Consider the following 57,671-nt stretch of genomic DNA (forward strand, 5'->3'; position numbering starts at 1 on the left):
CGGCTACGATGTCCGCATCACCTCTAATGCCGCAACGCTGTGGCGTTGGATCTCCGGGGGCGAGGGTGATCTGGTGGTGACGGATGTCGTCATGCCGGATGAGAACGCTTTCGACCTTCTGCCGCGCATCAAGAAGGCACGGCCGGATCTTCCTGTGCTGGTGATGAGCGCGCAGAACACTTTCATGACCGCCATCAAGGCGTCGGAGAAGGGCGCCTATGACTATTTGCCAAAGCCGTTCGACCTGACCGAACTGATCGCCATCATCGGTCGGGCGCTGGCGGAACCAAAGAAGAAGCTGGTCCGGCTCGACGACGATACCCAGGACGGCATGCCGCTGGTCGGCCGCTCTGCCGCCATGCAGGAAATTTACCGGGTGCTGGCGCGTCTGATGCAGACCGACCTGACACTGATGATCACCGGAGAGTCGGGCACCGGCAAGGAATTGGTGGCGCGCGCGCTGCACGATTACGGCAAGCGGCGCAACGGTCCGTTCGTCGCGATCAACATGGCGGCGATCCCGCGCGATCTGATCGAATCCGAACTGTTTGGTCATGAGAAGGGCGCTTTTACCGGTGCGCAGACCCGCTCGACCGGCCGTTTCGAGCAGGCCGAAGGTGGCACACTGTTCCTCGACGAGATCGGCGACATGCCGATGGATGCGCAGACCCGTCTTTTGCGCGTGCTGCAACAGGGCGAGTATACCACCGTCGGTGGCCGCACGCCGATCCGGACCGATGTCCGCATCGTCGCCGCGACCAACAAGGACCTGAAGCAGTCGATCAATCAGGGCCTGTTCCGCGAGGACCTCTATTATCGTCTGAACGTCGTGCCCTTGCGTTTGCCGCCACTGCGCGACCGGGCGGAGGACATTCCCGACCTAGTCCGTCATTTTATCCAGCAGGGAGAAAAAGAGGGACTCGATCCGAAGCGTTTCGACAGCGAGGCCCTCGAAGTCATGAAGGCCTATGCCTGGCCGGGCAACGTGCGCGAACTGGAGAATGTCGTGCGGCGTCTGATGGCGCTTTATCCGCAGGACGTCATTTCCCGCGAGATCGTCGAGCAGGAATTGCGCGCCGACATTTCCGATAGTCCGATCACCAAGGCGGGCGTTGCGTCCGGGCCGATGACCATTGCCCAGGCGGTCGAGGAAAATATGCGATCCTATTTCGCCGGTTTCGGCGATTCGCTGCCGCCTTCGGGGCTTTACGAGCGCGTTCTGACCGAAGTCGAGTACCCGCTGATACTGGCGGCCCTGACGGCGACGCGGGGCAACCAGATCAAGGCGGCCGATCTTCTCGGCCTGAACCGCAATACTTTGCGCAAGAAGATCCGCGAACTGGGCGTCTCGGTCTACCGGAGCTCCCGCTCGGCTTGACATGGCAGAGGCCTACGTTGCATTTTCGCCACAATGCGTTGCTCAAAGAGCTCGAGGATCGTGACGTCGCGATCATCTTCGTCTGCGCGAAATCGGGGAAAAGCTCGTCATGCGCAGAGCGCGGGAGTTCTTTTTAATGTTAAGGCAAGTAGCGGATTCCGCTGCCGATAGTGATCCCGCTTTGGCGCAGGATCGGCGTGCGTCCTTTGCGCTGCCGGGTCTGGCGCTCGCTGGCGGGGCTTTTGCCTGCGCAGTCTTTACGCTGCCGGTCCTGCTCGGCCTGACCTCGATCGAGCCGACCTCCAACGTTCTGATCGCCTCGGCGATTATCAATTCGCTGTTCATCGTCGGTTTGATGTTCCTGATCGGTCGTGAAGTCACGCGTCTGATCAAGGCCCGGACCAAGGGCCGGGCGGCGGCCCGGCTTCATGTCCGGATTGTCGTGCTTTTCTCGATCGTCGCGATCACGCCGGCCATCCTGGTGGCGATTTTTGCCAGCATTACGCTGAATGTCGGTCTCGATCGCTGGTTTTCGATCCGCACCCAGTCCATCGTCTCCTCGTCGATGAACATCGCCCAAGCCTATATGCTGGAAAATGCCAGCTACCTGCAGGGTCAAACGGTGTCGATGGCCAATGACCTGGAAGGCAATCGCGCGCTCTTCTACCTTGACCGGACTGGTTTCGTGCAGCTGCTGACGCGTCAGGCGAAGGGGCGCGGCTTGCTGGGTGCCTTCCTGGTGCGCCAGGACGGCACTGCCATTACCCAGGCGGCGATCAGCACCGATAAGCCGCTGCCGGCGATCCCCAAGGATGCGCTGGAGAGCGCCGCAGCCGGTCAGCCGACCCTCATCCCGCCGGGTGTGACCAACCTGGTCGGCGCGATCGTCAAACTCGATTCGATTTCCGGAACTTTCCTCTACACAATCCGCGCGGTTGATCCGAAGGTCATGGCCGCCATGCGTCTGATGGAGGACAATACGGCCGAGTACAAGGCGATGGAAGCGGGCCGCAAAACGCTGCAAATCGCCTTTGCCGTGCTTTACCTCGGCTTCGCGCTGATCGTGCTCCTGGCGGCGATCTGGACGGCGATCGCGGTCGCCGACCGCATCGTTCGGCCGATTCGCCTGCTGATTGGTGCCGCCGATGGCGTTGCCTCGGGCAATCTGAATGTCGTCGTTCCCGTGCGCGTCGTCGATGGCGACGTCGGCAGCCTGTCGCGCACCTTCAACAAGATGATTTCCCAGATCCGTACCCAGCGCGACGAGATCCTCGAGGCCAAGGATGAGGTCGATGACCGTCGCCGCTTCATAGAGGCGGTTCTTTCCGGTGTCACGGCGGCGGTGATCGGCGTCGAAGACGACGGCGTCATCACCATCGTCAATCCGTCAGCTGAGTATTTCTTGGCGCTGCCGAGCGATGAACTGATCGGCAAGAGGTTGAACCTTGTGGCCCCCGAAGTCGACCGGGTGCTGTCGGAGGCGGCCGTGCGCCACCGCGGCGAATATCGCGAACAGATCAATTTGATTCGTGGCGGCAAGGAGCGGACGCTCAATGTCCAGGTGACGCGCGAGGAGACGCGCGGTTCCGCCGATTCCTACGTCATAACGCTCGACGACATCACCGATCTCGTGATCGCGCAGCGTTCGACGGCCTGGGCCGATGTGGCGCGTCGTATCGCCCATGAGATCAAGAATCCGCTCACCCCGATCCAGCTTTCGGCCGAGCGCCTGAAGCGGCGTTACGGAAAGCACATCGCCGAGGATGATCGTGCCGTGTTCGACCAGTGCACCGATACGATCGTACGCCAGGTCGAGGATATCGGTCGGATGGTCGATGAGTTTTCCGCCTTCGCCCGTATGCCGAAACCGGCAAAGCAGCGCTCCGATCTGCGGGATATTCTGCGCGACGCGGTTTTCTTGCGCGAGATGGGCAACCACGACGTCACTTTCCTCCGGCGGTTCGGGGATGAGCCGCTCGAAGGCAGTTTTGACGCCCGCATGCTCGGCCAGGCGGTCGGCAATCTCATCAAGAACGCGGTCGAGTCGATCGAGGCTGTACCGCGGGAGGAACTGGGAGACGGTGGTAAGGTGCTGGTCACTTCCACCTTCGATCATGCGAATGATCGTTTCGTGGTCGACATAATTGATAACGGACGCGGATTGCCGGTGGAAAACCGGCACCGCATCCTCGAGCCGTACATGACGATGCGCGACAAGGGCACCGGCCTTGGTCTTGCGATCGTCAAGAAGATTATCGAAGAACATGGTGGTCAGTTGGAGTTGCACGATGCACCTGCGGACTTCGACCGGGGCAGGGGCGCGATGATCCGCATCATTCTGCCGCGGCTCGAGGCCGCTGCCGCCATGGATACTGACAGCAACAGGGAAATGGTTCATGGCCTCTGATATTCTGGTAGTCGACGACGAGGAGGATATCCGCGAGATCGTATCGGGTATCTTGAGCGACGAGGGGCACGAGACCCGCACGGCCCACGATGCCGATAGTGCACTCGCAGCGATCTCCGACCGCGTTCCGCGTCTTGTCTTCCTCGACATCTGGATGCAGGGCAGCCGGCTCGACGGCCTTGCTTTGCTCGACGAAATCAAGGGCCGGCACCCCGACCTTCCGGTGGTGATGATCTCCGGTCACGGCAATGTCGAGACGGCGGTTTCGGCCATCAAGCGCGGCGCCTTCGACTTCATCGAAAAGCCGTTCAAGGCGGACCGTCTGATTCTGATCGCCGAACGAGCTCTGGAGAATTCCAAGCTCAAGCGCGAGGTCAACGAACTAAAGAGACGCACGGGTGACGCCGCCGAATTGGTCGGCACGTCGGTCGCCGTGTCGCAACTGCGCCAGACGATCGAAAAGGTCGCGCCGACCAACAGCCGAATCATGATTTTCGGACCGTCCGGAGCGGGCAAGGAACTGGTCGCACGGATGATCCACAAGCGGTCCAGCCGCGTGACGGGTCCGTTTGTTGCGCTCAATGCCGCGACGATCACGCCTGATCGCATGGAGGTAGCACTCTTCGGCACGGAGGGAGCGCCTGGCCAGCCGCGCCGTATCGGGGCGCTTGAAGAGGCGCATCGGGGCATTCTCTACCTTGACGAGATCGGCGAAATGCCGCGCGAGACGCAGAACAAGATCCTGCGTGTGCTGGTCGAGCAGCAGTTCGAGCGGGTCGGCGGTTCGAAACGCGTCAAAGTGGACGTGAGGATCATTTCGTCGTCGGCTTACAATCTTGAAAGTCAGATCGCCGAGGGCCGGTTCCGCGAGGATCTGTTCCACCGTCTGGCCGTCGTTCCGGTGAAGGTTCCGGCGCTGGCCGAGCGGCGTGAGGACATTCCCTTCCTGGTCGATATGTTCATGAGACAGATTTCCGAGCAGGCCGGTATTCGCCCGCGCAAGATCGGCGAAGATGCCATGGCGGTGTTGCAAGCCAACGACTGGCCCGGCAACATCCGGCAGTTGCGCAACAATATCGAACGCTTGATGATTCTCGCGCAGAGCGACAATGCCGAGATGCATATCACGGCGGAAATGCTGCCGCAGGATCTCTCGGAAATGCTGCCGAAGATCTCGGCCCGCAACGATACCCACATCATGACGCTTCCATTGCGGGAAGCGCGCGAAATGTTCGAGCGCGACTATCTGATCGCCCAGATCAACCGGTTCGGCGGCAACATTTCGCGCACGGCGGAATTTGTCGGTATGGAGCGCTCTGCCCTCCATCGCAAACTCAAATCGCTTGGCGTATAAGAGGCTCAAGGGGCCGGACGGGAAGGCCCCGCATCCGGTCCACTCTTCTTTGAAAGAGCATTCATGAAAGTCATTATCTGCGGGGCAGGACAGGTCGGCTACGGTATCGCGGAGCGGCTGTCCCAGGAAGACAACGACGTGTCGGTCATCGATACCTCGGCCTCGCTGGTCAACCATATCACCGAGACGCTCGACGTGCGTGGTTATGTCGGCCACGGAGCGCATCCGGATATGCTTGCCAAGGCCGGCGCCGACCAGGCGGACATGATTATCGCGGTCACGCTTTACGACGAAGTCAACATTGTCGCCTGCGAGGTGGCGCACGCATTGTTTTCTGTGCCGACAAAGATCGCCCGCATTCGCGCGCAGAACTATCTCAGGCCCGAATACGCCGACCTGTTCAGCCGGCAGAACATGTCGATCGACGTGACGATCTCGCCCGAGATCGAAGTCGGCAAGATGGTGCTGCGCCGCATCTCTTTCCCCGGCGCCACGGATATCGTTCGCTTTGCCGACGACCACATCACCATGGTGGCGATCGAGTGCATGGAAGACTGCCCGGTTCTCAACACGCCATTGCAGCAATTGAGCCAGCTCTTTCCCGACCTGATGGCCACTGTCACGGCGATCTATCGCAACGGCCGGCTTATCGTGGTGCGCTCGTCCGACCAGTTGCTGGTTGGCGACCTCGCCTATGTGATCTGCCAGCGCGACCATACGCGCCGTACGCTCGGCCTGTTCGGCCATGAGGAACAGGAAGCGGGCCGACTGGTGATCGCCGGCTGCGGCAATATCGGCTATTATGTCGCTCGTGCGATCGGCGACGTTCAGCCCAAGACCAAGGTGAAGATCATCGAGAACGACGGGGAGCGTGCGGTTTTGGTCTCCGACAAGCTCCGCAATGCGATCGTGCTACACGGCTCGGCGCTCGACCAGAACATATTGCAGCAGGCGGACATCCAGGATGCTGACCTGATGGTGACGCTGACCAACAGCGACCAGACGAATATCCTGAGCGCGGCCATGGCCAAGCGCATGGGCTGCAAGTCCGGCATGGTGCTGATCAACAATCCGAGCTTCCAGGACCTCACCCACGCCATCGGCATTGATCATCATATCAATCCGCGTGCCGTGACGATCTCCCGCGTTCTGCAGCATGTCCGCAAGGGGCGCATTCGTTCCGTCTATGCGGTGCAGAAAGGTATGGCCGAGGTGATCGAGGCGGAAGCGCTGGAAACCTCGCCGCTGGTCGGGGTGGCGTTCCGCGACCTGAATCTGCCGGCGGGCATTCGCATCGGCGCGGTCTTCCGCGACGGCATGGTGCTGAGGCCTAACGGCGACCTCAAGATCAAGGCCAAGGATCGGGTCGTGCTGTTCGCCAGCGCCGAAGCCGTGCGTGACGTCGAACAGATGTTCCGCGTTTCGATCCAGTATTTCTAGAACAGAGAAGTCTGAGGCGCATATGCCGAGAATTGCCTATGTCAATGGTCGCTACCTGCCGCATAGCGCGGCCGGCGTGCATATCGAGGATCGCGGTTACCAGTTCGCCGACGGCGTCTATGAGGTCTGCGAGATCCGCCACGGGATTATCGTCGACCTGACCCGCCATCTCGACCGCCTTGACCGCTCACTCGCGGAGATCCGGATCCCGTCGCCGATGTCGCGTAAGGCTCTGACCGGTATCATCCGCGAGGTCGCCCGGCGCAACCGCGTGCGTAACGGCCTGTTCTACCTGCAGGTGACGCGCGGCGAAGCGCGGCGCGACCACGTGTTTCCCGCACCGGATACGGCGCCCTCGCTGGTAATTACCGCCAAGAGCACCGATCCGAAGGTTATCGCGGCGAAGAATGCCAAGGGGCTGAGGGCGGTCACCGTTCCTGACAACCGCTGGGACCGTGTCGACATCAAGACGGTCGGACTTCTGCCTAATGTGCTCGCCCGACAGGCAGCCAAGGAGGCCGGTGCCCAGGAGGCAATTTATGTCGATGCGCGAGGCATGGTGACAGAAGGGGCGGCGACCAACGTTTGGATCGTCGATCGCGATGGCAATCTGGTCACCCGTCCGGCCGAACACGGCATCCTCAGGGGCATTACCCGGACGACGCTGATGGATGTGGCGCGGACGCTTTCGCTACCGGTCGTGGAGCGGGAATTCTCGCGTGACGAGATGCTTGCCGCCCGCGAAGTGTTCATCACGGCGGCGACCAGCATTTGCCTTCCAGTCGTCGAAATCGATGGACAGACCATCGGAAACGGCCACCCCGGCACATTTTCGGAGAAAATCCGGTCCGCCTTTTTCGACGTTGCGGAAAAGACGGTGATTTGATACCACCTTTCGGATAAAGGGCTTGCAAGGGACAATCCCTACCTTTCTGATAAGCTTGAACAATAATTACACCGGCACAAAAGGCCGGCAAAAAAGAAAGAAGCGGCGCCATGGCGGAACGTTCTCAGAACCTGCAGGATCTATTTCTCAACACCGTACGCAAGCAGAAGATCTCGCTGACGATCTTTCTGATCAACGGCGTGAAGCTGACGGGCGTGGTTACGTCCTTCGATAATTTCTGCGTCCTGCTGCGCCGCGACGGCCATTCGCAGCTCGTCTACAAGCACGCCATCTCGACCATCATGCCGGGCCAGCCGATGCAGATGTTCGAAAGCGAAGAGACCTCTTCGTCACAGGATTGAAGCCATAACCACCAGAGACACGAAAAACGAATCGATCATCCCGGAGGACGAAAAGCCCCGGGATGATATGTGTGCTGTCGTCATCGTTCCTGTCCTCAAGCCGGGACGAAATCCCGCGCCTGCGGCAGGTTCCGATGTCGTCGTTGCTCCGAGCCGTTCCAATGAGGCCCGCCTGGAAGAGGCGATCGGTCTTGCCCGCGCGATCGACCTGACGATCGCCGAAGGCCTGATCGTGCCGGTCAACCAGCCGCGCCCCGCCACCTTGTTCGGCAGCGGCAAAATCGCCGAGATCGGTGAAAAGCTCGACCAGCACAATGCCGGTCTGGTTATTGTCGACCATCCGCTGACGCCGGTGCAGCAACGCAACCTAGAGAAGGAATGGAACGCCAAGGTCATCGACCGGACGGGCCTGATTCTCGAGATCTTCGGCCGGCGCGCCTCCACCAAGGAAGGCACGCTACAGGTCGAGCTTGCTCATCTCAACTACCAGAAGGGCCGGCTGGTTCGCTCCTGGACGCACCTTGAACGCCAGCGCGGTGGCGCGGGCTTCATGGGCGGTCCGGGTGAAACCCAAATCGAAGCCGACCGTCGTATGCTGCAGGACAAGATCATCAAGCTGGAGCGTGAGCTTGAGCAGGTGGTGCGGACCCGGCAATTGCACCGCGCCAAGCGCCGCAAGGTGCCGCATCCGATCGTGGCGCTGGTCGGCTATACCAATGCCGGCAAGTCGACCCTGTTCAACCGGATCACCGGGGCGGGGGTGCTGGCGGAGGACATGCTGTTTGCCACGCTCGATCCGACGCTGCGTCGGATGAAGCTCCCGCATGGCCGCACCGTCATCCTGTCCGATACCGTCGGTTTCATCTCCGACCTGCCAACGCATCTGGTCGCGGCGTTCCGCGCCACGCTCGAAGAGGTGTTGGAGGCCGACCTCATCCTGCATGTGCGCGACATGTCGGATCCGGACAATGCTGCCCAGTCGTCCGACGTTCTGCGCATCCTTTCCGACCTTGGGATCGACGATAAGGAGAAGTCCGAACGCATTATCGAGATCTGGAACAAGATCGATAGGCTGGATCCAGAGACCCATGACGCGCTCATCCAGAAGGCGGCGACGCGCGACAACGTCATGACCGTATCCGCGATCAGCGGCGAGGGTGTCGATGAGCTTCTCGACGTGATCTCGCAGCGGCTGTCCGGCGTCCTGACCGAAGCGACGATCGTCATCCCGTCGAATAAGCAGTCGCTGATCTCCTGGGCCTATGAGAACGCCGTGGTCGATGGACGTCAGGACAATGAGGACGGCTCCGTCAGCCTCGACGTCCGGCTGACCGCCCGCCAGGCGGATGAGTTGGAGCGCAAGCTCGGCGGCGGGCAGAAGGCGGAGAAGGAAGACTGGGAGCGGTAAGGTGAACGGTTAGCCGTCGCTGGCTCGCATCTCGCGAGGCAGGTGCCGGTAAACAAGATCTCGCGGCTCCGGTCTTTTGGCTTGTGAGTCTGGAAAGCCGCCAAGGCGCTCCGCAACGGCGATGGACGCCGTATTGTTCGGGTCGATATAGCTCACCAGCGACGGCAAGTTCAGCGTTTCTATAGCCCAATCACGTAAAAGCGCGGCGGCTTCAGCGGCATAGCCGTTGCCCTCATATCCCTCGTAAAGCATCCAGCCAATTTCATGCTCGGGAAACAGCGGGCCATGGTTGAGGCCGACTTGGCCAACGCAGACTCGATTGTCGTTTCGTTCGATCATCAGGGCTCCGTGCCCAAACAGCGGCCACTGTGCCACATCATGACAAAACATGCCCCATGCCTGCTGCAGGGTGAATGGTCCGCCTAGTCCAGCGGATCGCGGCGAACTCATAAAATCGGCATAAGCCTGGAAATCGTCGAACACTGGAGCGCGAAGCAGTAGGCGGTCGCTTTTTATGACTGGGGGTTCAGCAGACTGCATGGTCTTCCTATTTGCTCCGGCAGATGGGCTTGCTTCTGGGGCGACGCCAATCCGAAAGTCGGCATGACAACAGCAGGTCCCTACGTTTGCTGAGGCCTTTCAGTTGCCTTCGCCTCCTGCCAAAGCTCTTCCATCCGCTCGAGCGACGCGCCTAGCAAGGTTTCACCATTTGCTTCAAGAGTTTTCTCTATATAGCTGAAACGTTTGCGGAATTTCGTATTCGTTCCGCGCAGGGCCTGTTCCGGGTCGGCCTTCACATGGCGGCCGATATTGGCGAGCGCGAAGATCAGGTCACCGAGCTCGTCGGAGATTTCCTCCGGTCGCCCGGCCTTCAGCGCCTCGCGCAGTTCGCCGATCTCCTCCTCGATCTTGTCGAGGATCGGCTCGGCCTCCGACCAATCGAAGCCAACCTTGGCGGCCTGTTCCTGAAGCTTGAGGGCTTCGGTGAGCGCCGGGAAGCTGCGTTGCACGGAACCGAGCAAGCCGGCCTTCGGATCCTCGGCCGGGGCCTTGCCCGAGGCCTTGGCGCGGGCGGCATGGCGCTCGGCGCGTTCCTGCTTTTCTTGGGCCTTGATCTCGTCCCATTGCAGTTTGACCGCTTCCGGCGTCGAAGCGCTGGATACGGCGAAGACATGCGGATGCCGGCGAATCATCTTTTTCGTGATGGCCTCGACCACGTCGCCGAAGGAAAACAGGCCGGCCTCCTCTGCGATCCTGGCGTGGAAGACGACCTGCAGCAGGAGGTCGCCCAGTTCGTCGCACAGGTCGTCGGGATCATTGCGCTCGATCGCGTCAGCCACCTCATAGGCTTCCTCGATCGTATAGAGCTTGATCGTCTCGAAGGTCTGTACCACGTCCCACGGGCAGCCGGTCTCCGGCTGGCGCAGTGCCGCCATGATGTCGAGGAGTCGGGAAATATCCTTGGAGGGTTCCATGCGGGTCTTGGCCTTCGCCGCTCAGTTGAGGGGGATGTCGTTGTCCGATTTGCCGGACTGGTATTGCGAGGAAAGGCGGTCGTAAACACCTCGGATGCGCTTCGACTGCGCCTTGAGGGCATCCGCATCGTCGTGCACGGCAACCAGATCGGCCATGGCAAACGATGTCCAGAAGGCGTTTTTCTTGCGATAGCCGCCCGGTTCGAGACCGAAAACCTCCTTGAGGATTTTCAGGTCGTGCGGGATGGCGAAGGCGTCGCGGCTGTCCTCGTGGCTGAAAAAATAATAGAAATTGTCAAAGCCCGCCCAGGTGATCGCCGACATGCACATGGTGCAGGGTTCGTGGGTCGACAGGAAGATCAGGTCCTTGGTGGCCGGCCGTTCGCCCAACTCGTAGAAGCGCTTGAGCGTATGGACCTCGCCGTGCCACAGCGGATTCTCCAGTTCATTGTTGGTCTCGGCCAGAACCAGTGACAGGTCCGATTTCCGCAGGATCGCTGCGCCGAACAGTTTGTTGCCGGCGGCCACGCCCTTTTCGGTGAGCGGCAGGATGTCGCGTTCGATGACGTCGAGCAGGCGCGTGGTGAGGTCAGGGGCGGTCAAGGCGGTCTCCTTTTGCGGCACGCGCGATCCTATCGCTCGGTCACGGCCGGCGGAAGGCGCAAACGCGTGCCGACGCCCGGTTATCCCGTCCGTTTTCCCGAGTTCCGCGCCGCCGAACCGCCAGGCGGTGAGATTTGCTCGCGTGAGCCGGAAGCCTAGCAAAGAAATATCCTTCGCCAAGGTGCGACGGATTTCTGTTTCTTCAATCCTCTGACGAATACGGGGATAGTGCCCCAGTCTTCCAGAACGCGGGATCGAGCATGGGTGCGAGCGAACAGCAGCTTTCGGTTTTTCCGGCCTTTTTCAAGGTCGCGAATGCCATTGCCGTGGTTTTCGGCAATGGGCCGGAGGCGTTTGCCAAGACCCGACTGTTGCGCAACACGCAGGCCAGGATCGTCGTTTACGCCGAAGCGCCGGACGCCGACTATGCCGCCTATCTTGCCGAGCATGACATCGAGACTGTAGCCCGCAGCTTCGCGTCCAGCCAGCTTGAGGATGCGGTGTTGGTTTTTGCTGCAACCGGGGATGCAAAGCTGGACCGGACGATCGTTTGCGCCGCCCGTGCCCGCCGTATTCCCGCCAATGCTGTCGACCAGCCGGAATTTTGCGATTTCTACACGCCGGCGCTTGTCAATCGGGCGCCGATCGCGGTCGCTATCGGCACGGAAGGGGCGGGCCCGGTTCTCGCCCAGATGATCCGCGCTGATGTCGATCGTCTGCTGCCGCGCTCGCTCGGTCATCTTGCAGTGCTCGCCAACAGCTATCGCCGCGCCGTGGACCGACTCCTGCCGCGCGGCGTGGCGCGCCGACTGTTCTGGCACGCCTTTTTCAAAGGCGATGTGGCCGATGCGATCGCCTGCGGTGATGTCACCCATGCGCGCCGGCGCGCGACGCAACTGCTGAAGGACTCCGTCATCGAGAAGACCGAGGGCCGTATCTTTCTGGTCGGTGCGGGCCCCGGCGCCGAGGATCTTCTAACGTTGCGCGCCCATCGCCTGCTGATGGAGGCTGACGTCATCGTCCATGACGCTCTGGTGCCCCAGGCGGTCGTCGACATGGGCCGGCGTGATGCGACGCGTATTCCGGTGGGAAAACGCAAGGGCTGCCACTCCAAGTCTCAAACCGAGATCAATGACCTGCTGGTCGCGCTTGGCCGCGAAGGCAAGCGCGTGGTGCGGCTGAAGTCCGGCGACCCGCTTGTCTTTGGTCGCGCTGGGGAGGAAATGGCGGCGCTGCGCGCGGCCGGTGTCGCCTATGAGGTGGTGCCGGGAATCACTTCCGCGCTGGCGGCTGCCGCCGATTTCGAACTACCGCTGACCCTGCGTGGCGTGGCCTCCTCGCTGGTCTTCACCACCGGCCATGACCTGCACGGCGAGACTCTTCCGGACTGGGCCCGGCTGGCGCTCGGCGGGGCCACGGTTGCCGTCTACATGGGCCGCAGCAACGCGGCCTCGGTCGCCGGGCGCCTGATGGCGGCAGGCCTTGCCGTAGATACCACTGTGGCCGTTGTCGAGAACGCCGGGCGCGGCGACAGCCGTCTGCTGCATGGCACGCTCGAAGAACTGCCGGCGCTTGAAACCCGAAACGAACTTGAAGGTCCGGTGATGGTCATCATCGGCGATGCCGTGGCGGGTGGCAATTTCTCCCGTTCCGAACCGCTGCGCGGCAAGGTCGCCAGCTTTGCCCCTTTCGAGAGGACATGACATGGCAGAAAAAGTATTGACCGCCAATCGCCTGGGCGACGGCATTGCCGTATGGCTGGACGCCAGTGGTCGGTGGACCGAGCGGCTACAGGATGCCTTCGTCGCGCGCCATGCCGAAGCGATCGCCGCCATCGAGGAAGCCGGCCGCAAGGCCTTCGCCAGCAATGCCGTGCTGGACGTCAACGTCATCGAGGTCGAGGAACTGGATGGCCTCTTGCGTCCACTTCGCCTGCGCGAGCGTATTCGCGCCGAAGGCCCGACCATTGCCTATGCTGACGGCCATGGCTTCGCCGATCCCGACTTCATTGCCGCCTGAGGAAGCCCATGTATCGCTATGATGAATTCGACCACGCCTTTGTGTCGGCTCGTGTCGAGCAATTCCGTGACCAGGTCGCCCGCCGCCTCTCCGGCGAGATCGCCGAGGATGCGTTCAAGCCGCTGCGCCTGATGAATGGCGTCTATCTCCAGCTGCACGCCTATATGCTACGCGTCGCCATTCCCTATGGCACCCTGAATTCCACGCAAATGCGAATGCTGGCGCATATCGCCCGTCGTTACGACCGTGGCTACGGGCATTTCACCACGCGGCAGAACATCCAGTACAACTGGCCGAAGCTGTCGGACACGCCGGACATTCTCAAGGAGCTGGCGGACGTGGAAATGCACGCCATCCAGACCTCGGGCAACTGCATCCGCAATGTGACGGCCGACCATTTCGCCGGGGCTGCCGCCGATGAGGTTGCCGATCCTCGTCCCTATGCCGAGATTCTGCGTCAGTGGTCCTCCGTCCACCCGGAATTCTCCTTCCTGCCGCGCAAGTTCAAGATCGCCGTCACCGGTGCGCCGCACGACCGTGCAGCGATACAGGTGCATGACATTGGATTGCACCTGAAGAAGAACGAGGCAGGCGAACTTGGCTTTGCCGTCTACGTCGGGGGCGGGCAGGGCCGCACGCCGCTGGTGGCAAAATTGATCCGCGACTTCCTGCCGGAAGCCGATCTGCTGACCTATGTCACGGCGATCGTTCGCGTCTATAATCTCAACGGCCGGCGCGACAACAAATACAAGGCGCGCATCAAGATCCTCGTGCACGAGACCGGGATTGAGGAGCTGACGCACCAGGTGGAGGCCGAGTTCGACGCTATTCGCGATAGTGAACTGAAGCTCCCTGAGAACGACATCCGCGCCATTGAAAGCTATTTTGCTCCGCCCGCCTTGCCCGATCGGCCTGACGGCTGGGAAGCGCTGGCGCGCGCCAGGAAGGCCGACGGGGCCTTTGCGGTCTGGGCGACGCAGAACGTCCAACCTCACCATCACCCGGACTATGGCATGGTGACCATCTCGCTGAAACCGATCGGCGGCACACCGGGCGATGCCAGCGACGCGCAGATGGACGTCGTGGCCGATCTCGCCGAAAGGTTTGCCTTCGACCAGATCCGCGTCAGCCATGAGCAGAACCTGATCCTGCCGCATGTCGCACTCGGCGATCTCTATGCCGTTTATCAGGCACTAGAGGTCTCCGGCCTGGCGACCGCCAATGCTGGCCTGATCACCGATATCATCGCCTGTCCCGGTCTCGACTATTGCGCGCTGGCCAATGCCCGCTCGATCCCTGTGGCGCAGGAGATCTCCACCCGCTTCGGCTCGCCGCAACGGCAGGCCGAGATCGGCGAGCTGAAGATCAAGATCTCCGGCTGCATAAACGCCTGCGGCCATCACCACGTCGGCCATATTGGCCTGCTTGGTGTCGAAAAGAAGGGCGCTGAGCTCTACCAGATCACGCTCGGCGGCTCGGCGGACGAAAATACCTCGGTTGGCGAGATCATCGGCCGAGGGTTCGAACCGGAGCGAGTGACCGACGCCATCGAGACAATCGTCGACACCTATCTCGGCCTGCGCCTCGATCCGAAGGAGACCTTCATCGACGCCTATCGCCGGGTCGGACCGAAGCCCTTCAAGGAAGCCCTTTATGGCCAGGCGGCGGAAGCCGCCTGAGGATGGACAAGATGATCAAGATCTGGAACCAGACCGGTTTCGTCGAGAACGACCCCTGGGTCATTGAGACGGAAGATGTGACGGCGGGTGAGGGCGAACACGCCGTCATCGGCCTTCACGCTTTCCTTGAGGCGGCAGAGTGTAGCAACGAGAGTGGTTTCGGCGTGCTGATCGCGCCAGCCGATGACGTGACGAAGCTTGCGCCCTATCTCGATCGCGTGACGCTGGTGGCAATCAGCTTTCCCGTCTTCAGCGACGGCCGCGGCTTCAGCCATGCGACGTTGCTGCGCCAGCGTCTCGGCTATGCCGGCGAACTGCGGGCTGTTGGGGATGTGTTGATCGACCAGGTGCCGTTGATGCTGAGGACCGGCGTCACGAGCTTTGCCGTCTCCAACCCGACCGCCCTGAAGCGTCTGGCGGAAAACCGCCTGCCGGGGATCGCCGAGCATTACCAGCCGAGCGCTATGCCTTCGATTGAGACCGCCGGCTTCAGTTGGCGCCGGACGGGCATTCGGGGCGTCTAACACATAATAAGTTCTGCATGTATCTTTGCTGATTTGACAGAGGTCAAGGAAAACGGAGCCTGGCTGGGGCATCCGATAGAAGCGACGAAATGCGGGACGCGGCTATTTGCCGACTTTGTCCGGCGGTTGAGTTGCGTTATAGGGCTTCGAGCGAGAAGTCAGTCTGGCGATTATAGGAACACAAGACGCATGAATGCTCCCGTGACCACCGAAAATGCGGAACTGATCGTGCCTGAGGGCGTCTATGCCGAAACCGTGCTCAGCGTGACCCATTACACCGATCACCTGTTCCGTTTTCGCATGACACGGCCTGCGGGCTTTCGGTTTCGTTCGGGCGAGTTCGCGATGATCGGTCTGATGGTCGAAGGCAAGCCGATCTATCGCGCCTATTCGATCGCCAGTCCTTCCTGGGACGAGGAACTCGAGTTCTTCTCAATCAAGGTTCCAGACGGTCCGCTGACCCAGCACCTGCAGAAGATCCAGCCGGGCGACCGTGTGCTGATGCGCAAGAAGCCGACCGGCACGCTGGTGCTCGATGCACTGACCCCCGGCAAGCGGCTCTATATGTTTTCGACCGGCACAGGCATTGCGCCCTTCGCCAGCCTGATCCGTGATCCCGAGACCTATGAGAAGTTCGAGGAGGTCATCCTCACTCACACCTGCCGCGAAGTGGCGGAGTTGAAGTACGGTTACGATCTGGTCGATGAGATAAAGAACCACGAGTTCCTGGCTGACATCGTTGGAGATAAGCTGAAGCATTACGCGACCGTGACCCGTGAGGACTATCCGTTCAAGGGCCGGATCACCGATCTGATGGAGAGCGGCAAGCTCTACGCCGATCTCGGCGTGCCGCCGCTTGATCCGGCTGTCGATCGCGGCATGATCTGCGGCTCGTCTGCTATGCTCAAAGACACCAAGGCCCTGCTTGAAAAGGCGGGCCTCACCGAGGGGGCCAACAATAAGCCGGCCGAATTCGTCATCGAGCGCGCGTTCGTCGGCTAACTATCGGTCCTGTCCGATATGCTTACGCCCGGTCATCGACCGGGCGTTTTGCGTTGCGACGAGAGCGGTTGGCCGATCAGGGCTCGCTGAGGTGGCCGATCAAGGCTTCCATCGCCTTTTGAGCGGCGTCGCTCTGCCCCTGCTGGATTGCCCGGATTACGGCGACATGCAGGGCGACCGAACGATCCATCCTGTCCACCGTCGCTGTGGCATACCACATACGGCGTGAGTGCGATTGCAGGGGAGCGACAGCCGATACCAGGAACCGGTTTGCGCACGCCTCTTCGAGGACCTCGTCAAACGCCTTGTCGGCGGTTAGAAAACCATCGAAAGAACCACCTGTCGCAGCAGCCGTCATCGCCTTGGCGCACTCGAGTAAGGCTGCGCGTTGTCCGTCGTCAGCGTTCTGCGCCGCCGCATTGGCCAGCAAGGGCTCGAGTTTCAGGCGAACGGCCATGATCGCCTGGTGGTCTGACGGCTGGATTTCTGCGATCTGCAAACCGACACGCGGCCTTACCAAGATTAGCCGTTGCCATTCGAGTTTCTGGATGGCCTCGCGTACCGGAGTACGTCCGTAGCCCGACAATTCGATAAGCTGACGCTCGTTGACCAATGCGCCCGGCGCAAGCTTCAGCGTGACGATCTGCTGCTCGAGCGCCAGATAGGCAAGGTGACTCTGCGAGTCAACGTTTTTGGTCATTCGCACCCTCCGCTGATATATTTACCTGTCGCATGTCGCAAAGGGGATGGCAATATATAGTGATATATCAGCGTGGCGGATAGCTGTCGCATGTAGCGTCTACGACGTTGGCACCGCAGCTCTGTCAGCGCGCTGCACGCCTAATCCGTGGAAGTGGGCAGCCAAGGGCGACCGGCGGACGTCCTATTCGTGCCGCAGGGCCTCGATCGGATTGAGTTGGGCGGCGCGACGGGCGGGGAAATAGCCGAAGACCATGCCGATTGCCGCCGAGAAGGCGAAGGCGAGCACGATGACGGATGGACTGCTGACGAAAGGCACGTTCATATAGGAAACGGCGCCGTAGGCGAGGCCGAGGCCGAGCAGAATGCCGATGATCCCGCCGACCAACGATAGAGTGACCGCCTCGACGAGAAACTGCATCAGTACCTGTTTTTCCAGGGCGCCGATCGCCAGACGGATACCGATCTCACGCGTACGCTCGGTCACAGAAACCAGCATGATATTCATGATGCCGATGCCCCCGACCAAGAGACTGACGGCAGCGACCGCCCCTAAGAGGCCGGTCATCAGGGTTGTGGTGCCGGTCAGCGTTGACGCCATCTGGGTCATATCGTTGACGGTGAAATCGTCATCTCTTCCGGCGATGATCTTGCGCCGCTCTCGTAGCAATAGCTCGACATTGGCTTGGATCTTCGTGGTCGAGACGCCGTCCTCGGCCGAGAGGACCATGCTCGACACTTCAGTTGAGCCGCCGATTCGCCGCTGGAAAACCTTGAGCGGCATGACGACGATGTCGTCCTGATCGGTGCCCATGCCGCTCTGCCCCTTTTTCTGCAGCGTGCCTATGACCTTACAGGATACGCCGCCGACGCGGAGATTCTGTTCAAGCGCCGGCGTGGAGCCGAACAGTTCCTTGCGCACCGTTTCGCCGATGACGCAGACGGCCTGGCCGCCGCGCTCTTCGGACGCAAGGAAGGTGCGGCCGTTGGCAATCATCCAGTCTTGCGCGATGAAATAGCCGCTTGTCGTGCCGGTCACTGTCGTTTGATGGTTCTCTCCACCGTAGATGGCGACTTGGCTTGACTGGTTAACGCCAGCCACGGCGCGCAGTCCGGCAATCTGCTCGCTAATCGCCTTGACGTCGCGCTCGGTGAACTTCTTGGCTGTGGTGCTGGCACGGCCGGGGCCGAACTGGCCGGGGCGGACGAACAGCAGATTGGTGCCGAGCTTGGAGATTTCCGCTGTCACCTGTGCCGTTGTGCCATTGCCGATCGTCACCATGGCGATGACGGCGGCGACGCCGATAACGACGCCGAGGACGGTGAGAAAGGAGCGCAGGAAGTTGCGGCTGATGGCCCGCAGTGCAAGTTTGACCGTTTCAAAGAACATGAGCCTCGGCCTTTCCGTTCAGGCTGTCGGACTGCAGGTGGCCATCGACAAAACGCAGGTTGCGATTGGCGTAGGCCGCGATGTCGTCCTCGTGGGTGACCATGATCACGGTAATTCCGTGCTCCTGGTTCAGGCCGGTGATCAGTTCCATGATCTCCTTGCTGGTCTTGGTGTCCAGATTTCCGGTTGGCTCGTCGGCGAGCAGTACTTTCGGGTTGGTGACGATGGCGCGGGCGATCGCCACGCGCTGCTGCTGACCGCCCGACAGTTCCTGAGATGTATGGTGTTCACGGCCTTCGAGGCCAACCTGGGCGAGAGCTCTATTCGCGAGGCGGCGGCGCTCGCCGCCCTCCATGCCACGATAAACCAGCGGCAGTTCGACATTTTCGACCGCCGAGGTTCGGGCCAGCAGGTTGAATCCCTGGAAAACGAAACCGAGCATGTGTCGTCGCAGCATCGTGTGCTGGCTGCGATCGAGCTGCGATGTCCGGATGCCCTGGAACAGATAATCGCCGGAACTCGGCACGTCGAGGCAGCCGAGGATGTTCATCGCCGTCGACTTACCCGAGCCGGATGGCCCCATGATGGCGACGAATTCATTCTTTTCGATCACGAGGTCAATGCGATCCAGCGCACGGATCGTCGCCTCGCCGCGACCGTAGATCTTGGAGACCTGTTTGAATTCTATGAGCGGAGGGCTGGCCATATCGCCTCCTCAGCCGTTCTTTTCTGTGGCGTCGGTAATCAGCAGATCGCCGACGGCGATGTCGCCCTTGGTCACAACGGTGCTCTGTCCGTCGCTGGCGCCGATCTCGATGTTGACGGCTGTCGGCACGTCATTCTTCATCAGCCAGACAGTGCGCTCATTACCTTCCGGCTCCGGTGCACTGACCGAACCCATGCGGGGCGGGCGAAACAGGCTGAACATGCCGCTGCCGCCCGAACTCTTCGCCGTCAGGCTTTCCGGCGGCGTATAGCGCAGGGCGGCATTGGGAATGAGCAACGCGCCGGTGATGGACTGCACGACAATGTCGGCGGTCGCCGTCATGCCGGGACGAAGCAGCATCTGGTTGTTCTCGACCTTGAGTATGCCCATGTAGGTCACGACGTCGTTGACGGTCTCTGACGCATAACGCACCGAGGTGATCTCGGCCGGGAAACGCTTGTCGGCGAAGGCGTCCACCGTGAAAGTTGCCGCTTGCCCGACCTCAACCTGGCCGACATCAGCCTCGTCGATATCGACTTGCAACTCCATCTGTTTGAGATCGCCGGCGATGGTGAAGAGCGTCGGGGCCTCAAGCGAGGCCGCGACCGTCGCGCCCGGATCGACGTCGCGCGATAGCACAATGCCGTCAATCGGGGAAATGATCGTCGCCTTGGAAAGACTGAGCCGGGCTTGCTCGAGATCTGCTTCGGCGGAGAGCACATTGGCTTGCGCGCTCTCCTTGGTGGCCACGGCTGCCTCATAGGTATAGCCGGCAGCTTCCATCTCCTGCTGGCTGGAAACGCGGCTGCTCACCAAGGACTTCAGGCGGTCGTAGCTGACCTTCGCCGAGTTCATGTCCGCATCCGCCTTGGCGACGCTCGCCTTGGCGGACATAAGGCTTGCTTCAGCACTCTTGACGTTGGCTTCGAGTTTGGCGGTGTCGAGTCGGGCAACCACTTCGCCGAGCTTGACCGGACTGTTGTAGTCAACCAGCACGTCTCGAACTGTACCGGATTGCTCGCTCGACACATCCACTTTCACGGTCGGCTCGACCGAACCGGTCGCCGTGACAAGCACGGTCAGATCGCCCTGTTTGGCGGCTGTGGTCGTGTAGCTGTATGTTGTGGCCCGCATGCTATAGGACCAGTATGCATAACCGCCGCCGAGCAGCAGTCCAGCGGCCAGCGCCCGCCACAACCAGCGCGACCGGCCGGCGCTTTTGTGCGTGTCGCCGAGCAAGGCCTTGAGTTCAGCAGTCTCGTCTTTACCGGCTGTTGGCGGATTGATCGGGGAGTTGCTCGTCATCGTGCGTCCATTCTCGGTCATCGGGTTCAGTCTTTATGGCGAAAAAACACAACACTCATATTGACTTGTATCAAGTTCAGACGAATTGCTTTACCGCGAGAAACCCACGCCGCCTCCAGGTTTCGTCAGCCTATGTGTTTCACATAGGTACGCGCATGAGCGAAGTTAAATCTTGGTAATGCGACGCATAAGGCGGGGGAAGCGCTGTCGAGCACCGGACGGCCCAAGGGTGGTGCTGTTCCTGCGGGTCTGCGGAAAGCGCATAAGGGCGACCAAGAGCACGCCGAAAGCCAGACAGTTCGTGACGTGCCAGAGGAAATGCGTGCCTGTCGGCATCAGGTCGCATAATGGCAGGTCGAGGCTGCGGAACAGGAATGACAGGGCGAACAGGCCAACCGCGATGCCCATCAGACGGAGCGAGGGGTGCCGCTCCTTCCACACCAGACGCCCGGTGGCGAAGACGACGAACAGCGCCGGCAGATATTGGGTCGAGCCGCTGACGGTATCGCCGAGCATATGCGTCTCCCGCATCGACAGGGCGATCCCCGCCCCGAAGACAAGAAATCCGGTTGCGATGGAGACGGGCACGCTGATCGTGGGGCGTAGCGAATCCTTGATCACTGCGGCGCCATACAATGCCACGAAGCTCCAGATCGGCAGGACATCGGTGAGTTCGGCCCAGCGTGTGGCGAAGGTATGCCAGAGGAAGGAGCCGGTGCCGATCGCTACAGCAAGCGCCATGAAGGCCATGATTCCGGGGGTTACATTGCGCGTTCGCACGATATGAACCATACCGATAATGCTGACGACGACAACAAGCAGACTGGAGGTTGCATTCAATGGCTCCCCCCAAAATCCCGGTGCTGCGCGCTCGCAATAAGTACCCGTGATCGGTGTATTCCAGTCGATTGTCATTCCCGATCCCGTCGAACTCCGGCGCGAGCGATATGCGCAGAATCACGCACCAACCTACGGCCAAATGCTGATAGGCCAAGCAGTCTTTTCCTTTGCGCATTAGGAACGTCGTACTTATGATGTCAAGGGCGTGGGTTGATAGTCATGCGGACGAACTGCCGAATGAAAACGGGAGAGTTGCCCGCACTCAACTTGCAGAATACTTTTCGGGGTACGCATGTGCATTTGGTTGAAATCCTATCATCTTTCTCGCTGCGCCTTCCGTAACGGTCGGTTACTTGTCCGCGCCATTGCCGTTTGCATTTTGCTTCTTGCGACCTCCACTTCGCCGTCTATCGCCGCCAATATTGACGGCGCCATTGCATCGGTCGAGAGGATACATGCCCTGATCATCGCCTCCTCAACCGGCCCGGCCAGCAAGCTTGCGCCGGTGCTGGAGCGCCATCTCGATCTCGCCACGATCTCCGAGAAAGTCGCCGGCAAGGCCTGGGGTGCCGCCAACGAGACCGAGCGTCGCGATTTCCGACGGGTCCTGCGCGACATCATGACGGTCGAACTCGACAGGCGTATTCGCTCCGACGATCGCCTTCGTATCAACGATGCCAAGCCGCTCGGGTCGCGTGACGTGGTGGTTCTGACATCACAGATCCGGCGCGACGGCAGCGCGCGTCGGCTCGACTGGAAGATGCGCCCCTGCGGAAGTTCCTTTTGCCTGTTCGACCTCGTCGGTAACGGTGCGTCGCTGACGATTGCCCGTCGCGATGACTATGCCGCTCGGTTGAGGGCGCTCGGCGGGTCGCTTGCGGCTCTGACCGCGAGCCTGCGCGCCGATCTTGATGAGCGAAAGTGAGAACTTTTCCATGTCGCGACTGGTTGAACTTCGCAATTGCCGCCGGGTCTACGACAACGGCAGAATCATCGCGCTTGACGATGTTTCGTTTTCCGTCGCACGCGGTGACTTCATCGGCATCACAGGCCCGAGCGGTAGTGGGAAGTCGACCCTGCTCGACGTTCTGTGTGGGCTGGAGGAACCGAGCGTCGGGGAGGTTCTGTTCGACGGCGAGGTCGTGCGCGGGCGAGCCGACTGGGCCCGCCTCCGCGCCGAACGGATCGGTTTCGTCTTCCAGTCCTTCTACCTGATCCCGTCGCTCACAGTGGCGGAGAATATCGAGATCGCCATGCTGTGGCAGGGGGTGTCGGCACGTGACCGCCGCGACCGGGTGGCGCAATTGCTGGAGCGGCTGGGTCTTTCTGCGCGCGGCCGACAGCATCCGCTGCAATTGTCAGGCGGGGAACGGCAACGGGTGGCGATCGCACGGGCGCTGGCCAACCGCCCGACACTGATCGTCGCCGACGAGCCGACTGGCAGCCTCGACAGCCGGTCAAGTGCCGACATCATCAATCTCCTGGAAGAGCTTCAGCACGGCGGTGAGATCACCGTCGTCATCGTTACCCATGACAAGGAAATCGCCGCGCGTTGCGACCGGCGGGTCGAACTTGTCGATGGGCGGATCGTTTCCGATTTGCGCGGCCCCATTCCCGCAGTGCCGACGGAGGTTTGCGCATGAACCTGCTGACCTTGCCGGCTAGAAACCTGCTTTCGCAAAAACTGCGCTCGACCTTGACCGTGCTCGGCATCGCCGTGGCTGTGGGCAGCTTCGTCGCCCTGACCGGGCTGACGCGGGGCCTGCAGGACAGTTATGCACAGGGCGTCGGCGACGTCGGCGGTGATTATGTCGTCAGCCAGCGCGGCACCTACAGCCTGGTCAGCAGTTCGATTTCCGAAGATGTTGTGGGTAAGCTCAATGCGGTCGCTGGTGTCGAGGAGGCGGCCGGTATCGTGCTGTCGATCGCCGAGGTCGAGGACGAGGCCAACATCTTCGTCACCGGTTGGCCGGACCGCAGCTTCCTGTGGCAATCGCTTGTGCTGGAAGAAGGGGTGCTGCCGCAAGGCGACCGGGAGGTGGTGCTTGGCCGGACCGTCGCCGAGGCGCTCGGCAAGACGGTCGGTGACGAGGTCCTGATCCAGTACGAACCCTTCCGCATCAGCGGGATTTCCGTGCCTGATTCGGTATTTAACCAAAATCTCGCCGTCGCCCGGCTGTCCAGCCTGCAGGCGTTGCTTGGCCGCCCGGCAAGCGTGTCCTTGGTTCAGATCCGTCTGGCCCGCCCGGTCAGTCCGGAAGGGGCGGTGGCGGTCAAGGCCGCCCTTGCCGGGGTATCACCGATGATCGAGGTCAGCGATAGCGCGGAATTCGCCGAGAACATGGACTTCGTCAAGACGGTCGACGCGATCACATCGACGGTTTCGCTGGTGATGATTCTGGCCTCATCGATCCTGGTCGCCAATACGTTGCTGATGTCGGTTTCCGAAAGGGTGCAGGAATTCGGCATTCTCTCTGCCATCGGCTGGACTCCGGGGCGTATCCGCCTGCTGGTGGTGGTGGAGGGTGTGTTGATGTGTCTGATCGGCAGCGTGATAGGCGTCGGGCTTGGGGTCGGAGCGATGCATCTGGTGTCCTGGCTACGCATTTCGGCCGGCCTGCTCGAACCCTACCTCAGCCTCGGCATCGTCGGAGAGGCTATGTTCTGGGTCGTGCTGGTGGGGCCGCTGGCAGCGCTCTATCCGGCCTGGCGGGTCACGCGTGCGCCGCCATCCGCAGCACTGCGCGGCATCCGCTGACATTGGCCGCGAATGCACCGCCGAATTTGGCCCGGGCCCTGGGTACGACCTGATTTTCGAGGATGGCACCTTGACGTGTAGTGGCGCCCGGCATCGAAGCGGATGCGGTGAGCGGATTTTTGCCGGTGAGATCACAGTTGTGAGCGGTGTGTAATGGTGAGAGCGAAGGGGTTCGAACCCTTGACCTACTGATTAAAAGTCAGTTGCTCTACCGGCTGAGCTACGCTCTCCCATGGGCGGAAACGATGTCGCCGCGGAAGTGAGGGTTACATAGGCAGGTGCCTCTTGCCGGTCAACCAAAATTTTCGCCGTCGTGACCAAGTCGTCGCCCAATTGTTCGCAACGAACGGAAAGGTGATTGGCAAGGCGGGCGCTCGGACGCTAGGAAGGCGGCGACCGGACGTAAATGGAGTTTCCGACGTGTCGATTGCTGAAATTTCCCTGTTAAGCGCGCTTTTCGCCGGGGCGTTATCCTTTCTTTCGCCCTGTGTCTTGCCGCTCGTTCCGCCCTATCTTTGTTATATGGCCGGGATTTCCGTTGACCAGTTCCGGGGCGGTGGCGTGGTCAGCCAGGATCGTCAGGCGCGCCGGGCGGTCATGCTCTCGGCGCTTGCCTTCACCCTCGGGTTCGCCACCGTCTTCGTCGCGCTCGGCGCCGGCGCGTCGACCATCGGCACCATGCTGCGCCAGCATCTTGACCTTCTGGCCAAGATTGGCGGCGTGATCATCATCATCATGGGGCTGAATTTTCTCGGCGTCTTTCGAATCGGGCTTCTGTCGCGCGAGATGCGAATCTCCAGTGGCGGCAAGCCGGCGACCCTGTCGGGCGCCTATGTCATGGGGCTCGCCTTCGCCTTCGGCTGGACACCGTGCATCGGTCCGGTTCTCGGCGCCATTCTCGGGGTTGCCGCCGCCCGCGACACGGTGGGCGAGGGGGCCATGCTGCTCGCCGTCTACTCACTCGGCCTGGCCGTGCCCTTCTGGATCGCGGCCGGTTTTTCCGGTGCCTTCATGCGGTTCCTCACCCGCTTTCGCAAGCATCTCGGTCTGGTCGAGAAAGTGATGGGCGGCCTTCTGGTCCTGACCGGCCTTGCCTTCATCTTCGGTTTCGTCGCGGATATGGCGATTTGGTTCCAGCAGACCTTTCCAATCCTGTCACAAATCGGCTAAGGCCGGTGGGAAAGGGTCGTATGCGAACGGCCCTCGGGCGCGGGGAGTGGCGGCTTGGGAGACATTATCGCACTGGTGCTGCCCTTTTTCGGGCTGATCCTGATCGGCTATGTTTCGGGTCGCATCACCCGGCAGCCGGCCGGAGCGCTCGGCTGGCTCAATTTCTTCGTCATCTACATCGCGCTTCCGTCGCTGTTCTTCAAACTCGTGTCGCGCACGCCGATCAAGGAGCTGACCCGTATCGATTTCATCGCTGCGGCACTGGCCGCGACCTATACCATCTTCCTTCTTGTCTTCCTGATCGGCCGGCTGATCCGTGGCAACTCCATCGCCGACTGTACGATACAGGCGCTGGCCGGCGCCTATGGCAACATCGGCTACATGGGGCCGGGTCTTGCGCTTCTGGCCTTCGGCGAGGCCGCCGCCGTGCCGGTGGCGCTGATCTTCTGCTTCGAGAATGCCGCCCATTTCATCGCCGCACCGGCGCTGATGGCCTTTGCCGGCGGTGATGAGCGGCCACGTGGCCGCGTGGCGCTCGATGTCTTGAAGAAGATTGCCTACCACCCCTTCATCATCGCCACCGCGATCGGCTTCCTTGCCGCAGGCCTGCAGTTCGAACCGCCGCTGGCGCTGCAACGGCTGATCGACTATCTCGCCCAAGCGGCTGCGCCCTGCGCGCTTTTTGCCATGGGCGTCACGTTGGCATTGCGTCCGCTCAAGCGGATCCCGGCCGAAATCGGTTATATCGTCCCGATCAAGCTGCTGCTGCATCCGCTGCTGGTCTATGTGGTGCTCGGGCTGGTCGGCAATTTCGACCCACTGTGGATCTATACTGCGGTGCTGCTCGCCTCGCTGCCGACGGCGACCAATGTCTTTGTCATCGGTCAGCAATACGGCGTTTGGCAGGAGCGGGCATCGGCCACCATCCTGATCACCACCATGCTGTCGGTTCTGACCGTGTCGGGGTTGCTTTACGCCATCACCAACGGCCTACTACCGCCGGATCTTTTCCCGTAGCAACGACGGGAAGGATGACAATGTCCGCCCGGGTGCCACGCCTTCCTGCATGACCATGTTGCGAAGCGGCGCCACACTGGACAGAATCTGAAGGCCGGCGGCGCGCAGCATCTGCACCGGAAGTTGGCTCGACAGCAGCGAGCGATTGAGCAAATCGACACTCGCGGTACGGCTGATCACGTCGACACGGCGTTTGCGGTCGAACCGATCGCCGGCGCCGGCATCGATCGGTTGGCCAGAGCGGTCGCACAGGATTTCCTCGAGCGCAGCAATGTCGCGCAGGCTCAGATTGAGTCCCTGCGCTCCGATCGGAGGAAAGGCGTGGCCGGCCTCGCCGATGAAGGCGGCGCGCCCCTTGCCGTAACGGTTCGCGCTCATGCCGGAAAGCGGCCAGGCCTGGGCCCCGTCCTCGACGCTGACCTCGCCCAGCATGGACTGCATCCGGCTCTCGACCGCTGCGGACAGTTCTTCGCGCGTCAGGGAAAGCAGCTGTTCCGCCTGCTTCGGATCGACCACCCAGACAAGGCTTGAACGCTCTCCCGGCAGCGGCACCTGGGTGAAGGGGCCGCTTTCGCCGTGGAATTCGGTCGAGACGTTGCGGTGCGGCACGGTGTGGGCGAAATTCAGCACCACGGCTGTCTGCGGATACGACCATGTTCTGACGCCGACGCCGGCGCTTTCTCGCACCGGCGATTTGCGACCGTCCGCGCCAACGACAAATCCTGCCTCGATAATGTCGCCGCCGGAAAGTCTGATGGCGACCTTGTCGGGACCGATGGTGATTTCGTCGGCCGTTTCGTCAAAAACGCTGATGTTCGGTTCGGCCGCGACCGCCTTGCCCAGCACGTCAAGCAGCGCGCTATTGGGCATGTTGTAGCCGAAGGCGTCGAGGTCGATCTCGGCGCTGCGGAAAGCGACGACCGGCGCGCGTAGCAACCGCTTCGTTCCGTCGATGATCTGCATGGTCGAAAGGGCCGCCGCCGCCGGACGGACCGCCTCCCAGAGGCCAAGCCGCTCCATCATGCGGATTGACTGGTCCATCAGCGCAGTCGTGCGTCCGTCCCTGACACCGGACGCCGGCGCGACAAAGGCTACGCGGCGGCCACCTCGGGCAAGAGCGATGGCAGCGATGGAGCCGGCAAGGCCGCCGCCGACAACGGCGATTTCGAAGTCTCTCATGTCAGGACCCTTTTCTCTTTCCTCCTATCTAGAGCGTGCCTTGGCGGAAATCCATAAGCCGAATTGGCGCAGCCTCCCCAGAGACGCGCCGGAGGAGGGCGTTAATTTTGTTCATGTTTGACCAACGCAGTTGCAAAACCGGCTGTTTCGTTCGATACGAAATCTGAGGGTGAAGAACGGGGCAAAACCGGAAATGAAGATTTTCAATTATCGGCGCGTGCCTTACGCGGAAATCCGCGCGTTCTCCGTTCACATCCTCACCGCCTCCGGTTCTTTTCTCGCCTTCCTCGGTGTCGTGGCGGCGGCCGAGCGGCGTTTCGTTGACATGTTCTGGTGGCTGGGGCTGGCTCTTCTGGTCGACGGCATCGATGGCCCGATCGCCCGCAAGGTGCGCGTCAAGGAAGTGCTGCCCAATTGGTCTGGCGACACGCTCGACAACATCATCGACTATGTCACTTACGTGCTCCTGCCGGCTTTTGCGCTCTATCAGAGTGGCATGATCGGCGAGCCTTGGTCCTTTGTCGCTGCCGGCATGATCGTGGTGTCGAGCGCGATCTATTATGCCGACATGGGCATGAAGACTGACGAATATTTCTTCTCCGGCTTTCCGGTGGTGTGGAACATGATCGTGTTCACGCTTTTCGTCATTGATGCCGACGCGACGACCGCGTTGATCGTCGTCACCGTTTCCGTCGTCCTCACCTTCCTGCCCATTCACTTCCTCCATCCGGTTCGTGTGAAGCGGCTGCGCCGACTCAATCTCGTTGTCTTCCTGCTGTGGTGTGTCTTCGGTGGTTATGCGCTTCTCGCACACTTTCAGGTCCCGGACTGGGTCCGCATCGGCGTTATCGTCACCGGGATCTATCTCTATGGCGTCGGCGCTGTAATGCAGATCTTTCCAGCGCTCGGCAGGTCCAGGTCCTGAACGGGGGGCCGGAATGTGCAAGTGCAAAAAAAGTTGTGAGAAGCCGGTTGCCGGATGGCGCAAAGCGCGTATCAATATCCCTTTGTCGCTTTGATCGGCACGCTTGGGGGCTGCGGTGCGAGCGCAAGAGGGAACAGTGCCGAAGGGTGACATGAAGAACACCGAACCACTTCTGGCCGTCGAGGGGCTGACCAAGCTGTTCGGCAGCTTCGCCGCCTGCGACGGCATTGAACTCGAGATCGGCCATGGAGAGATCCATGCCCTGCTCGGCGAAAACGGCGCCGGCAAGTCCACGCTCGTCAAGATGCTGTTTGGCATCCTCTCGCCCAGCTCGGGCCGGGTGCTCTGGGAGGGGCAACGCCAAGACATCGTTTCGCCGGCTGCGGCGCGGCGCCTCGGTATCGGCATGGTCTTCCAGCATTTCTCACTGTTTGAGGCGTTGACCGTCGCGGAAAACATCGCCCTGGCCCTCGACGAGAAAATCTCGATCGACGAGATTTCGCAAAAGGCGGCAGAGCTGTCCATGGCCTATGGCTTGCCGCTCGATCCTGCGGCCCATGTCGCCGATCTGTCGGTTGGCGAACGCCAGCGCATCGAGATCGTTCGGGCCCTGCTGCAAAACCCCAAGCTCATCATTCTCGACGAACCGACCTCGGTGCTGACGCCGCAGGAGGCCGACCGCCTGTTCGAGACCCTGTTCAAGCTGAAGGCCGAAGGGCGCTCGGTTCTTTATATCAGCCATCGCCTCGACGAGGTGCAGCGCATCTGCGATCGTGCGACCGTTCTTCGCCACGGCAAGGTGACCGGCGCCTGCGATCCACGCGGCGAGACACCCGCCTCGCTGGCCCGCATGATGGTCGGCGGCGAGGTCGCGACGGTCATGCGGGACGACGACATGGCAGCCGGTGACGTGCAGCTCGAAGTCAACAAGTTGACGCTACCTCCGCGCACCCCCTTTGCTATGGAACTCAAGGGTCTGTCGCTTTCCGTTCGTGCCGGTGAAATACTCGCGATTGCCGGTGTGGCCGGCAACGGGCAGGGCGAGTTGTTCGATGCGCTTTCCGGTGAGTATACCACAGAGGACAATGATGCCGTTCGTATCCGCGCCCATTCGGTTGGCCGGACCGGCATTACCGGCCGGCGGCTGCTTGGCGCCGGCTTCGTTCCGGAGGAGCGCAACGGTCATGGTGCGGTCGCCACACTACCGCTCTCCGACAATCTGTTGCTGGCTCGCAACCAATCCGATGCCAAGGCCTTCCTAACCGGCGGTTGGCTGAAACTGATCCGCTACGATGTTGTGCGCGCTGCGACGCAGCGCATCTGCGAGGCGATGGATGTGCGCAAGAGCGGCGTGGATCCGGCCGCCGGCTCGCTCTCGGGCGGCAATCTGCAGAAATTCATCGTCGGGCGCGAGCTCGACCGGCAGCCGGCGGTCCTGGTGGTCAACCAGCCGACCTGGGGGGTCGATGCGGGGGCGGCCAGCCGTATCCGCCAGGCGCTCATCAACCTGGCGCGCGCCGGCTCGGCGGTCGTGGTGATCAGCCAGGATCTCGACGAGATCTTCGAGGTGGCGACCAGCATCGCGGCCATTTCCGAAGGTCGTTTGTCGCGGAGTTATCCGGCCGCGACGATGACGCGTGAAAAGATCGGCCTCCTGATGGGTGGCATGCACGGTGTGGAGACGGCGAATGCGCATTGAACTCGAACGCCGCCCGAGCATGTCCGGCTTTTTCGCAATCGTCTCTCCGCTCGTCGCCCTTTTGCTCACCGTGGTGTTCGGTGGCATCATGTTCGCTCTGCTCGGCAAGGACCCGATCCACGCGCTCTACAGTTTCTTCATCGAGCCGCTGCTCGAGGTCTGGTCTCTGCACGAACTGGCGATCAAGGCTGCACCGCTGATTCTGATCGGTGTGGGGCTTTCCGTCGCCTATCGCTCGAACAACTGGAACATCGGTGCCGAGGGCCAGTTTACCATGGGCGCGATCGTGGGCTCGTTCCTGCCTGTCGTGTTCTACGAGTGGCATTCGCCCTTCCTTCTGCCGCTGATGCTGATCATGGGCATGTTCGGCGGCGCGCTTTATGCGGCGATCCCGGCGCTGCTCAAGACGCGTTTCAACACCAATGAGATCCTGACCAGTCTTATGCTGGTCTATATCGCCCAGCTCTTTCTCGATTGGCTGGTGCGCGGCGCCTGGCGCGATCCGGCCGGCTACAACTTCCCGCAGAGCCGTTCTTTCGTCACGGAAGGCGTGCTGCCGGAAATGCTCGCCTCGGGCCGCGCCCATTACGGCTTCGCCTTCGCCATCCTTGCCGCTGTCGGTGTCTGGTTCATGATGCGTTACATGCTTAAAGGTTTCGAGGTGGTCGTGCTCGGCCAGTCGGAACGGGCAGGGCGCTTTGCCGGTTTTTCGTCCCGCGGCATGGTGTGGTTCTCGATGCTATTCTCGGGCGCGCTGGCGGGGTTGGCGGGGATTTCCGAAGTCTCCGGTTCGATCGGTCATCTGCAGCCGTCCATTTCGCCGGGCTACGGATTCACCGCGATCATCGTCGCCTTTCTCGGGCGCCTCAATCCGCTCGGCATTATCGCTTCCGGCTTGGTGCTGGCGCTCACCTATCTTGGCGGCGAGGGTGCGCAACTCTCCATCGGGGTGTCAGACAAGGTGACGCGCGTTTTCCAGGGGCTCTTGCTGTTTTTCGTGTTGTCCTGCGATACGCTGATTCACTACCGCGTCAAGCTGGTGCTCGGCAAAGGTAGGGCTCTGCTCGGAGGAGCCGCACGATGATCATCGAAGCGATTCTTCTGACCGTTATCACCGCTTCGACACCGCTCGTCATCGCTGCCATGGGCGAACTGGTCACCGAGCGGGCCGGTGTGCTCAACCTCGGTGTCGAAGGCATGATGATCATCGGCGCGGTCTGCGCCTTCGCCGGGGCACAGTTGAGCGGATCAGCGCTGATCGGTGTCGGTACCGGCATTCTGGGGGGCGCCGTTTTTTCGCTGCTCTTCGCCTTCCTGACGCTGACCCTCGTCGCCAATCAGGTGGCGACCGGTCTGGCGCTGACCATTCTCGGCCTTGGCGTGTCTGGCATGCTGGGCGAGAGCTTCGTCGGCGTGCCGGGCGTCAAGCTCCAACCGATCGCGCTGCCGCTTCTGTCCGAAATCCCGGCCATCGGACCGCTGCTCTTCAGACAAGACATCGTTTTCTACCTCTCGATTCTGCTTGTCGTCGGAGTCAACTGGTTCCTGTTCCGCACCCGGTCGGGCTTGAAGCTGCGGGCGATCGGCGACAGCCATGGCTCCGCCCATACGCTTGGCATACCGGTTATCCGGACCCGCTATCTGGCGGTATTGTTCGGCGGCGCCTGCGCAGGGCTTGCCGGGGCGCAGCTTTCGCTCGTCTACACGCCGCAATGGGTTGAGAACATGTCGGCCGGCCGCGGCTGGATAGCGCTGGCGCTGGTTGTTTTCGCTTCGTGGCGGCCCTGGCGGTTGCTGGCGGGCGGCTACCTGTTTGGCGCCGTTACCATCGGGCAGTTGCACGCCCAGGCTTTTGGAATTGGTTTGCCCTCGCAACTTCTTTCGGCACTTCCTTATGCCGCAACCATTGTGGTGCTGGTGATTATCTCGCAAAATCGGCGCACCACCTTGATCAATACTCCGGCCTCGCTCGGCAAACCGTTCGTTCCGGATCGTTAAGTCAAAAGCCTTTTATCAACAACCAGAAGGGGTTGCCCATGAAAAAAACACTCATCGCATTGACTGCGAGCGCCGCGGTCCTCGTCGGCTTCGCTGCTTCGGCCCAGGCTGAGGACAAGACGAAGGTTTGCTTCGTCTATGTCGGCACCACGACAGACGGCGGCTGGACCCAGGCCCATGACATCGGGCGCCAGCAGTTGCAGGCCCATTTTGGCGACAAGATCGAGACGCCTTTCCTCGAAAGCGTTCCGGAAGGACCCGACGCCGAGCGCGCCATCGAACGCCTCGCCCGTTCCGACTGCAAGCTGATCTTCAGCACCTCGTTCGGCTTTATGGACGCCACGATCAAGGTCGCAGCGAAGTTCCCGGACGTGAAGTTCGAGCACGCCACCGGCTTCAAGTCTTCCGACAATGTCGCGACCTACAATTCGCGCTTCTACGAAGGCCGCTACATCCAGGGCGTGATCGCCGCCAAGATGTCTCAGAAGGGCGTCGCCGGCTACATCGCCTCCTTCCCGATCCCGGAAGTCGTCATGGGTATCAACGCCTTCATGCACGGCGCGCAGTCGGTCAATCCGGACTTCAAGGTCAAGGTCGTATGGGCCAATACCTGGTTCGACCCCGGCAAGGAAGCCGATGCCGCCAAGGCCCTGATCGACCAGGGCGTCGATATCCTGACCCAGCACACCGACACCACTGCGCCGATGCAGGTCGCCGCGGAACGCGGTATCAAGGCCTTCGGTCAGGCGTCCGACATGATCAAGGCCGGCCCGGAAACCCAGCTGACGGCGATCGTCGATACCTGGGGCGCCTACTATATCAAGCGCACCCAGGCGCTTCTCGACGGCACCTGGAAGTCGGAACAGATCTGGGACGGCCTGAAGGACGGCATCCTGACGATGGCGCCCTACACCAACATGCCGGACGACGTGAAGGCTCTCGCCGAAGAAACGGAAGCCAAGATCAAGTCGGGTGAGCTGCATCCCTTCACGGGCCCGGTCAAGAAACAGGACGGTTCGGATTGGCTGAAGGACGGCGAAAAGGCTGACGACGGTACGCTGCTGGGCATGAATTTCTACATCGCTGGCGTCGACGACAAGCTGCCGCAATAATTCGCTCTGCAATTATTTTTGAAAAGGGCGTCGCTCTGCGGCGCCCTTTTTGTTGCTGGTTCCGCATCCATCTTGCTGCTATGAGACGGACAAACAACAATTTTCTCAATTTTCGGGCCACGCATTGGGAGTAACCATGAGCCGCAACTGTCTCGCCGTCATCCTCGCCGCAGGCGAGAGCACCCGCATGAAGTCCTCCATGTCGAAGGTGCTGCACCCGGTTGCCGGCCTGCCGATGATCGCGCATGTGATGAAGTCCATCGTGGCTTCGGGAATTAGCGATGTGGCGCTGGTGGTCGGGCGCGATGCGGAAAGGGTGGCGAGCGCGGCGGCCATCGACGGCGTCGCCGTCACTTCCTTTGTGCAGACCGAACGGCTGGGCACCGGTCATGCGGTGCTTGCCGCACGGGAGGCAATCACGCGCGGCTATGACGAGATCCTCGTGGCCTATGGCGATGTTCCTTTGATCACCGCCGAGCCTCTGCGGGCCGCCCGCGCAGCTCTTGCCGAGGGCAATGACGTCGCGGTCATCGGCTTCCATACGCAAAAGCCGACGGGTTACGGTCGCTTGTTGGTCAAGGACGGAGAACTCATGGCCATCCGCGAGGAGAAGGACGCGACCGATGCCGAGCGGGCAGTCACCTGGTGCAACAGCGGCCTCCTGGCGATCAATGGCAGTAAGGCGCTGGATTTTCTCTCCCGCATCGGCAATGCCAATGCCAAGGGTGAATACTATCTGACCGACGTCGTCGAGATCGCCCGTTCGCTCGGCGGCCGCACGGTGGCGGTGGATGCGCCCGAAGAACAGCTGGCCGGCTGCAACAATCGCGCGGAACTGGCCGTCATCGAACGGTTGTGGCAGGAACGCCGACGTCACGAGTTGATGGTGTCCGGCGTCTCGATGATCGCGCCGGAGACTGTTTTCCTCAGCCATGATACGGAAATTGGCCAGGACGCGCTGATCGAGCCGAATGTCGTCTTTGGTCCCGGGGTAACGGTCGAGGGCGGCGCGGTCATCCATGCTTTTTCGCATCTTGAGGGCGCGCATGTGGCGGCCGGCGCGACCGTCGGGCCCTTTGCCCGTTTGCGCCCGGGCGCCAACCTCGCCGAGGGTGCCAAGGTTGGCAACTTCTGCGAGGTCAAGAAGGCCGAGATCGGCAAGGGCGCCAAGGTCAACCACCTGACCTACATCGGCGATGCCTTCATCGGCGCGAACGCCAATATCGGCGCAGGCACCATCACCTGCAACTACGATGGTGTGAACAAGCACGTGACGAGGATCGGCGAGGGGGCCTTCATCGGCTCCAACAGCGCGCTCGTTGCCCCCGTCTCTGTCGGTGACGGCGCCTTTGTCGCCTCCGGTAGCGTGATCACGGAGGATGTGCCTGCCGACGCGCTGGCGCTCGGCCGCGCCCGCCAGGAAGTCAAGCCGGAACGGGCCAAGGCCATCCGCGCCCGCAATCAGGCGATCAAGGCTGCGCGCAGCGCGAAGCCGTGATTGCTGCAAGTGCGTTACCTGGCGAAACCGAATGTGACCGCCGGGTGCATTGCGAAAATGTGGAAATCGATTAGGACTGGCGCGGGATGAAGCCAGACGGAGAGCTCTATGTGCGGCATTGTCGGTATTGTCGGTAATCATCAGGTGGCGGGCCGTTTGGTCGACGCGCTGAAGCGGCTGGAATATCGCGGCTACGATTCCGCCGGTGTTGCAACGATAGACAACGGCGTGATGGATCGTCGCCGTGCCGAAGGCAAACTGTTCAATCTGGAGAAGAAGCTCGATGCCCACCCTCTGGGCGGTATGATCGGCATCGCCCATACCCGCTGGGCCACCCATGGCGTCCCCAATGAGAACAATGCGCATCCGCATTTTGTCGACGGCGTCGCCGTCGTTCACAACGGCATCATCGAGAACTTTTCCGAGCTGCGCGACGAGCTGACCGCCGAAGGCGCGGTCTTCACCACCCAGACCGACACCGAAATCGTCGCCCAGCTGATCGCCAAGTATCGCCGCCAGGGCCTCGACAACCGGGCTGCCATGCTGGCCATGCTGAATCACGTCAAAGGCGCCTATGCGCTCGTCGTGATGTTCGCCGACGATCCGGATACCATCATGGCCGCCCGCTTCGGGCCGCCGCTTGCCGTTGGTTTCGGGAAGGGCGAGATGTTCCTCGGCTCGGATGCGATCGCGCTTGCCCCGTTCACCAACGAGATTGCCTATCTGGTTGACGGCGACTGCGCCATCATTCACCGCGATGGCGCGGAGATCATCGATTTCGCCGGCAATCCGGTCGAACGCGCGCACCAGATCTCCCAGGCGACCGCCTTCATCGTCGACAAAGGTAACCATCGCCACTTCATGGAGAAGGAGATCTACGAACAGCCGGAGGTCATTTCGCACGCGCTGTCCAACTATGTCGATTTCCACTCCCATACGGTGAAGCCGGTCGATGCGGCGATCGATTTCAAGAATTTGCGCGGTCTGGCGATCTCTGCCTGTGGTACGGCCTATCTCGCCGGCCTGGTCGGCAAGTACTGGTTCGAGCGCTACGCGCGCCTGCCGGTCGAGATCGATGTGGCCTCCGAGTTCCGCTATCGCGAAATGCCGCTCTCCAAGGACCAGGCGGCGCTGTTCATCTCGCAATCCGGCGAGACCGCCGACACGCTCGCCTGCCTGCGTTATTGCCATGACGAGGGGCTGAAGATCGGCGCGATCGTCAACGTCAAGGAATCGACGATCGCCCGCGAGGCCGATGCTGTCTTCCCGATCCTCGCCGGCCCTGAGATCGGCGTCGCCTCGACCAAGGCTTTTACCTGCCAGCTCGCCGTGCTCGCCTCACTGGCGATCGCCGCCGGTAAGGCGCGCGGTACGATCTCGCCGGACGAGGAACGGCAGCTGGTCAAGAGCCTAGCCGAAATGCCGCGCATCATGAGCCTGGTGTTGAACGCCATCCAGCCGCAAGTGGAGACGCTGGCGCGTGACCTGTCGAAATACAAGGACGTTCTCTATCTTGGCCGTGGCACCAGTTATCCGCTCGCCATGGAAGGCGCGCTGAAGCTCAAGGAAATCTCCTATATCCATGCCGAGGGCTATGCTGCCGGCGAGCTGAAGCACGGCCCGATCGCCCTGATCGATGAAAATATGCCGGTCATCGTCATTGCCCCGCACGACCGCTTCTTCGACAAGACGGTGTCGAATATGCAGGAAGTGGCAGCCCGTGGCGGCCGGATCATCTTTATCACCGACGAGAAGGGGGCGGCGGCCTCCAAACTCGAGACCATGGCGACGATTGTCCTGCCGAACGTCGCGGAAATCATCGCGCCAATGGTCTTCTCGCTGCCGATCCAGCTGCTCGCATACCACACCGCAGTATTCATGGGCACCGACGTCGACCAGCCGCGCAATCTGGCGAAGTCGGTCACCGTCGAATGATCATCCGGCCGGAGGCGCCGGGTGATGAAGCCGCCATCGGCGCGATTACGGCCACCGCCTTCACCGGCCACCCGCATAGCGAGGGGTCGGAGCCCCGGATCATCGAGCGCCTCCGCAAGGCCGGCGCCCTGACGCTTTCGCTGGTCGCCGAGGACGATGGCCGGATCGTCGGCCATGTTGCTTTTTCGCCTGTCACGCTTTCGGGTGGCGAAACCGGCTGGTATGGCGTCGGGCCGATTTCAGTGGAGCCTGGCCGCCAGAGACAGGGGATCGGCTCTGCGCTGATGCGCAAGGGTCTGGAGTGGCTGAAGGCGCATGGCGCCAATGGCTGCGCCTTGGTTGGTGATCCCGGTTACTACCAGCGCTTCGGTTTCCGCGCCATGCCGGAGTTGCGCACAGCCGATGTGCCGCCGGAGTTTTTCCTCGTGCTGCCCTTGCGAAGTGAGGTGCCCTTGGGCATTGTCGCCTTCCATCCGGTATTTTTTGGCGATGCAGCATAACGGCGGCACGATGAACGACAGACCTGATCGGATTTCGCTTGCGACACGCATCCGGAACAACTTCCTGACCGGCCTGATCATCTGCGCGCCGCTGGCCATCACCATATGGCTCACGTGGTCGTTCATCCATTGGGCCGACAGCTGGGTGAAGCCCTATATCCCGAGCCGCTACAATCCGGAAAGCTATCTGAAATTCGCCATTCCCGGTTTCGGCCTGCTGCTGGCTCTGGTGGCCATCACCCTCATCGGCTTTCTCGGTAAAAACCTGATCGGCCGCTCGATTGTCGGCTATAGCGAGTCCATCCTGAATCGCATGCCGCTCGTGCGCACCGTTTACAAAAGCACCAAGCAGATTTTCGAGACGGTGCTGAAGGAACAGTCCAGTTCGTTCAAAAGGGTTGGCCTGATCGAGTTCCCGCACCCCGGGACCTGGGCGCTGGTCTTCGTCTCGACCGACGCCAGGGGCGAGATCGCTGCCAAACTCAGCGAGAACGGCGAGGAGATGGTCGCCGTCTTTCTTGCGCCGACCCCGGTTCCCACCGCCGGTTTCCTGATGTTCGTGCCGCGCAGCAAGCTGAGGCTGCTCGACATGTCGCCGGAAGAGGGCATCAAGCTTCTGATCTCGGCCGGGCTGGTGACACCGGAATACACGGCCGCAGCGACCTCGGATGCTGCAAACGCCGTTACCCCGCCCGCAGAAACCTGATCGCTTCGTCGCGCCGGTGCAGGTAGAGCAGGGTGCGCACGGCCTCGCCGCGCGGGGTCGTCAGCTCTGGATCGCGATCCAATAGGTATGACGCGTCCTTGCGGGCGATCTCCAGCAGGTCGGCATGGGCTTCGAGACTGGCGATCCTGAACCCCGGTGTGCCGGACTGGCGCGTGCCGAGCAGTTCGCCTTCGCCGCGCAGTTTCAGATCCTCCTCTGCGATCAGGAAGCCGTCCTCGCTGTCGCGCAGGATCTTGAGCCGCGCGGTGCCGGTCTCGCCGAGTGGCCCCTTGTAGAGCAGGATGCAGCTGGAGGCCTCGTCGCCGCGTCCGACCCGACCGCGCAGCTGATGCAGTTGGGCGAGGCCGAAGCGTTCAGCATGTTCTATCACCATGATCGTCGCATCCGGCACGTCGACGCCGACCTCCACCACCGTCGTCGCCACCAGTAGTCGCGTCTCGCCCTTCTTGAAGGCGATCATCGCAGCGTCCTTCTCCGGCCCGCTCATCCGGCCATGGACGAGGCCGACCGGCGCACCAACCGCCTTCTCCAGAACCGCGAACCTCTCCTCGGCGGACATCAGGTCGGAAACGTCGGACTCTTCGACCAGCGGGCAGATCCAGTAGGCCTTCTTACCGTCCGCGATGGCGGCACGCAGCCGCTCGACGATTTCGCCGGTGCGCTCGCTCGGAACGGTCACGGTCTGGATCGGCTTGCGGCCGGCCGGTTTTTCGGTGAGCTTGGAAACGTCCATGTCGCCGAAGGCCGCGAGCACCAGCGTGCGCGGGATCGGGGTGGCGGTCATCACCAGCATGTGCGGCGAGATACCCTTGGCGGTCAGCCGCAGCCGCTGGTGCACCCCAAAGCGGTGCTGTTCGTCGACCACGGCCAGCACCAGATTGCTGTAACTCACCGTATCCTGGAACAGGGCATGGGTGCCTATGATGATCTGCGCCTCGCCCGAGGCGATCCGCGCGGTTATCGCCTCACGTTCCTTGCCCTTGGTGCGTCCGGTCAGCACCTCGACGTTGAGGCCCGTCACCGTGGCAAACTTCGAGATCGTGGCGTAATGCTGGCGGGCGAGAATTTCGGTCGGGGCCATCAGCACCGCCTGGCCACCGCTCTCGACGGCGGCCGCCATGGCAAGAAGCGCCACCAGCGTCTTGCCGGCGCCGACATCGCCCTGCAACAGGCGCAACATGCGGGTGTCCGAACCCATGTCCTTCAAGATGTCGGCAATCGCCCCGGACTGGCTGTTGGTCGGTGTGAAGGGCAGGGCGGCGAGGATCTTGGCGGAAATTTCGCCCGTCGCCTTGATCGGCGTGCCCGGCACTTTGCGCAGCTTCTGGCGAACCAGTGCCAGAGACACCTGGCCGGCGAGGAACTCGTCATAGGCCAGTCGCCGGCGGGCCGGGGCCTGCGGATCGATATCCTTCTCGTCGCGCGGATGGTGCAGGTCGATGAAGCTTTGGCGGACGCTCGGGAAACCCTGCCGTGCGGCAAGCGCAGCATCGATCCACTCCGGCATCTCGGGCACTCGCTCGAGCGCATGTTCGATCGCCTTGCGCAGGACCTTCGGCGTCAGGCCAGCGGTCAGCGGATAAACCGGTTCGACTAGCGGCAGGTTCTCCGCCTCGCTCGCCTTCACCATCACATCGGGATGCACCATCGACGGGCGGCCATTGAACCAGTCGACCTTGCCGGAGACGATGATCGTCTCATCGATCGGCAGGGCCTTTTCCAGCCAGTTACCCCTGACGCGAAAGAAGGTCAGCGCCAGTTCCCCGGTCTCGTCGTGGAGAAAAACGCGGTAGGGCATATTGGGTTTGCCCGACGGCGGTGGCTGATGCCGGTCGACCCGGCCCGTGATCGTCACGATCGCGCCCTGCTGGGCAAGAGCGATGCCGGGTTGGTTGCGGCGGTCGATCAGGCGGAAGGGCGCGAGGAACAGGAGATCGACGATGCGGGTATCCTCGGCATCCTCGCGGCCGAGCAGGCTCGCCAAAAGCTGGGCAAGCTTGGGCCCGACGCCGGAGAGCGAAGCGACGGAGGCAAACAGGGGATCGAGAAGCATTGGCCGCATGGTCCTGGCAAAATGCGCCGAGAATTACCGCCTTGGCAAGGCTGACAACCGGGTTGGACGGCGCTATAGAGGCGCATCAACAGGAAGGTGTTTCGAAATGACCGGATTGATCCTCAGCAGTGCCGAACTCGATCCGCGCCGCCGGCGCATTCTGTTCCGTTGCTGGCACCGCGGCATTCGCGAGATGGACCTGATCCTAGGCCAGTTCGCCGAAGCCGAGATCGCCGCCCTTGACGATGCCGATCTCGACGAACTCGAGCGCATCATGGCCGAGGAGGACAACGATCTGGTGAAGTACATCACCGGCGCTGCGCCTGTCCCGGATCACCTGAAAACCCCGCTTTTCACCCGCATCGCCGCCTGCCGTCCGGACTTCTCTCCGGTCACCATGGAAGACCTCGGACGCCCATAATGATCTCGCTGCTCGATACACGGAAGATTGCCGCCGTCGACACGGCGCTGACGCTGTCGCATGTGCCGGACGGTATGGATGCCTTCATCCTGGCGGAACTCGCCCGTCAGGGGCGACCGGTCGCCTATATCCTGTCGGATGGCCAGCGCATGGCCGATATCGAGCAGAACCTCTCGTTCGCTGCGCCGGAAATTCCGGTGCTGACACTGCCGGCATGGGACTGTCTTCCCTATGACCGTGTATCGCCTTCGGCCGATGTGTCGGCACGCCGTCTGACGGCGCTGTCGGGCCTGATTGCCCACGCCAAGAAGCCGCACACGGCGATCGTGCTGGTCACCGTCAATGCCATGCTGCAAAAGGTGGCGCCCGCGGAGGTGATAGACAGCCTCGGCTTTTCGGCCCGTCCGGGCAACCAGATCAAGATGGACGACATCGCCGCCCGTCTGGAGCGCAACGGCTTCGAGCGCGTGGCAACCGTGCGCGAGGTCGGCGAATTCGCCGTGCGCGGCGGCATTCTCGACGTCTTCGTCCCCGGCTCGGAAGAACCGGTGCGCCTCGATTTCTTCGGCGATACGCTCGAGAGCATCCGCACCTTCGACCCGGCCAGCCAGCGCACGATCGGCCAGGCCCGCTCGCTCGATTTGCACCCGATGAGCGAGGTGACGCTGACACCGGATTCGATTAGCCGCTTTCGCAAGAACTACCTGTCTCTGTTCGGCGCCGCCACCCGCGACGATGCTCTTTATGCCGCAGTGTCCGAAGGCCGGCGCTACGCCGGCATGGAGCACTGGCTGCCGCTGTTCCACAATCATCTCGATACGGTGTTTGACTACCTCCGGGGCTTCCGCATCGTCACCGACCATGCCGTGCGCGAGGCGGCCGAGGAACGCGCCAAGCTGATCCGCGACTATTACGAGGCCCGGCTGAATTCGGCTACTCCGGGCAAGGGTCACCTCTCCCAGGGCACGCCCTACAAGCCTGTTCCGCCCGAACGCCTCTATCTGGGCGCCGGCGAATTCGGCCGGATGCTCGACGCCGAAGCGCCGCTCCGGTTGACGCCCTTTGCCGAACACGACGGCGAGAGCCGCAAGGTCATCGAGATCGCCGCCCGGCCGAGCCCACGCTGGGCCAAGACCGCCCAGGAGACGGGTGAGGGCAATACCCGCACCAACGTCTTCGACCAGGCGGTGAAATATATCGCCGAGAAGCGGGCCGCCGGCTCCAAGGTTCTGATCGCCGGCTGGTCGGAAGGATCGCTCGACCGGCTGCTGCAAGTGCTCGACGAGCACGGGCTTGCCAAACTGAAGCCCGTTGCATCGCTCAAGGACCTCGACGGACTGAAGAAAGGCGAGGCGGCGACCGCCGTGCTCAGCCTTGAAGGTGGTTTCGAGGCCGGCGATCTGGTCATCGTCGGCGAGCAGGACATTCTCGGCGACCGTATGGTGCGCCGTTCCAAGCGCCGCAAGCGCGCCGCCGACTTCATCTCGGAAGTGGCCGGCCTCGACGAGGGTTCGATTGTCGTCCATGCCGAGCACGGCATCGGCCGTTTCGTCGGGCTGCGCACGATCGAGGCGGCGGGTGCGCCGCATGCCTGCCTTGAACTGCGTTATGCCGACGACGCCAAGCTTTTCCTGCCGGTCGAGAACATTGATCTGCTGTCGCGCTACGGCTCGGAATCCAGCGACGCGCAGCTCGACAAGCTGGGCGGCGGGGCCTGGCAAATGCGCAAGGCCAAGCTCAAGAAGCGCCTGCTGGATATGGCCGGTGCGCTGATCCGCATCGCCGCCCAGCGCATGACCCGCTCGGCGCCGGTGCTGACCACGCAGGAGGGGCTCTACGACGAATTCGCCGCCCGTTTCCCCTATGACGAGACCGAAGACCAGTTGAACGCCATCGAGGCGGTGCGCGGTGATCTCGGCGCCGGACGGCCGATGGACCGGCTGATCTGCGGCGACGTCGGCTTCGGCAAGACGGAAGTGGCGCTGCGCGCCGCCTTTGTCGCGGCGATGAACGGCATCCAGGTCGCCGTTGTTGTGCCGACCACGCTTCTGGCACGCCAGCATTTCAAGACCTTCTCCGAGCGCTTCCGCGGTCTGCCGGTTCGCGTGCAACAGGCGTCGCGCCTCGTTGGCACCAAGGAACTCAATCTGGTCAAGAAGGAAGTGGCGGAAGGCAAGACCGACATTGTCGTCGGCACCCATGCGTTGCTCGGCAGCGGCATTACCTTCGCCAATCTCGGCCTGCTGATCATCGACGAAGAGCAGCATTTCGGAGTCAAGCACAAGGAACGGCTGAAGGAGCTGAAATCCGATGTGCATGTGCTGACGCTGTCGGCGACACCGATCCCGCGCACGCTGCAACTCGCCATGACCGGGGTTCGCGAGCTGTCGCTGATCACCACGCCGCCTGTCGACCGCATGGCGGTGCGCACCTTCATCTCGCCGTTCGATCCGCTGGTGATCCGCGAGACGCTGATGCGCGAGCATTATCGCGGTGGCCAGAGTTTCTACGTCTGCCCGCGCCTGGCAGACCTGGCCGACATCCAGGCTTTCCTTGCCTCGGATGTTCCCGAGCTGAAGGTCGCCGTCGCCCATGGCCAGATGGCGGCGGGCGAGCTCGAAGACATAATGAACGCCTTCTATGATGGGCGTTACGACGTGCTGCTGTCGACCACCATCGTCGAATCCGGTCTTGACGTGCCGACCGCCAACACGCTGATCGTCCACCGTGCCGACATGTTCGGCCTCGCCCAGCTCTATCAGCTGCGCGGCCGTGTCGGGCGCTCCAAGGTGCGGGCCTTCGCACTGCTGACCCTGCCGGTCAACAAGGTGCTGACCACCACGGCCGAACGCCGCCTCAAGGTGCTGCAATCACTCGACACGCTTGGCGCCGGCTTTCAGCTGGCAAGCCACGACCTCGACATTCGCGGCGCCGGAAACCTGCTCGGCGAGGAACAGTCGGGCCATATCAAGGAAGTGGGCTTCGAGCTCTATCAGAACATGCTGGAGGAAGCGGTCGCCGAGGTGAAGGGCGACGACGAGATCAGCGATAGCGGCTGGTCGCCGCAGATTTCGGTCGGCACGTCGGTGATGATCCCGGACGACTACGTCCCGGACCTGCATCTGCGTCTGGGCCTTTATCGCCGTCTGGGCGAGGTGACGGAACTCAACGAGATCGACGGTTTCGGCGCCGAGATGATCGACCGCTTCGGCCCGCTGCCCCTCGAGGTCCAGCACCTGCTCAAGATCGTCTATATCAAGGCACTCTGCCGCAAGGCCAATGTGGATAAACTCGACGCCGGACCGAAGGGCATTGTCGTGCAGTTCCGCAACAAGGAGTTCCCCAATCCGGCGGCACTGGTCGGCTATATCGCCAAACAGGGTTCGATGGCGAAAATCCGCCCCGACCAGAGCATCTTCCTCACCCGCGACCTGCCGACCCCGGAAAAGCGCCTGCAGGGTGCGGCTATCGTCATGACGCAGTTCGCGGAACTGGCGAAGAGCTGAAGGAGAGTGGGCTCTGGTCTACGGAGTTGTTTTTGTTTCATCTTCGGGCTTGATCGCCAGTGCCGCCTCGTCCTTGCCGGCCACCACGGGCGGCAGGGCGACGCCCTTGGTGCGCTCGCGGCTGATGGTCAGCAGGCCCGAACCGATGATCAGCACGATGCCGGCCACCATCGGCACGTCGACGCGGTCACCGAAGATCAGGTAGCCGAACAGGATGCCCCAGAGCATCTGGCTGTATTGGATCGGCCCGACCACGGCGGCCGGGGCAAAAAAGGCGGCATACATCAGCAGGATGTTGCCAAGCGCGCCAAGCAGACCATAGCCGGCGAGCAAGAGCCATTCCTCGCCGGTCGGCATGCGAAAATCACCCAGCATCAGCAGGCCGCAGATGACGAGGCCGCCGAGCAGGCCGGCACCATAGAGCGAGATATTCTTCTCTGCCGAACCGATGGCACGGTAGATGATGATCGATAACGCTCCGCCCAGACCGGCGAAAATGGCGCCGACATGGCCGATCGAGAGTTCGCGAAATCCGGGGCGCAACACGACGAGCACGCCGAGGAAGCCGATGATCACCGCGCCCCAGCGGCGGATGCCGACCGGCTCTTTCAGAAATACCACCGACATGATGGTGACGAAGGAGGGCAGCAGGAAGATCAGGCAGAAGGCCTCGGCCATCGACAGATGGGTGAAAGCCGTGACGGAACCGATGATACCCGCCCCGGCCGAGAAAAAGCGGAGCAGCCAGAGCGGACGGTTGGTCGTGGCGAAGACGTCGCTCCAGCGATCGCCGCGCTTCATCAGGAAGGGCAGGGCGGCGATGCCGAAAACCGAGCCGAAGAAGCCGGATTCAAAGGGGCTGACGCCTCCTTCGATGAGTTTGACGCAGGCGTCCGAGATCGCATAGGCGGCAAAGGCCGCGAAGGCGATGAGGATGCCTCGAAGAACAGGGTCGGAGCGCACGGTGATGGTTCCCGGGAGGAAGGATATCAGTCGTGATTACGGGTGATCCCGCACCGCGTCAATTGAGTTTCGCAAGCGCTTCGGCTTTCATCCTGGCGATGTCACGCAGCGCTCCGACGATCACCTCCGGCGTCTGCGCGCCGCTCACCGCATATTGCTGGTCGAAGATCAGGAAGGGCACACCGGTCACGCCCATCTGTCGTGCGGCGTCGATCTCGGCCAGCACTTCGGCCTTGTCGGCGTCACCGGTCAAAAGCGCATCGATCAGCGCCGGATCAAGGCCGGCCTTTTCGGCGATGTCAATCAGGACCGCCGGATCGCCGACGTTGCGGCCCTCTTCGAAATTGGCCTTGAACAGCGCCGAGACGACACGGCCTTGAATGTCGCGGTCTTCGACGCCGGCCCAATAGATCAGCCGGTGCGCATCGAGCGTGTTCGGGCCGATCTTGATCGCTGCAAAGTCGAAGGCGATGCCGACCTCCGCACCAAACGCGCGCAGCTGCTCGTGGGCACTGTCCATCTTCTCCTTACCGCCGAGCTTTTCGGCCAGCGCCTTTTGATGGTCGACGCCTTCCGGCGGATAGTCGGGATTGAGCTGGTAGGGTCGCCAGTTGACATCGACACCGATCTCGTCCTGCACTTCGGCGATGGCGAGGTCCAGCCGCGCCTTGCCGAGATAGCACCAGGGGCAGACGACGTCCGAGACGATGTCGATTGTGATGCGTTCCATGGTGTTTCCCTTTCTCTGGGCAGCGGTTCAAATCGGTCAATCGGCCCGACGTAGGGCCAAGTGCGCCAAAGTTCAACCGATTACCTTCGGGTAACCGCCCAGGACTTCGCTTTGGGTGAACCCATTACTGCGCCCGGGCGTCCCACCAGGTCGGCAGTTGGTAGCCATAGAGCGGCGTCTTCTCCGGCCGGCCGATATGCTTCCAGCGCGCGACCCATTGCTCGCCGATATGATAGAGCGGCACGACATAGTGACCGGCGACCAGCAGCCTGTCGTAGGCGCGCACGGCCGCCTGAAAATCCTCCATGCTCCGGGCGTTCACCAGCGCGTCGATCATCCGGTCGATGTCCGGGTCGGCCGTGCCGGCGTAGTTGAAGCTGCCCGAGGCGTCGCGCGAGGCCGAATCCCAGCGGTTGATCTGTTCCGCACCCGGCGAAAGAGAGGACGTATAGGCTTTAACGATCATGTCGTAGTCGAAGCTGTTCGATCGGGCCTGATACTGGGCATCGTCCACGGTGCGGATCGAAATCCGGATGCCTATCAGCGCGAGCGTCCGCTGATAGGCGATCGCCATCCTCTCCTGGCTTTCATTCTGGGTCATGACCTCGAAGGAGAGCGGATTGCCCGAAGCGTCCACCATCTTGCCGCCTTTGATGGAATAGCCGGCTTGGGCCAGCAGGGTGACTGCCTGCCGTAGGATCTTGCGGTCAGCGCCGGACCCGTCGGAGACCGGCATGGCATAGGTGCCTTGCAGTATTTCGGGAGAGATCTTGCTTCTAGCGGTGCCTAGAAGCGCCAGTTCACGTGCATCGGCGGCATTGCCATAGGCGCCAAGCGAGGAGTTCTGCCAGAAGCTCTGGCTGCGCTTGAAGGCGCCGCCATAGAGGTTTTTATTCACCCATTCGAAATCGAAGGCGAGCGACAGCGCTTCACGCACTTTGGCGTTGGTGAAGAGAGGCCTGCGGGTGTTGAAAACGAAGCCGAGCATCCCGGAGGGAAGGCCGGGCTGGAAGACTTCCCTGAGCACCTCGCCGTTCTTTACCGCCGGGAAATCGTAGGCGCGTGTCCAATGACCGGAATCCCCTTCCGGATAAATATCCACATCCCCCTTCTTGAAGGCCTCGAACAGCGTCGAATCCTGCAGGAAATAGGTCACCGAGATTTCATCGTAATTGTCTATGCCAACCTTCGCGGGCAGGTCCTTTCCCCAATAGTCCGGGTCGCGCTGGTAGACGATCTTCTCGCCCGGCTTGATCGATTTGATCTTGTACGGCCCCGAAGCGACCGGAATGTCCAGCGAGGTCCGGTCGAAGGTCTCCGGATCAATGGCATGTTGCGGCAGGATCGGCGACATGGCGAGGATCAGCGGTGTCTCGCGATTGGCCTTGTCGTTAAAGGTGAATCGTACGCTGTTCTCGCCGACCTTCTCCATTTTCTCGACCGCTGCCATGCGGCGGTTGTACGGAGGACGCCCCTTGTCCTGCAGCAGGTTGAAGGAGAATATCACGTCCTCCGCCGTCACCGGCTTGCCGTCGTTCCAGTGTGCCTTCGGATTGAGGTTGAACTGGATGAAGGTGCGATCCTCGTCCCATTCAACGGTTTCCGCCAGAAGCCCGTAAAGCGAGAAGGGCTCGTCGCTCGACCGCGTCATCAGCGATTCATAGAACAGGTTGCCGTATTCCGGGTCCCATATGCCGCGTGCCGTGGTGCGCATACCCTTGAGAACAAAGGAGTTAAGGCTGTCGAACGTACCGACGACGCCGTAATTGATCCTGCCCCCCTTTTTCACCTGCGGATCGACATAGGGAAAGTGAGTGTAGCCAGCCGGAAGCGCAGGCTCGCCGTGCATGGCAATCCCGTGCAGCCGGTCGGCATGGGCGAGTCCGCATTGGGCGAGGAAGAGCAGACTGATGGCGATACGGCGCACGAAGTGTCCTTTCCGCGATGCACGAGAATCTGCGGCAAGCTAGCATGAACACCATAAAACAAACACATCACGCTGCAAAAAGCAGAGCCACCTCAGGATACAGCCAAAGAAAGGCTGGATATTGCGGACTTCGCGATGTAACAGGAGAGCCGGGTGCCAAGGTCATGTATTTGCCTCATTTGGACGACAGGTGACAGGCAGCACGACCGGCGAGTGTCGCGGCCTCCAATGTGCCCCGATATCGGTTTTCAGGAGACGGATTAGGTTATGATGTTCAATGCAAGCAAAGCGACGCGGACGGCACTGTCTGCTCTTGTTCTGACCCTCGGCGCGGCTTCTGCCCCGACGGTTGTCAGCGCCCAGACCGCGGCCGCCCCGACTGGCCCGGCAGCGGCCAAGTGGTTCAAGACCTGCTCCAAGCAGGAAGAGGCCGATGTCTGCATCGTGCAGAACCAGATCGTTGCCCAGAACGGACAGTTGATCACGGCGGTCGGCCTGATCTCGGTCGAAGGCAAGGTCAACCGCAAGCTGATGCAGGTCACTGTGCCGACCGCGCGCCTCATCCCGCCGGGCATCATGATGCAGATCGACGGCGGCAAGGGCGTTAAGCTGGACTATACCGTCTGCCTTCCGGACCGTTGCACGGCTGAAATGCCGCTGACCGACGCGATCATCGCCAGCCTGAAGAAGGGTAACGAGGTGGTCATCACCTCGGTTAACTTCCGCCGCGCACCGAACCCGATCAAGATTCCGCTTGATGGCTTCACCGGCGCTTACGATGGCGAGGCCATGTCTCAATCGCAGGCCGAAGAGCGCCAGCGCCTGCTGCAAGAAGCTATGCAGAAGAAGCAGGAAGAGCGCAACAAGGCGATGAGCGACGCCCAGAACGCGGCCAAGCAGGGCAATTAATCCCCGCCTGAGTTCAAAAAATGCGAAAGGCCCGCGTTCAACGCGGGCCTTCATTATTTTGAGGCAATGCCGGCATGGCCGGGCGAAACTTCAGTGGGTGAAGTTCACCTTCGGCTTATAGTGTCCAGACTCCTTGAGGACGAAGATCTGCTGAACCTGAGGATTGCGTAGCGGTTCATCGCTCACATCCTTTTCCAGGTTCTGCTCCGAGACATAGGCGACATATTCGGTTTCCTCGTTCTCGGCAAGCAGGTGATAAAACGGCTGCTCTCTCTGCGGTCTGACCTCGGCCGGGATGGAATTCCACCATTCCTCGCTGTTGGAGAATTCCGGATCCACGTCGAACACCACGCCGCGGAACGGAAAGACCTTGTGTCGAACGACTTCACCGATGCCAAATTTTGCGTTGCGTTGTTTCATGGGCTTCACTTCCTTTCCCTATAAATTTGGGGAGTGGAACGCGAAACATCAAGTCCCGAATATGTATTCTGGTGCGCCTATACTTTGCCAACCCGTCGACCAGGGGCGGTGGCAAGGATCAGGCCACCCATCACCAGCACAATGCCCGCAGCATGGTAGGACTGGAATCGCTCGCCCAGGAACACCACTGCCATAACGATTGAGATGGGCGGCATCAGGTAGAGCGTGACGCCCGCCATAGCGGGGCCGAAAACCCGCACGGCGTGCTGGAAACAGTAGAAGGCGGCAAGCGATGCAAAAAGGATAATGCCGAGAAGTTTTGTCCAGTCGCTTGTCGTGTCCGGCAGCAACCCGCCGGTCAGAACCTCATAGAGGGCGGGCGGCATCAATACGAGCGTGCCCGACAGTGAGAGTAGGCCGAAGAGCGGCATGGGGGGCATGGCCCTGACCGCCGGGTGGCGAAGAAGGAGCGAATAGAGCGCAAAGGCGATCGCCGCAGCCAGGATGCCAAAATCGCCGATGTTGAAGCGCAGGTGCAGAAGTGCCGTCCAGTCGCCCTTCAGCACTATGACGGCCACCCCGGCAAAGGCGACGATCATGCCGAGCAGCTCGGCGGCGCTGATCTTGCGCCCCTGGAACAGCCATTGCAGCAGAATGATGAACAGCGACGAGGTGGTATAGATCAGCGTCGCGTTGGAGGCGGTGGTCAGCGTCAACGCCCAGTAGACGAAGCCGCCGCAGATGCCCATGCCGAGGATGCCGAGAACCAGCCAGATCGCGGTATGCGACCGGACGAAGGCGAGGCAGGCCTTCCGCTCGGCATAGACGAAGGGAAAGATGATGGCGGCCGAGCCTGCCCAGCGCAGAAAGGCCGTGGTGAAAGGCGCGATCTCGCCGGTAATGCCGCGGCCGAAGATCAGGTTGCTGGAGAAGAACACCGGCGCAAGGAAATAGAGCAACCAGTCGAGGGGACGCGGCGCGGCCTGGCTTGGGTCAGTGGTTTCGGCGGACATGGGAAAAATACCGTCCTGAGAGGGGTGAGGCGGCGGGTCTGGTCGTTCCCGTCAACGTATCGTCAAGGCTGCGGCCATAGCAAGCACTCCACATCGATCCGAGAACCAGTGCCCCGGTAATGGAGACAAAGCCGCTGCTGAGCGGAATGCCTGTTATTTTCCGCCTATCATCAAGAGCGAAAAAAGCCGGCGCCTCTCGCGAAGCGCCGGTTCTCGAAAATCCCCATCCGGCCCGCCTGAACGGGCCAAAGGCGGTTGATCAAACCGAGTAGTACATGTCGAATTCGACCGGATGCGGAGTCATCTCGAAGCGCATGACTTCGGCCATCTTGAGCTCGATGAACGAGTCGATCTGGTCATCGTCGAAGACGCCGCCGGCGGTCAGGAACTTGCGATCCTTGTCGAGGCTCTCAAGCGCTTCGCGCAGCGAACCGCAGACGGTCGGAATCTTCTTCAGTTCCTTCGGCGGCAGATCGTAGAGATCCTTATCCATGGCCTTGCCGGGATGGATCTTGTTCTTGATACCGTCGAGGCCGGCCATCAGCATGGCGGCAAAGGCGAGGTAGGGGTTGGCGGTCGGGTCCGGGAAGCGGACTTCAACGCGCTTGGCCTTCGGGTTCGAGCCGAACGGAATGCGGCACGAAGCCGAACGGTTGCGGGCCGAATAGGCCAGCAGAACCGGCGCTTCATAGCCCGGGACCAGACGCTTGTAGGAGTTGGTCGACGGGTTGGTGAAGGCGTTCAGTGCCTTGGCATGCTTGATAATGCCGCCGATGAAGTAGAGGCAGCTTTCCGAAAGACCCGCATATTCGTCACCGGCGAAGGTCGGCTTGCCATCCTTCCAGATCGACAGATGGACGTGCATGCCCGAACCGTTGTCGCCGAAGATCGGCTTCGGCATGAAGGTTGCCGTCTTGCCATAGGCGTTGGCGACCTGGTGCACGACGTATTTGTAGATCTGCATCTTGTCGGCGTTGCGCACCAGCGCGTCGAACTTGATTCCGAGTTCGTGCTGGGCGGCCGCCACTTCGTGATGGTGCTTTTCGACCACGACGCCCATTTCCGACAGCACGGTCAGCATTTCGGAGCGCATGTCCTGCAGGCTGTCGACCGGCGGTACCGGGAAATAGCCGCCCTTGACGCGCGGACGGTGGCCGAGGTTGCCGGTTTCATAGTCGGTGTCGTCGTTCGACGGCAGTTCGGTCGAGTCGAGCTTGAAGCCGGTATTATACGGATCGACCTTGTACTTCACGTCATCGAAGACGAAGAACTCGGCTTCCGGGCCAACAAACGCGGTGTCGCCGATGCCCGAAGCCTTGAGGTAGGCTTCAGCCTTCTTGGCGGTGCCGCGTGGGTCACGGTTGTAAGCCTCGCCCGAAACCGGATCGAGGATGTCGCAGATGATGACCATGGTCGACTGGGCGAAAAACGGGTCCATATGAACCGTGTCCAGATCCGGCATGAGAACCATGTCGGACTCGTTGATCGCTTTCCAGCCACCAATCGAGGAGCCATCGAACATCACACCGTCGGCGAACATGTCTTCGTCGACGCAGACGACGTCCATCGTGACGTGCTGCAGCTTGCCCTTCGGATCGGTAAAGCGCAGGTCGACGAACTTGACGTCGTTGTCCTTGATCTGCTTCAGAATGTCTTGTGCGGTCGTCATTGTCGAATTCCTTGAGTGTGATGACGATGATTTGACCCGGCGACCCTCGATGGGCTCGGGCCGAGACTAGATAGCGTCGACGCCGGTTTCGCCGGTACGGATACGGACGACCTCTTCGACGTTGGACACGAAGATCTTGCCGTCGCCGATCCGGCCGGTCTGTGCCGCATTGCGGATCGCGTCAATGACAGCCTCGACGTTCTCGTCGGCGAGTACAACCTCGACCTTGACCTTCGGCAGGAAGTCCACGACGTATTCCGCACCGCGGTAAAGTTCTGTGTGACCCTTCTGCCGGCCGAAGCCCTTGGCTTCCGTGACCGTAATACCTTGCAGTCCGACTTCCTGAAGAGCTTCCTTCACTTCGTCGAGCTTGAAAGGCTTTATGATCGCTTCGATCTTTTTCATGAAAAAATCTATCTCCGCTTCCCTCAAAATGGCGGACACTCCCGCTCGGCCTAACTTATGCATGTAACGTGCCAGTCACGACAGATTTTTTGGCCAAAATCGGAAAAAATTCGCGTTCCCGATACAAATCTTGCGCAACACAGGGCAAAACACCAGTCCATTTTGACCGAAATTTCGCTTTTGCCGCAGTTCTTTTGTCGCAGCCGCTATTCTCATTTCGCGGGCGCAGCATTTTCGGATGGGTGAAAATGCTCATATTTTATGCATATGCACGTGTCGCACCCATTTTCCATTTCAAGGCCCCGCCCGGTTTCCCAGGCGCCTGAAATCTGCTTTGATGGCGCCATGAACGACAATCTCGGAAACTGGCTCCTGACCCCGGCTGCCATGGGGCGGGCGGACCTGGCAGCGGCCGGCTCGGGCATCGACTCCTATGGTCTGATGGAGAAGGCGGGGCAGGCGGTCGCTGCGGCGGCTCTCAGGCTCTTTCCGGGTGGGTTGCGTTTTGCCGTTCTCTGCGGGCCCGGAAACAATGGCGGGGACGGTTATGTGGCGGCGCGCGCCTTGGCGGAAGCGGGCGCGCCGGTCGCCGTCTTTCATCTCGGCGATCCGGCCCGACTGAAGGGCGATGCGGCCACGGCGCATACGGCTTGCTGGCTGTCGGCAGAGCCGCTGGAGCGTTATCAGGCCCGGGCGGGAGACGTCATTATCGACGCTATCTTCGGTGCCGGTCTCGACCGCACCGTGCCGGCCAGCGTCGCGGACGCGATCACTGCGGTCGATGGACTCGGCCTGCCGGTCATCGCCGTCGACCTGCCTTCCGGTCTCGACGGCCGGTCGGGCAGGGTGCTCGGAGCGGCCTTCCGCGCCGTCCATACCGTGACCTTCATGACACGCAAGCCCGGCCATTTGTTGATGCCGGGCCGCATGCTGTGTGGCAGCGTCGAAGTCTTCGACATCGGCATTCCCAGGCGCATTCTGGCCGCCGAACTCGGCACGGTGGCGGTCAACGGTCCGGAGGTCTGGCGTCGCGTGTTGCCGCAAGGTGACGGCGAAATGCACAAGTTCCGCCGTGGCCACCTGACGGTTTTCAGCGGGCCGGCCCATGCGACCGGCGCCGCGCGTCTCTCGGCCATGGCCGGGCTCAAAGCGGGCGCCGGACTGGTGACTGTTGCCTCTCCGTCCGAGGCTTTGGCAGTCAACGCCGCACAGCTTACTGCCGTCATGCTCAAGGCGATCGACAGCCGGGGCGACCTGGAGGCCTATCTCTGCGACCCCCGTCACGGCGCCTTCGTGCTCGGCCCCGGCTTCGGCGTCGCCAAACGGGCGCGCGACTTCGCGCTGGCGCTCAGGGATCGGCGGCTCGTCCTCGACGCCGATGGCATTACCGCCTTCCGCGACGAACCGCATTCGCTGTTCGAGGCCTTTGCCGACGGCGACGTTCGGCTGGTGCTCACGCCGCATGAGGGCGAGTTCGGCCGGCTCTTCCCCGATCTCGCCACCGATGACGGTGCCAGCAAGATCGACAGGGCGCTCGCCGCCTCCGCCCGCGCCCATGCCGTCGTCGTCTACAAGGGGTCGGACACGGTGATCGCAGGCCCGGACGGCCGCGCGCTGATCAATACGAACGCCCCGCCATCGCTGGCGACCGCCGGATCGGGCGACGTTCTTGCCGGCATCATCGGCGGGCTGCTGGCGCAGGGCATGCCGACCTTCGAGGCTGCCGCTGCCGGGGTCTGGCTGCATGGCGAGGCGGCAACCCGCGCCGGCGCCAGCCTGACGGCCGAGGAACTCATCACGCATATTGAACGCTAGCATCAGAATGCCCCGTTTCCTCGACAGCCAGGATCGCCATATCGCTTGCGAGCCTGCACCGCCTTGGGATCGGGCCTAAAGCAGCCGGCTGCGGCGCAGCATGCCTTCGGTTTCAAGCAGAGGATAGCCGATCGAGACGAAAAGCGAGTTGATCTCCTTGAGGTCGCGCATTGTGTCGATATGCAGAGAGCTTGATTCCAGGCTCGCCACGTTGCCATTGCGCAGCCGCTGCATGTGCTGCTCCTCGCTGGTGCGCACGAGGTTTCGCACCGCTTCCTTACGCGCGACCAGCTGCCGGGCATGTTCGACGTCGCGGTTGACCAGGAGATTGAAGGCGAGGCGGGCGTTCCTTGCCACCTCATTATGCATGGTAGTCAGTTCCGCCCAGCCTTCGGGAGAAAAGGCGGTGTTGCGATCATGCTTCTTGCGAACGCGGGTCGCCATGTTCTGCGAAATGATGTCGGCAGCCTGCTCGATCTTGATCGTCGTGCCGAGAAGGTTCTGACATTGCGCGGCGGACACTTCGTCAAGTGCGCTCTCCGAGATTCGGGCCAGATAGAACTTGATGTCGCGGTGGATGGCGTCGATCTCGTCGTCGAGCGCCGCGATCCGTTCCATTTTCTTCGGATCCCAGGTCTCATAGAGATCGAAGATCCAGTTGAGCATGACCTCGGTCTTCTCGCAGACCGTCAGGACCTCGCGCGTCGCATTGCTGATCGCCTGGCGTGGATTGGCAAGGTCGGCCGGATTGAGCACGGACAGCCGAACCGGCGCTGCCGTGTCTGGCGAAGGCTTGGCGAATAGGCCCGCCAAAAGGCGGGCGACGAGACCGCTGAATGGCAGGCCGAAGAAAAGAACGGCGGCGTTGATCGCCAGATGAACCATGACCACCGCGTCGCCCGGCGGACCTGCCAGCAGCAGGGGATCAAGCTGAACGGCGAATTGCAGAGCGAGCGCGATCAGGGTGGCCAGGCCACGGATCACGACATTGCCGAGCGGCACGATGCGCGCGCCGGGCTCCGCGTTTTTCGTCAGGATGGCGCCAATCACCGCCGCGCCGAAATTGGCGCCAAGCACGAGCGGAATGATCAGCGCGGGAGGCAAAAGGTGGCGATCGGCCAAAGAGGCGAACAGCAGGATAGTCGCGACGCTGGAATGAAACGCCCAGGCGAGCAATGCGGCCAGAAGGAAGGCGGTGATCCAGTCGCGCGACAGATAGTTCAGCACCAGCGGCAGGATCTCGCTCGAACGCAGCGGATCCGACGCTTCGCCGATCAACCGCAGCGACAGCAGGAGCAGGCCGAGGCCGAACAGGATGCGGCCGGCCTGACGCCAGTTGCGTTCCTCGGAGGCGCGAAAGGCGATCGTCCCCATCAGCAGCAGGATCGGGATCAGCAGCGACAGATCATAGCGCAGGATACGCACGACGAAGGCCGAGCCGACGTCGGCGCCGAGCAGGGTGGCAACGCCGATGCCGGCCGAGACATAGCCACCGGCGACGAAGGAGGAGATGATCAATGCAACGGCGGTGGCGCTCTGCAGGGCGATAGCGAAGAAGAAGCCGGCGACCGCCGCAGAGAAACGATTGCCGAGCGCCAGCCGCAGCCGGTCCTTCAGCACATTGCCATAGGCGCGCTCGATACCGGTGCGCACCATGCGGGTCGCCCAGAGCAGCAGGGCGACCGCCCCTGCGAGATTGATGAAGACGACGATCCCTGACATGCGGCATTCCGAAATGAAGGGGCCGGGACGCGTGCGAAAGCATCCGGCAAGCTGGACAGACTCGGCCGCAACCGCGCAAAAAAACGATCGGCCGACCTGCCAACGCTAGTCCAGATTTGCCAAGGTCACAACGTCACGGCGGGACGGCCGATGGAAAGATCAGCCGGAGGCGCCAGGCGGCACCCGGCCGTCAGGCGACGGCCTGCTGGAGCATCCGCGCGCCGTTCGGCGCATTGACCTTGCCGCCGGTGATGAAGAAGGCGAAGACGTCCCGCGGTCTATCCTCGACCGACCGCACGCCATCGATGATGGCAAGATCGTCCGGCACCTTGCCTTTGGCATAGGTCTTTAAGCGCTTGCCCCAGACATCGATCTGCTGCGGCGGATAGCAGGTGGGGATGTCGTCCGCGCCCTTCTGTAAGCGTGCATAGACGAAATCGGCCGTGACATCGGCGAACATCGGATAATCGTGGTGATCGGCGCAGACGGCGGCCACCCCGTGTTCCGCCAGCATGTCGATGAACTCCGGCACAAGAAACGAGCCATGGCGTGGCTCGACGACGTGGCGCAGCGGTCGCCCATCAAGCTCTTTCGGCAGGAGGGCGAGAAAGGCGCGGAAGTCCTCGGGCTCGAACTTCTTGGTCGCCATGAATTGCCAGAGGATCGGGCCGAGCTTGTCTCCCAGTTCGGCGATACCCTGCGTGAGAAATTTCTCGATCGACGGCCCGGCCTCCGCGAGCACCTTGCGGTTGGTGCAATAACGGCTGGCCTTCAGCGAGAAGACAAAACACTCCGGCGTCTCTTCGGCCCATTTGGCGAAAGTGGCCGGTTTCTGGCTGGAATAATAGGTGCCGTTGACCTCGATCGCCGTCAGCGCGCGGCTGGCGAATTCGAGCTGCCGCTTCTTGGTCAGCGTCTCGGGATAGAAGGTGCCTTCCCAGGGATCGAAGGTCCAGCCGCCGATGCCGGTGCGGATTGTGCCGGATTGGGTCATGAAGCTAATCCCTTGGCTGTTTGTCCAGCCACGCGGGCAAGCGGGGCGGAAATTCCCCGGTACGCCGGTGGATTCTAAAAATGAAACTCCATCGAATAAAGTCGATATTCTTATCAAATGAAAACGGAAAAAGAATAATAACTGAAAATAATATAGGATAGAGCGCCAGTCCCCATCCGACAAATGATATAAATGAGGGAATTGATACAATTCCGACATCTCGAATCGCTGCTACACCTGTTTTTATGGAGACATAGTAGCAGAATCCTACGATAGCAAAAAAAGGTAAGACCATAGTCAGAAGGCTTACTAAGGAAACAAAGTGATGTGCGATTCTTGATTTCAAAAACCTGAACTGTGGAACAACTGTGGCAGACCAAGCACCACTGCCTTCAAACAACGTTGTAATCGACCAAACTGAATCGAATTTGAACAATTGATTTGATGCCACCCGAATGAACTCGTTCAAAACAAAATAGTTCAACAATGCAATCAATGATACAAAAAGACATAAAGAAAGCGCGAAATTCACGTAAACTGACGGTATCGAGAGATCGATCAATTGCAACTGAATATCTAACGAACCCCTGTTCGTATTAAGCCAAAAAGCCAGGACTATGGAGAGGCCAAGTGCCTTAATGGAGGAAGCTAAGGTCTGCGCCCGCTCTCCGACGAGCTTTTCCATTATGTCTAAGGAAGCGCGACTAAGTTGCCAGACGCGAAGCGCTCTACGAAAATCGTGTGCCGCGAGCCGCACAAGCGTAATTCTTCTCCTCTTCCTATTAGACATTTGACAGTCACTCCGCCGCCTGGCGCTTCTTCAGCGGCCGCCGCTCCAGCAGCTCCTTGAGGAACTGACCGGTGTAGGAGGCCTCGACCTTGACGATGTCCTCGGGCGTGCCTTCGGCGACGATCGTACCGCCGCCGTCGCCGCCTTCGGGGCCGAAGTCGAGGATCCAGTCGGCGGTTTTGATGACCTCGAGATTGTGCTCGATGACCACCACCGAATTGCCCTGATTGACCAGTTCCTGCAACATTTCCAGCAGCTTCGCCACATCGTGAAAATGCAGGCCGGTGGTCGGTTCGTCGAGGATGTAGAGCGTTCGGCCGGTCGATTTCTTCGACAGTT

The 57,671-nt window shown here is 61.5% G+C and carries 51 protein-coding genes and 1 tRNA gene (2 of these 52 cut by a window edge); 30 read left to right on the forward strand and 22 right to left on the reverse strand.

The genetic code is table 11. The annotated features are described in order from the left end of the window. From ntrC to hflX, 7 genes are all read left to right on the forward strand, one after another. Positions 1-1,378, forward strand: the 3' portion of a protein-coding gene (gene ntrC / locus RNA01_RS01065; RefSeq protein ID WP_147178042.1) for a nitrogen regulation protein NR(I). Its footprint begins 74 nt before the window's first position; 1,378 of the gene's 1,452 nt are visible here — the last part of the coding sequence; the start codon falls outside the window, past its left edge; its stop codon occupies positions 1,376-1,378. A gap of 136 nt (positions 1,379-1,514) precedes the next feature. Beyond that, on the forward strand, positions 1,515-3,785 hold the full coding sequence (locus RNA01_RS01070; RefSeq protein ID WP_147178044.1) for a sensor histidine kinase NtrY-like: 2,271 nt from the start codon (positions 1,515-1,517) through the stop codon (positions 3,783-3,785). Beyond that, on the forward strand, positions 3,775-5,139 hold the full coding sequence (gene ntrX, locus RNA01_RS01075) for a nitrogen assimilation response regulator NtrX (protein WP_147178046.1): 1,365 nt from the start codon (positions 3,775-3,777) through the stop codon (positions 5,137-5,139). The genes RNA01_RS01070 and ntrX overlap by 11 nt, the downstream gene beginning before the upstream one ends. 63 nt (positions 5,140-5,202) lie before the next feature. Beyond that, the gene (gene trkA / locus RNA01_RS01080) at positions 5,203-6,579 is read left to right on the forward strand and encodes a Trk system potassium transporter TrkA (protein ID WP_147178048.1); all 1,377 of its coding nucleotides are present in this window, start codon (positions 5,203-5,205) and stop codon (positions 6,577-6,579) included. Between the two features lie 22 nt (positions 6,580-6,601). Next, entirely contained in the window at positions 6,602-7,465 is an 864-nt protein-coding gene (locus RNA01_RS01085) for a D-amino-acid transaminase (RefSeq protein WP_147178050.1), read from the forward strand. 110 nt (positions 7,466-7,575) lie between these two features. Next, positions 7,576-7,827 (forward strand): RNA chaperone Hfq, encoded by a 252-nt coding sequence (gene hfq / locus RNA01_RS01090; protein ID WP_028735264.1) that lies wholly within the window; start codon positions 7,576-7,578, stop codon positions 7,825-7,827. After that, positions 7,823-9,235: a GTPase HflX gene (gene hflX, locus RNA01_RS01095; protein ID WP_147178052.1), complete on the forward strand. Its 1,413-nt coding sequence runs from the start codon at positions 7,823-7,825 to the stop codon at positions 9,233-9,235. The genes hfq and hflX overlap by 5 nt, the downstream gene beginning before the upstream one ends. Positions 9,236-9,244: 9 nt before the next feature. Here hflX and RNA01_RS01100 read toward each other — a convergent pair whose 3' ends face one another. The 3 genes from RNA01_RS01100 to RNA01_RS01110 form a co-directional block, all read right to left on the reverse strand. Continuing rightward, on the reverse strand, positions 9,245-9,775 hold the full coding sequence (locus RNA01_RS01100; RefSeq protein ID WP_147178054.1) for a GNAT family N-acetyltransferase: 531 nt from the start codon (positions 9,773-9,775) through the stop codon (positions 9,245-9,247). 80 nt (positions 9,776-9,855) lie between these two features. Beyond that, positions 9,856-10,710, reverse strand: coding sequence for a nucleoside triphosphate pyrophosphohydrolase (gene mazG, locus RNA01_RS01105; RefSeq protein WP_147178056.1), 855 nt, complete (start codon positions 10,708-10,710; stop codon positions 9,856-9,858). A 21-nt stretch (positions 10,711-10,731) separates the two neighbouring features. Continuing rightward, positions 10,732-11,313, reverse strand: coding sequence for a deaminase (locus tag RNA01_RS01110; protein WP_147178058.1), 582 nt, complete (start codon positions 11,311-11,313; stop codon positions 10,732-10,734). A gap of 260 nt (positions 11,314-11,573) precedes the next feature. Between RNA01_RS01110 and cysG the strand changes: the two genes are divergently transcribed. From cysG to RNA01_RS01135, 5 genes are all read left to right on the forward strand, one after another. Then, positions 11,574-13,016: a siroheme synthase CysG gene (gene cysG / locus RNA01_RS01115; protein WP_147178060.1), complete on the forward strand. Its 1,443-nt coding sequence runs from the start codon at positions 11,574-11,576 to the stop codon at positions 13,014-13,016. 1 nt (position 13,017) lies between these two features. After that, complete coding sequence (locus RNA01_RS01120; protein ID WP_147178062.1) at positions 13,018-13,332, forward strand: DUF2849 domain-containing protein; 315 nt, start codon at positions 13,018-13,020, stop codon at positions 13,330-13,332. Between the two features lie 8 nt (positions 13,333-13,340). After that, a complete protein-coding gene (locus tag RNA01_RS01125) occupies positions 13,341-15,011 on the forward strand; it encodes a nitrite/sulfite reductase (protein ID WP_147178064.1) in 1,671 nt (556 codons plus the stop codon). Positions 15,012-15,022: 11 nt separating this feature from the next. Further along, a complete protein-coding gene (locus RNA01_RS01130) occupies positions 15,023-15,535 on the forward strand; it encodes a DUF934 domain-containing protein (protein ID WP_147178066.1) in 513 nt (170 codons plus the stop codon). A gap of 189 nt (positions 15,536-15,724) precedes the next feature. Beyond that, complete coding sequence (locus RNA01_RS01135; protein WP_147178068.1) at positions 15,725-16,537, forward strand: ferredoxin--NADP reductase; 813 nt, start codon at positions 15,725-15,727, stop codon at positions 16,535-16,537. A 76-nt stretch (positions 16,538-16,613) separates the two neighbouring features. Here RNA01_RS01135 and RNA01_RS01140 read toward each other — a convergent pair whose 3' ends face one another. The 5 genes from RNA01_RS01140 to RNA01_RS01160 form a co-directional block, all read right to left on the reverse strand. Further along, entirely contained in the window at positions 16,614-17,237 is a 624-nt protein-coding gene (locus RNA01_RS01140) for a GntR family transcriptional regulator (protein WP_147178070.1), read from the reverse strand. Positions 17,238-17,420: 183 nt separating this feature from the next. Continuing rightward, positions 17,421-18,626, reverse strand: coding sequence for an ABC transporter permease (locus RNA01_RS01145; protein ID WP_147178072.1), 1,206 nt, complete (start codon positions 18,624-18,626; stop codon positions 17,421-17,423). Then, positions 18,616-19,332, reverse strand: a complete 717-nt coding sequence (locus tag RNA01_RS01150; protein ID WP_147178074.1) for an ABC transporter ATP-binding protein — start codon at positions 19,330-19,332, stop codon at positions 18,616-18,618. The genes RNA01_RS01145 and RNA01_RS01150 overlap by 11 nt, the downstream gene beginning before the upstream one ends. Before the next feature lie 9 nt (positions 19,333-19,341). Beyond that, a complete protein-coding gene (locus RNA01_RS01155; RefSeq protein ID WP_371864040.1) occupies positions 19,342-20,667 on the reverse strand; it encodes an efflux RND transporter periplasmic adaptor subunit in 1,326 nt (441 codons plus the stop codon). Between the two features lie 135 nt (positions 20,668-20,802). After that, positions 20,803-21,552, reverse strand: a complete 750-nt coding sequence (locus RNA01_RS01160) for a ceramidase domain-containing protein (RefSeq protein WP_147178078.1) — start codon at positions 21,550-21,552, stop codon at positions 20,803-20,805. A 217-nt stretch (positions 21,553-21,769) separates the two neighbouring features. On the opposite strand from RNA01_RS01160, the gene RNA01_RS01165 reads away from it, so the two are divergent. From RNA01_RS01165 to RNA01_RS01175, 3 genes are read left to right on the forward strand one after another with little or no spacing between them, the layout of a single operon-like run. Further along, positions 21,770-22,402 (forward strand): Tgt2/MlaC family protein, encoded by a 633-nt coding sequence (locus RNA01_RS01165; RefSeq protein ID WP_147178080.1) that lies wholly within the window; start codon positions 21,770-21,772, stop codon positions 22,400-22,402. 10 nt (positions 22,403-22,412) lie between these two features. Beyond that, complete coding sequence (locus RNA01_RS01170; RefSeq protein WP_147178082.1) at positions 22,413-23,120, forward strand: ABC transporter ATP-binding protein; 708 nt, start codon at positions 22,413-22,415, stop codon at positions 23,118-23,120. After that, on the forward strand, positions 23,117-24,235 hold the full coding sequence (locus tag RNA01_RS01175; protein ID WP_147178084.1) for an ABC transporter permease: 1,119 nt from the start codon (positions 23,117-23,119) through the stop codon (positions 24,233-24,235). Before RNA01_RS01170 ends, RNA01_RS01175 begins: the two co-directional genes overlap by 4 nt. Positions 24,236-24,389: 154 nt before the next feature. Here the strand turns inward: RNA01_RS01175 and RNA01_RS01180 are convergent. Continuing rightward, a tRNA-Lys gene (locus RNA01_RS01180) sits at positions 24,390-24,465 on the reverse strand. Between the two features lie 190 nt (positions 24,466-24,655). Between RNA01_RS01180 and RNA01_RS01185 the strand changes: the two genes are divergently transcribed. Further along, a complete protein-coding gene (locus RNA01_RS01185; protein WP_147178086.1) occupies positions 24,656-25,405 on the forward strand; it encodes a cytochrome c biogenesis CcdA family protein in 750 nt (249 codons plus the stop codon). 54 nt (positions 25,406-25,459) lie between these two features. Further along, the gene (locus RNA01_RS01190) at positions 25,460-26,422 is read left to right on the forward strand and encodes an AEC family transporter (protein WP_147178087.1); all 963 of its coding nucleotides are present in this window, start codon (positions 25,460-25,462) and stop codon (positions 26,420-26,422) included. Here RNA01_RS01190 and RNA01_RS01195 read toward each other — a convergent pair. After that, positions 26,399-27,601, reverse strand: coding sequence for a UbiH/UbiF family hydroxylase (locus RNA01_RS01195; RefSeq protein ID WP_147178089.1), 1,203 nt, complete (start codon positions 27,599-27,601; stop codon positions 26,399-26,401). The two genes, RNA01_RS01190 and RNA01_RS01195, sit on opposite strands and share 24 nt — an antisense overlap. Before the next feature lie 193 nt (positions 27,602-27,794). Between RNA01_RS01195 and pcsA the strand changes: the two genes are divergently transcribed. The 9 genes from pcsA (at position 27,795) to RNA01_RS01240 (ending at position 37,974) form a co-directional block, all read left to right on the forward strand. Further along, positions 27,795-28,526 (forward strand): phosphatidylcholine synthase, encoded by a 732-nt coding sequence (pcsA, locus tag RNA01_RS01200; RefSeq protein WP_147178091.1) that lies wholly within the window; start codon positions 27,795-27,797, stop codon positions 28,524-28,526. 151 nt (positions 28,527-28,677) lie between these two features. After that, a complete protein-coding gene (locus tag RNA01_RS01205) occupies positions 28,678-30,225 on the forward strand; it encodes an ABC transporter ATP-binding protein (RefSeq protein WP_147178093.1) in 1,548 nt (515 codons plus the stop codon). Continuing rightward, positions 30,215-31,309: an ABC transporter permease gene (locus RNA01_RS01210; RefSeq protein WP_147178095.1), complete on the forward strand. Its 1,095-nt coding sequence runs from the start codon at positions 30,215-30,217 to the stop codon at positions 31,307-31,309. Before RNA01_RS01205 ends, RNA01_RS01210 begins: the two co-directional genes overlap by 11 nt. Beyond that, complete coding sequence (locus RNA01_RS01215) at positions 31,306-32,223, forward strand: ABC transporter permease (protein WP_147178097.1); 918 nt, start codon at positions 31,306-31,308, stop codon at positions 32,221-32,223. Before RNA01_RS01210 ends, RNA01_RS01215 begins: the two co-directional genes overlap by 4 nt. Before the next feature lie 38 nt (positions 32,224-32,261). Further along, positions 32,262-33,335, forward strand: a complete 1,074-nt coding sequence (locus RNA01_RS01220) for a BMP family ABC transporter substrate-binding protein (RefSeq protein ID WP_147178099.1) — start codon at positions 32,262-32,264, stop codon at positions 33,333-33,335. Between the two features lie 136 nt (positions 33,336-33,471). Then, positions 33,472-34,833 carry a bifunctional UDP-N-acetylglucosamine diphosphorylase/glucosamine-1-phosphate N-acetyltransferase GlmU gene (gene glmU / locus RNA01_RS01225; RefSeq protein ID WP_147178101.1) on the forward strand — a complete coding sequence of 454 codons (1,362 nt, stop codon included), beginning with the start codon at positions 33,472-33,474 and terminating at the stop codon, positions 34,831-34,833. A 108-nt stretch (positions 34,834-34,941) separates the two neighbouring features. Continuing rightward, on the forward strand, positions 34,942-36,768 hold the full coding sequence (gene glmS / locus RNA01_RS01230; protein ID WP_147178102.1) for a glutamine--fructose-6-phosphate transaminase (isomerizing): 1,827 nt from the start codon (positions 34,942-34,944) through the stop codon (positions 36,766-36,768). After that, positions 36,765-37,268, forward strand: a complete 504-nt coding sequence (locus tag RNA01_RS01235) for a GNAT family N-acetyltransferase (protein ID WP_147178104.1) — start codon at positions 36,765-36,767, stop codon at positions 37,266-37,268. The genes glmS and RNA01_RS01235 overlap by 4 nt, the downstream gene beginning before the upstream one ends. A 10-nt stretch (positions 37,269-37,278) precedes the next feature. After that, positions 37,279-37,974 carry a DUF502 domain-containing protein gene (locus RNA01_RS01240; protein WP_147178106.1) on the forward strand — a complete coding sequence of 232 codons (696 nt, stop codon included), beginning with the start codon at positions 37,279-37,281 and terminating at the stop codon, positions 37,972-37,974. On the opposite strand, the gene recG is transcribed toward RNA01_RS01240, so the two are convergent. Next, complete coding sequence (recG, locus tag RNA01_RS01245; protein WP_147178108.1) at positions 37,952-40,057, reverse strand: ATP-dependent DNA helicase RecG; 2,106 nt, start codon at positions 40,055-40,057, stop codon at positions 37,952-37,954. The genes RNA01_RS01240 and recG overlap by 23 nt on opposite strands. Before the next feature lie 97 nt (positions 40,058-40,154). Here recG and RNA01_RS01250 point away from each other — a divergent pair, with 97 nt between their 5' ends. After that, positions 40,155-40,469 carry an FAD assembly factor SdhE gene (locus tag RNA01_RS01250; RefSeq protein ID WP_147178110.1) on the forward strand — a complete coding sequence of 105 codons (315 nt, stop codon included), beginning with the start codon at positions 40,155-40,157 and terminating at the stop codon, positions 40,467-40,469. Next, positions 40,469-43,975, forward strand: coding sequence for a transcription-repair coupling factor (gene mfd, locus RNA01_RS01255; protein WP_147178112.1), 3,507 nt, complete (start codon positions 40,469-40,471; stop codon positions 43,973-43,975). The genes RNA01_RS01250 and mfd overlap by 1 nt, the downstream gene beginning before the upstream one ends. A gap of 18 nt (positions 43,976-43,993) precedes the next feature. On the opposite strand, the gene RNA01_RS01260 is transcribed toward mfd, so the two are convergent. From RNA01_RS01260 to RNA01_RS01270, 3 genes are all read right to left on the reverse strand, one after another. Next, entirely contained in the window at positions 43,994-44,938 is a 945-nt protein-coding gene (locus RNA01_RS01260) for a DMT family transporter (protein ID WP_147178114.1), read from the reverse strand. Between the two features lie 58 nt (positions 44,939-44,996). After that, positions 44,997-45,668: a DsbA family oxidoreductase gene (locus tag RNA01_RS01265; RefSeq protein ID WP_147178116.1), complete on the reverse strand. Its 672-nt coding sequence runs from the start codon at positions 45,666-45,668 to the stop codon at positions 44,997-44,999. Between the two features lie 124 nt (positions 45,669-45,792). Next, positions 45,793-47,595, reverse strand: coding sequence for an extracellular solute-binding protein (locus tag RNA01_RS01270; RefSeq protein WP_284727750.1), 1,803 nt, complete (start codon positions 47,593-47,595; stop codon positions 45,793-45,795). A 267-nt stretch (positions 47,596-47,862) separates the two neighbouring features. Here RNA01_RS01270 and RNA01_RS01275 point away from each other — a divergent pair, with 267 nt between their 5' ends. Beyond that, entirely contained in the window at positions 47,863-48,504 is a 642-nt protein-coding gene (locus RNA01_RS01275) for an invasion associated locus B family protein (RefSeq protein ID WP_147178118.1), read from the forward strand. Positions 48,505-48,594: 90 nt separating this feature from the next. Here the strand turns inward: RNA01_RS01275 and hspQ are convergent, their stop codons facing one another. The 4 genes from hspQ to RNA01_RS01295 form a co-directional block, all read right to left on the reverse strand. Further along, the gene (hspQ, locus tag RNA01_RS01280; RefSeq protein WP_147178120.1) at positions 48,595-48,924 is read right to left on the reverse strand and encodes a heat shock protein HspQ; all 330 of its coding nucleotides are present in this window, start codon (positions 48,922-48,924) and stop codon (positions 48,595-48,597) included. 77 nt (positions 48,925-49,001) lie between these two features. Beyond that, positions 49,002-49,937, reverse strand: a complete 936-nt coding sequence (locus RNA01_RS01285) for a DMT family transporter (protein WP_147178122.1) — start codon at positions 49,935-49,937, stop codon at positions 49,002-49,004. A gap of 259 nt (positions 49,938-50,196) precedes the next feature. Further along, a complete protein-coding gene (glnA, locus tag RNA01_RS01290; protein WP_147178124.1) occupies positions 50,197-51,606 on the reverse strand; it encodes a type I glutamate--ammonia ligase in 1,410 nt (469 codons plus the stop codon). Positions 51,607-51,672: 66 nt separating this feature from the next. Beyond that, positions 51,673-52,011, reverse strand: coding sequence for a P-II family nitrogen regulator (locus RNA01_RS01295; protein ID WP_015916113.1), 339 nt, complete (start codon positions 52,009-52,011; stop codon positions 51,673-51,675). Between the two features lie 345 nt (positions 52,012-52,356). Here RNA01_RS01295 and RNA01_RS01300 point away from each other — a divergent pair, with 345 nt between their 5' ends. Then, positions 52,357-53,826: an NAD(P)H-hydrate dehydratase gene (locus tag RNA01_RS01300; RefSeq protein ID WP_147178126.1), complete on the forward strand. Its 1,470-nt coding sequence runs from the start codon at positions 52,357-52,359 to the stop codon at positions 53,824-53,826. 75 nt (positions 53,827-53,901) lie between these two features. Here the strand turns inward: RNA01_RS01300 and RNA01_RS01305 are convergent, their stop codons facing one another. The 4 genes from RNA01_RS01305 to uvrA form a co-directional block, all read right to left on the reverse strand. Continuing rightward, the gene (locus RNA01_RS01305) at positions 53,902-55,548 is read right to left on the reverse strand and encodes a Na/Pi cotransporter family protein (RefSeq protein WP_147178128.1); all 1,647 of its coding nucleotides are present in this window, start codon (positions 55,546-55,548) and stop codon (positions 53,902-53,904) included. 190 nt (positions 55,549-55,738) lie between these two features. Further along, positions 55,739-56,542, reverse strand: a complete 804-nt coding sequence (locus RNA01_RS01310) for a DUF72 domain-containing protein (protein ID WP_147178130.1) — start codon at positions 56,540-56,542, stop codon at positions 55,739-55,741. 4 nt (positions 56,543-56,546) lie between these two features. After that, positions 56,547-57,332, reverse strand: a complete 786-nt coding sequence (locus RNA01_RS01315) for a hypothetical protein (RefSeq protein ID WP_147178132.1) — start codon at positions 57,330-57,332, stop codon at positions 56,547-56,549. Between the two features lie 7 nt (positions 57,333-57,339). Then, positions 57,340-57,671, reverse strand: the 3' portion of a protein-coding gene (gene uvrA / locus RNA01_RS01320; protein ID WP_147178134.1) for an excinuclease ABC subunit UvrA. The gene runs 2,593 nt beyond the window's last position; the window shows 332 of its 2,925 coding nt (coding positions 2,594-2,925); the start codon falls outside the window, past its right edge; its stop codon occupies positions 57,340-57,342.

It is taken from the genome of Paenirhizobium naphthalenivorans (assembly GCF_007992095.1).
In the GTDB taxonomy this organism is placed as follows: domain Bacteria; phylum Pseudomonadota; class Alphaproteobacteria; order Rhizobiales; family Rhizobiaceae; genus Allorhizobium; species Allorhizobium naphthalenivorans.

Excerpts from the sequence above, each read along its gene's own strand:
- RNA01_RS01070 (WP_147178044.1), top strand. The coding sequence starts at position 1,515 with ATGTTAAGGCAAGTAGCGGATTCCGCTGCCGATAGTGATCCCGCTTTG.
- ntrX (WP_147178046.1), top strand. The coding sequence starts at position 3,775 with ATGGCCTCTGATATTCTGGTAGTCGACGACGAGGAGGATATCCGCGAG.
- trkA (WP_147178048.1), top strand. The coding sequence starts at position 5,203 with ATGAAAGTCATTATCTGCGGGGCAGGACAGGTCGGCTACGGTATCGCG.
- RNA01_RS01085 (WP_147178050.1), top strand. The coding sequence starts at position 6,602 with ATGCCGAGAATTGCCTATGTCAATGGTCGCTACCTGCCGCATAGCGCG.
- hfq (WP_028735264.1), top strand. The coding sequence starts at position 7,576 with ATGGCGGAACGTTCTCAGAACCTGCAGGATCTATTTCTCAACACCGTA.
- RNA01_RS01100 (WP_147178054.1), bottom strand. The coding sequence starts at position 9,775 with ATGCAGTCTGCTGAACCCCCAGTCATAAAAAGCGACCGCCTACTGCTT.
- mazG (WP_147178056.1), bottom strand. The coding sequence starts at position 10,710 with ATGGAACCCTCCAAGGATATTTCCCGACTCCTCGACATCATGGCGGCA.
- cysG (WP_147178060.1), top strand. The coding sequence starts at position 11,574 with ATGGGTGCGAGCGAACAGCAGCTTTCGGTTTTTCCGGCCTTTTTCAAG.
- RNA01_RS01120 (WP_147178062.1), top strand. The coding sequence starts at position 13,018 with ATGGCAGAAAAAGTATTGACCGCCAATCGCCTGGGCGACGGCATTGCC.
- RNA01_RS01125 (WP_147178064.1), top strand. The coding sequence starts at position 13,341 with ATGTATCGCTATGATGAATTCGACCACGCCTTTGTGTCGGCTCGTGTC.
- RNA01_RS01130 (WP_147178066.1), top strand. The coding sequence starts at position 15,023 with ATGATCAAGATCTGGAACCAGACCGGTTTCGTCGAGAACGACCCCTGG.
- RNA01_RS01135 (WP_147178068.1), top strand. The coding sequence starts at position 15,725 with ATGAATGCTCCCGTGACCACCGAAAATGCGGAACTGATCGTGCCTGAG.
- RNA01_RS01140 (WP_147178070.1), bottom strand. The coding sequence starts at position 17,237 with ATGACCAAAAACGTTGACTCGCAGAGTCACCTTGCCTATCTGGCGCTC.
- RNA01_RS01145 (WP_147178072.1), bottom strand. The coding sequence starts at position 18,626 with ATGTTCTTTGAAACGGTCAAACTTGCACTGCGGGCCATCAGCCGCAAC.
- RNA01_RS01150 (WP_147178074.1), bottom strand. The coding sequence starts at position 19,332 with ATGGCCAGCCCTCCGCTCATAGAATTCAAACAGGTCTCCAAGATCTAC.
- RNA01_RS01160 (WP_147178078.1), bottom strand. The coding sequence starts at position 21,552 with ATGACAATCGACTGGAATACACCGATCACGGGTACTTATTGCGAGCGC.
- RNA01_RS01165 (WP_147178080.1), top strand. The coding sequence starts at position 21,770 with ATGTGCATTTGGTTGAAATCCTATCATCTTTCTCGCTGCGCCTTCCGT.
- RNA01_RS01170 (WP_147178082.1), top strand. The coding sequence starts at position 22,413 with ATGTCGCGACTGGTTGAACTTCGCAATTGCCGCCGGGTCTACGACAAC.
- RNA01_RS01175 (WP_147178084.1), top strand. The coding sequence starts at position 23,117 with ATGAACCTGCTGACCTTGCCGGCTAGAAACCTGCTTTCGCAAAAACTG.
- RNA01_RS01195 (WP_147178089.1), bottom strand. The coding sequence starts at position 27,601 with ATGAGAGACTTCGAAATCGCCGTTGTCGGCGGCGGCCTTGCCGGCTCC.
- pcsA (WP_147178091.1), top strand. The coding sequence starts at position 27,795 with ATGAAGATTTTCAATTATCGGCGCGTGCCTTACGCGGAAATCCGCGCG.
- RNA01_RS01205 (WP_147178093.1), top strand. The coding sequence starts at position 28,678 with ATGAAGAACACCGAACCACTTCTGGCCGTCGAGGGGCTGACCAAGCTG.
- RNA01_RS01210 (WP_147178095.1), top strand. The coding sequence starts at position 30,215 with ATGCGCATTGAACTCGAACGCCGCCCGAGCATGTCCGGCTTTTTCGCA.
- RNA01_RS01215 (WP_147178097.1), top strand. The coding sequence starts at position 31,306 with ATGATCATCGAAGCGATTCTTCTGACCGTTATCACCGCTTCGACACCG.
- RNA01_RS01220 (WP_147178099.1), top strand. The coding sequence starts at position 32,262 with ATGAAAAAAACACTCATCGCATTGACTGCGAGCGCCGCGGTCCTCGTC.
- glmU (WP_147178101.1), top strand. The coding sequence starts at position 33,472 with ATGAGCCGCAACTGTCTCGCCGTCATCCTCGCCGCAGGCGAGAGCACC.
- glmS (WP_147178102.1), top strand. The coding sequence starts at position 34,942 with ATGTGCGGCATTGTCGGTATTGTCGGTAATCATCAGGTGGCGGGCCGT.
- RNA01_RS01235 (WP_147178104.1), top strand. The coding sequence starts at position 36,765 with ATGATCATCCGGCCGGAGGCGCCGGGTGATGAAGCCGCCATCGGCGCG.
- RNA01_RS01240 (WP_147178106.1), top strand. The coding sequence starts at position 37,279 with ATGAACGACAGACCTGATCGGATTTCGCTTGCGACACGCATCCGGAAC.
- recG (WP_147178108.1), bottom strand. The coding sequence starts at position 40,057 with ATGCGGCCAATGCTTCTCGATCCCCTGTTTGCCTCCGTCGCTTCGCTC.
- RNA01_RS01250 (WP_147178110.1), top strand. The coding sequence starts at position 40,155 with ATGACCGGATTGATCCTCAGCAGTGCCGAACTCGATCCGCGCCGCCGG.
- mfd (WP_147178112.1), top strand. The coding sequence starts at position 40,469 with ATGATCTCGCTGCTCGATACACGGAAGATTGCCGCCGTCGACACGGCG.
- RNA01_RS01265 (WP_147178116.1), bottom strand. The coding sequence starts at position 45,668 with ATGGAACGCATCACAATCGACATCGTCTCGGACGTCGTCTGCCCCTGG.
- RNA01_RS01275 (WP_147178118.1), top strand. The coding sequence starts at position 47,863 with ATGATGTTCAATGCAAGCAAAGCGACGCGGACGGCACTGTCTGCTCTT.
- hspQ (WP_147178120.1), bottom strand. The coding sequence starts at position 48,924 with ATGAAACAACGCAACGCAAAATTTGGCATCGGTGAAGTCGTTCGACAC.
- RNA01_RS01285 (WP_147178122.1), bottom strand. The coding sequence starts at position 49,937 with ATGTCCGCCGAAACCACTGACCCAAGCCAGGCCGCGCCGCGTCCCCTC.
- glnA (WP_147178124.1), bottom strand. The coding sequence starts at position 51,606 with ATGACGACCGCACAAGACATTCTGAAGCAGATCAAGGACAACGACGTC.
- RNA01_RS01295 (WP_015916113.1), bottom strand. The coding sequence starts at position 52,011 with ATGAAAAAGATCGAAGCGATCATAAAGCCTTTCAAGCTCGACGAAGTG.
- RNA01_RS01300 (WP_147178126.1), top strand. The coding sequence starts at position 52,357 with ATGAACGACAATCTCGGAAACTGGCTCCTGACCCCGGCTGCCATGGGG.
- RNA01_RS01305 (WP_147178128.1), bottom strand. The coding sequence starts at position 55,548 with ATGTCAGGGATCGTCGTCTTCATCAATCTCGCAGGGGCGGTCGCCCTG.
- RNA01_RS01310 (WP_147178130.1), bottom strand. The coding sequence starts at position 56,542 with ATGACCCAATCCGGCACAATCCGCACCGGCATCGGCGGCTGGACCTTC.
- RNA01_RS01315 (WP_147178132.1), bottom strand. The coding sequence starts at position 57,332 with ATGTCTAATAGGAAGAGGAGAAGAATTACGCTTGTGCGGCTCGCGGCA.